This window comes from Neolewinella lacunae (assembly GCF_014349155.1).
In the GTDB taxonomy this organism is placed as follows: domain Bacteria; phylum Bacteroidota; class Bacteroidia; order Chitinophagales; family Saprospiraceae; genus Neolewinella; species Neolewinella lacunae.
Genome location: NZ_JACSIT010000141.1, coordinates 118,590 through 176,260 on the forward strand (window position 1 = coordinate 118,590; position 57,671 = coordinate 176,260).

At 59.5% G+C, this 57,671-nt stretch carries 47 protein-coding genes and 1 tRNA gene (2 of these 48 cut by a window edge); 10 read left to right on the forward strand and 38 right to left on the reverse strand.

Annotation, left to right across the window (positions count from 1 at the left end):
• A protein-coding gene (locus H9S92_RS16220; protein WP_187467739.1) for an ABC transporter ATP-binding protein crosses the window boundary here: on the reverse strand, positions 1-1,038 show its 5' portion. The gene continues 855 nt to the left of window position 1, outside the view; 1,038 of the gene's 1,893 nt are visible here — the first part of the coding sequence; its start codon is at positions 1,036-1,038; the stop codon falls past the left edge of the window.
• Positions 1,039-1,219: 181 nt separating this feature from the next.
• Between H9S92_RS16220 and H9S92_RS16225 the strand changes: the two genes are divergently transcribed.
• Entirely contained in the window at positions 1,220-2,401 is a 1,182-nt protein-coding gene (locus H9S92_RS16225; RefSeq protein ID WP_187467740.1) for an aspartate aminotransferase family protein, read from the forward strand.
• Between the two features lie 76 nt (positions 2,402-2,477).
• Here H9S92_RS16225 and H9S92_RS16230 read toward each other — a convergent pair whose 3' ends face one another.
• From H9S92_RS16230 to H9S92_RS16265, 8 genes are all read right to left on the reverse strand, one after another.
• Positions 2,478-3,125 (reverse strand): hypothetical protein, encoded by a 648-nt coding sequence (locus H9S92_RS16230; RefSeq protein ID WP_187467741.1) that lies wholly within the window; start codon positions 3,123-3,125, stop codon positions 2,478-2,480.
• Between the two features lie 170 nt (positions 3,126-3,295).
• A complete protein-coding gene (gene nqrF, locus H9S92_RS16235; protein WP_187467742.1) occupies positions 3,296-4,600 on the reverse strand; it encodes an NADH:ubiquinone reductase (Na(+)-transporting) subunit F in 1,305 nt (434 codons plus the stop codon).
• Positions 4,601-4,798: 198 nt separating this feature from the next.
• Positions 4,799-5,407, reverse strand: a complete 609-nt coding sequence (gene nqrE / locus H9S92_RS16240; protein WP_187467743.1) for an NADH:ubiquinone reductase (Na(+)-transporting) subunit E — start codon at positions 5,405-5,407, stop codon at positions 4,799-4,801.
• An 81-nt stretch (positions 5,408-5,488) separates the two neighbouring features.
• Positions 5,489-6,214 carry an NADH:ubiquinone reductase (Na(+)-transporting) subunit D gene (locus H9S92_RS16245; protein WP_187467744.1) on the reverse strand — a complete coding sequence of 242 codons (726 nt, stop codon included), beginning with the start codon at positions 6,212-6,214 and terminating at the stop codon, positions 5,489-5,491.
• 39 nt (positions 6,215-6,253) lie between these two features.
• Complete coding sequence (nqrC, locus tag H9S92_RS16250) at positions 6,254-6,982, reverse strand: NADH:ubiquinone reductase (Na(+)-transporting) subunit C (RefSeq protein ID WP_187467745.1); 729 nt, start codon at positions 6,980-6,982, stop codon at positions 6,254-6,256.
• Positions 6,983-7,168: 186 nt separating this feature from the next.
• Positions 7,169-8,560, reverse strand: a complete 1,392-nt coding sequence (nqrB, locus tag H9S92_RS16255; RefSeq protein WP_187467746.1) for an NADH:ubiquinone reductase (Na(+)-transporting) subunit B — start codon at positions 8,558-8,560, stop codon at positions 7,169-7,171.
• Between the two features lie 54 nt (positions 8,561-8,614).
• Positions 8,615-10,231: a Na(+)-translocating NADH-quinone reductase subunit A gene (locus H9S92_RS16260; protein WP_187467747.1), complete on the reverse strand. Its 1,617-nt coding sequence runs from the start codon at positions 10,229-10,231 to the stop codon at positions 8,615-8,617.
• Between the two features lie 216 nt (positions 10,232-10,447).
• A complete protein-coding gene (locus H9S92_RS16265; protein WP_290283660.1) occupies positions 10,448-11,101 on the reverse strand; it encodes a hypothetical protein in 654 nt (217 codons plus the stop codon).
• Between the two features lie 192 nt (positions 11,102-11,293).
• Here H9S92_RS16265 and H9S92_RS16270 point away from each other — a divergent pair, with 192 nt between their 5' ends.
• Complete coding sequence (locus H9S92_RS16270; protein ID WP_187467748.1) at positions 11,294-12,469, forward strand: S1C family serine protease; 1,176 nt, start codon at positions 11,294-11,296, stop codon at positions 12,467-12,469.
• Positions 12,470-12,531: 62 nt separating this feature from the next.
• Positions 12,532-13,272, forward strand: a complete 741-nt coding sequence (lptB, locus tag H9S92_RS16275) for an LPS export ABC transporter ATP-binding protein (protein WP_187467749.1) — start codon at positions 12,532-12,534, stop codon at positions 13,270-13,272.
• Between the two features lie 63 nt (positions 13,273-13,335).
• Here the strand turns inward: lptB and H9S92_RS16280 are convergent, their stop codons facing one another.
• Complete coding sequence (locus tag H9S92_RS16280) at positions 13,336-13,815, reverse strand: hypothetical protein (RefSeq protein ID WP_187467750.1); 480 nt, start codon at positions 13,813-13,815, stop codon at positions 13,336-13,338.
• Positions 13,816-14,040: 225 nt separating this feature from the next.
• A complete protein-coding gene (locus H9S92_RS16285) occupies positions 14,041-16,128 on the reverse strand; it encodes a TonB-dependent receptor (RefSeq protein ID WP_187467751.1) in 2,088 nt (695 codons plus the stop codon).
• Positions 16,129-16,338: 210 nt separating this feature from the next.
• On the opposite strand from H9S92_RS16285, the gene H9S92_RS16290 reads away from it, so the two are divergent.
• The 3 genes from H9S92_RS16290 to hemH all read left to right on the forward strand — a co-directional run bounded on the left by H9S92_RS16290 (position 16,339) and on the right by hemH (position 19,342).
• Positions 16,339-16,416: transfer RNA gene (locus tag H9S92_RS16290), tRNA-Val, on the forward strand.
• A gap of 291 nt (positions 16,417-16,707) precedes the next feature.
• Entirely contained in the window at positions 16,708-18,183 is a 1,476-nt protein-coding gene (locus H9S92_RS16295; protein WP_187467752.1) for an oligosaccharide flippase family protein, read from the forward strand.
• A gap of 61 nt (positions 18,184-18,244) precedes the next feature.
• On the forward strand, positions 18,245-19,342 hold the full coding sequence (gene hemH, locus H9S92_RS16300) for a ferrochelatase (RefSeq protein ID WP_187467753.1): 1,098 nt from the start codon (positions 18,245-18,247) through the stop codon (positions 19,340-19,342).
• 102 nt (positions 19,343-19,444) lie between these two features.
• On the opposite strand, the gene H9S92_RS16305 is transcribed toward hemH, so the two are convergent.
• Entirely contained in the window at positions 19,445-20,422 is a 978-nt protein-coding gene (locus H9S92_RS16305) for a hypothetical protein (protein WP_187467754.1), read from the reverse strand.
• Between the two features lie 263 nt (positions 20,423-20,685).
• Here H9S92_RS16305 and bioD point away from each other — a divergent pair, with 263 nt between their 5' ends.
• Positions 20,686-21,315: a dethiobiotin synthase gene (gene bioD, locus H9S92_RS16310; protein WP_187467755.1), complete on the forward strand. Its 630-nt coding sequence runs from the start codon at positions 20,686-20,688 to the stop codon at positions 21,313-21,315.
• Here the strand turns inward: bioD and H9S92_RS16315 are convergent.
• Positions 21,312-24,740 carry a HEAT repeat domain-containing protein gene (locus tag H9S92_RS16315; RefSeq protein ID WP_187467756.1) on the reverse strand — a complete coding sequence of 1,143 codons (3,429 nt, stop codon included), beginning with the start codon at positions 24,738-24,740 and terminating at the stop codon, positions 21,312-21,314. The two genes, bioD and H9S92_RS16315, sit on opposite strands and share 4 nt — an antisense overlap.
• Before the next feature lie 211 nt (positions 24,741-24,951).
• Here H9S92_RS16315 and H9S92_RS16320 point away from each other — a divergent pair, with 211 nt between their 5' ends.
• The gene (locus tag H9S92_RS16320) at positions 24,952-25,689 is read left to right on the forward strand and encodes a phenylalanine 4-monooxygenase (protein ID WP_187467757.1); all 738 of its coding nucleotides are present in this window, start codon (positions 24,952-24,954) and stop codon (positions 25,687-25,689) included.
• Between the two features lie 28 nt (positions 25,690-25,717).
• Here H9S92_RS16320 and rlmB read toward each other — a convergent pair whose 3' ends face one another.
• From rlmB to H9S92_RS16335, 3 genes are all read right to left on the reverse strand, one after another.
• Positions 25,718-26,458: a 23S rRNA (guanosine(2251)-2'-O)-methyltransferase RlmB gene (gene rlmB / locus H9S92_RS16325; protein ID WP_187467758.1), complete on the reverse strand. Its 741-nt coding sequence runs from the start codon at positions 26,456-26,458 to the stop codon at positions 25,718-25,720.
• Positions 26,455-27,915, reverse strand: a complete 1,461-nt coding sequence (locus tag H9S92_RS16330) for a hypothetical protein (protein ID WP_187467759.1) — start codon at positions 27,913-27,915, stop codon at positions 26,455-26,457. The genes rlmB and H9S92_RS16330 overlap by 4 nt, the downstream gene beginning before the upstream one ends.
• Positions 27,916-28,032: 117 nt before the next feature.
• A complete protein-coding gene (locus H9S92_RS16335) occupies positions 28,033-30,351 on the reverse strand; it encodes a CotH kinase family protein (RefSeq protein ID WP_187467760.1) in 2,319 nt (772 codons plus the stop codon).
• A gap of 167 nt (positions 30,352-30,518) precedes the next feature.
• Here H9S92_RS16335 and H9S92_RS16340 point away from each other — a divergent pair, with 167 nt between their 5' ends.
• The gene (locus H9S92_RS16340; RefSeq protein ID WP_187467761.1) at positions 30,519-31,400 is read left to right on the forward strand and encodes an aldose 1-epimerase family protein; all 882 of its coding nucleotides are present in this window, start codon (positions 30,519-30,521) and stop codon (positions 31,398-31,400) included.
• Between the two features lie 88 nt (positions 31,401-31,488).
• Here H9S92_RS16340 and H9S92_RS16345 read toward each other — a convergent pair whose 3' ends face one another.
• From H9S92_RS16345 to H9S92_RS16435, 19 genes are all read right to left on the reverse strand, one after another.
• Positions 31,489-32,538, reverse strand: coding sequence for a response regulator (locus tag H9S92_RS16345; protein ID WP_187467762.1), 1,050 nt, complete (start codon positions 32,536-32,538; stop codon positions 31,489-31,491).
• An 11-nt stretch (positions 32,539-32,549) separates the two neighbouring features.
• Entirely contained in the window at positions 32,550-33,749 is a 1,200-nt protein-coding gene (locus H9S92_RS16350) for a PAS domain-containing sensor histidine kinase (protein ID WP_187467763.1), read from the reverse strand.
• A gap of 237 nt (positions 33,750-33,986) precedes the next feature.
• Entirely contained in the window at positions 33,987-34,220 is a 234-nt protein-coding gene (locus H9S92_RS16355) for a hypothetical protein (protein WP_187467764.1), read from the reverse strand.
• Positions 34,221-34,325: 105 nt separating this feature from the next.
• On the reverse strand, positions 34,326-34,730 hold the full coding sequence (locus H9S92_RS16360; protein WP_246463934.1) for a CBS domain-containing protein: 405 nt from the start codon (positions 34,728-34,730) through the stop codon (positions 34,326-34,328).
• Positions 34,731-34,782: 52 nt separating this feature from the next.
• Positions 34,783-35,466 (reverse strand): sulfite exporter TauE/SafE family protein, encoded by a 684-nt coding sequence (locus H9S92_RS16365; RefSeq protein WP_187467765.1) that lies wholly within the window; start codon positions 35,464-35,466, stop codon positions 34,783-34,785.
• Between the two features lie 12 nt (positions 35,467-35,478).
• Positions 35,479-35,916 (reverse strand): FixH family protein, encoded by a 438-nt coding sequence (locus H9S92_RS16370; RefSeq protein WP_187467766.1) that lies wholly within the window; start codon positions 35,914-35,916, stop codon positions 35,479-35,481.
• A 1-nt stretch (position 35,917) separates the two neighbouring features.
• On the reverse strand, positions 35,918-37,513 hold the full coding sequence (locus H9S92_RS16375; protein ID WP_187467767.1) for a 4Fe-4S dicluster domain-containing protein: 1,596 nt from the start codon (positions 37,511-37,513) through the stop codon (positions 35,918-35,920).
• 1 nt (position 37,514) lies between these two features.
• Entirely contained in the window at positions 37,515-38,414 is a 900-nt protein-coding gene (locus H9S92_RS22700) for a cbb3-type cytochrome c oxidase N-terminal domain-containing protein (RefSeq protein ID WP_187467768.1), read from the reverse strand.
• Positions 38,411-38,599 carry a hypothetical protein gene (locus H9S92_RS16385; protein WP_187467769.1) on the reverse strand — a complete coding sequence of 63 codons (189 nt, stop codon included), beginning with the start codon at positions 38,597-38,599 and terminating at the stop codon, positions 38,411-38,413. Before H9S92_RS16385 ends, H9S92_RS22700 begins: the two co-directional genes overlap by 4 nt.
• Positions 38,600-38,611: 12 nt before the next feature.
• On the reverse strand, positions 38,612-40,780 hold the full coding sequence (gene ccoN, locus H9S92_RS16390) for a cytochrome-c oxidase, cbb3-type subunit I (protein WP_246463936.1): 2,169 nt from the start codon (positions 40,778-40,780) through the stop codon (positions 38,612-38,614).
• Positions 40,773-40,931: a cbb3-type cytochrome oxidase assembly protein CcoS gene (gene ccoS, locus H9S92_RS16395; protein ID WP_187467770.1), complete on the reverse strand. Its 159-nt coding sequence runs from the start codon at positions 40,929-40,931 to the stop codon at positions 40,773-40,775. The genes ccoN and ccoS overlap by 8 nt, the downstream gene beginning before the upstream one ends.
• Before the next feature lie 82 nt (positions 40,932-41,013).
• A complete protein-coding gene (locus H9S92_RS16400) occupies positions 41,014-43,467 on the reverse strand; it encodes a heavy metal translocating P-type ATPase (protein WP_187467771.1) in 2,454 nt (817 codons plus the stop codon).
• A 2-nt stretch (positions 43,468-43,469) separates the two neighbouring features.
• Positions 43,470-44,906 (reverse strand): oxygen-independent coproporphyrinogen III oxidase, encoded by a 1,437-nt coding sequence (gene hemN, locus H9S92_RS16405; protein ID WP_187467772.1) that lies wholly within the window; start codon positions 44,904-44,906, stop codon positions 43,470-43,472.
• Between the two features lie 92 nt (positions 44,907-44,998).
• Positions 44,999-46,597: an ATP-dependent DNA ligase gene (locus tag H9S92_RS16410; protein ID WP_187467773.1), complete on the reverse strand. Its 1,599-nt coding sequence runs from the start codon at positions 46,595-46,597 to the stop codon at positions 44,999-45,001.
• Positions 46,594-47,631, reverse strand: coding sequence for a ligase-associated DNA damage response exonuclease (locus H9S92_RS16415; protein WP_187467774.1), 1,038 nt, complete (start codon positions 47,629-47,631; stop codon positions 46,594-46,596). The genes H9S92_RS16410 and H9S92_RS16415 overlap by 4 nt, the downstream gene beginning before the upstream one ends.
• Before the next feature lie 123 nt (positions 47,632-47,754).
• Entirely contained in the window at positions 47,755-50,937 is a 3,183-nt protein-coding gene (locus H9S92_RS16420; protein WP_187467775.1) for a WD40/YVTN/BNR-like repeat-containing protein, read from the reverse strand.
• Between the two features lie 134 nt (positions 50,938-51,071).
• Positions 51,072-51,800, reverse strand: coding sequence for a hypothetical protein (locus H9S92_RS16425; protein ID WP_187467776.1), 729 nt, complete (start codon positions 51,798-51,800; stop codon positions 51,072-51,074).
• A gap of 265 nt (positions 51,801-52,065) precedes the next feature.
• Complete coding sequence (locus H9S92_RS16430) at positions 52,066-52,599, reverse strand: dihydrofolate reductase family protein (protein ID WP_187467777.1); 534 nt, start codon at positions 52,597-52,599, stop codon at positions 52,066-52,068.
• A gap of 64 nt (positions 52,600-52,663) precedes the next feature.
• Positions 52,664-53,614: a nucleoside hydrolase gene (locus H9S92_RS16435; RefSeq protein ID WP_187467778.1), complete on the reverse strand. Its 951-nt coding sequence runs from the start codon at positions 53,612-53,614 to the stop codon at positions 52,664-52,666.
• A gap of 140 nt (positions 53,615-53,754) precedes the next feature.
• Here H9S92_RS16435 and H9S92_RS16440 point away from each other — a divergent pair, with 140 nt between their 5' ends.
• Positions 53,755-54,597 (forward strand): carboxypeptidase-like regulatory domain-containing protein, encoded by an 843-nt coding sequence (locus tag H9S92_RS16440; protein WP_187467779.1) that lies wholly within the window; start codon positions 53,755-53,757, stop codon positions 54,595-54,597.
• Positions 54,598-54,670: 73 nt separating this feature from the next.
• On the opposite strand, the gene H9S92_RS16445 is transcribed toward H9S92_RS16440, so the two are convergent.
• The 3 genes from H9S92_RS16445 to H9S92_RS16455 form a co-directional block, all read right to left on the reverse strand.
• The gene (locus H9S92_RS16445) at positions 54,671-55,153 is read right to left on the reverse strand and encodes a CIA30 family protein (RefSeq protein ID WP_187467780.1); all 483 of its coding nucleotides are present in this window, start codon (positions 55,151-55,153) and stop codon (positions 54,671-54,673) included.
• Positions 55,154-55,292: 139 nt separating this feature from the next.
• The gene (locus H9S92_RS16450; protein WP_187467781.1) at positions 55,293-57,560 is read right to left on the reverse strand and encodes a site-specific DNA-methyltransferase; all 2,268 of its coding nucleotides are present in this window, start codon (positions 57,558-57,560) and stop codon (positions 55,293-55,295) included.
• Positions 57,561-57,662: 102 nt separating this feature from the next.
• Positions 57,663-57,671: the 3' portion of a Fic family protein gene (locus H9S92_RS16455; RefSeq protein ID WP_187467782.1), read on the reverse strand. The gene runs 1,068 nt beyond the window's last position; 9 of the gene's 1,077 nt are visible here — the last part of the coding sequence; its start codon lies off the right edge, out of view; the stop codon is at positions 57,663-57,665.

The window sequence follows — 57,671 nt, forward strand, 5'->3', positions numbered from 1 at the left end:
ATCCAGCACGCTTTCCACCCGCTGCATGGCCCCCATGCCCTTCTGCACGTCGTACCAGGCTTTGGAGAATTTTTTGGCGGGGTCAATAACCATGTAAAAGGCAAAGATGAAGGACATGAAAGTGCCCGCCTCCAGCGCCCCGCTGAAGACCTGCCGCGAACCATACCAAAGCAACAGGGCCACGGTGGCGATGCCCAGAAACTCGGTGAGGGGACTGGAAAGGTCGCGGCGCCAGAGCAGCCGTACGAGCTTGCGCCGGTAGTCGTTGTTCAGCTGGGCAAACTGCCCTGCCTGAAAGGCTTCGGCGCGGAAGCTTTTGATGATGCGCAATCCACCCAGGCTTTCTTCCGTCCGGCTGACGATCTCGCCCAGCTTTTCCTGGACTTCGCCGCTGCTGCGCTTCAGCCTTTTGCCAATGCCACCAATGACGACGCCCGTGAAGATCATGAGGCCAAAAACGAACAGCGTAAGTTGCGGACTCACCAAAATCATGAAGGCCAAGGAGCCCACAATGATGAGGGGCTCCCGGAAAATGGCTTCCAGAACGTTGAGGATGCTCGACTCCACTTCCTGCACGTCGCTCGTAATGCGGCTCAGGAGGTTGCCCTTGCGCTCTTCGGTAAAGTAAGCCAGCGGCAAACTCAGCAGGTGGCCGTAAAGGGCATTGCGCAAATCGCGAATGATGCCGCTGCGCACCGGTGCCATGAAGAACAGCGCCAGGTAGCGGAAGAGGTTCTTGAGGAGAAACGACAGCAAAATGAGCCCGCAGACGTAGGCCAGGGCCGTCTCCCGGCCGTAATCGCTGATCCAGTTTGTAATGTGGAAACCCGCAAATTGCTGGAAATCAGCAAAGGATTTGAGCTGCTCAGGGGCCGAAGCTACCGCCTTAGTCTGGTCAAACAAGATCTCCAGAAACGGTGCAAAAAGCGGAATGGAAACCACCGTGAAAAGGGCCGTAAGCACGTTGCTGACGATGGCCAGGGTCACCAGGCCGCGGTAATTGCCCAGATAGCCAATGAGGCGGCGGAAAGAAGACATGCGCTGTAGGAACTGTGTAATGATGAATCCCAAAAAGAAACGCGCGGGAAGGGTAAAGTTTGATGGTTTGGTAGGCGTTAGTTCAGTAGTTCATAGTTCAGTAGTCGTTAGTCAGTAGCCCTGGCAACTATGAACTATGAACTAGTAAACTCCCGACCAAGCCGTCCCTTACCTTTGCCCCATGTCCCAACGCGCTAATTTTCTACGTCACGTTGCCCAAACCAGCCCCTCCCCCATGGGCCTGGAGATTGCCGGTGGGCAAGGCATCTACCTCTACACTACGGATGGCAGAGAATACCTGGATTTGATTGCGGGCATCGGCGTAAGCGCGCTGGGCCACAACCATCCGGAGGTGGTCCGGGCCGTTCAGGATCAGGCCCAGACGTACATGCACACCCTGGTGTACGGTGAGTTCGTGCTGGCCCCGCAGGCGGCCTTTGCGACCCTGCTGGCCGGGCAGTTGCCGGAAGGTTTGGACAATGTCTATTTCGTCAACTCCGGTGCCGAAGCCACCGAGGGAGCCATGAAACTGGCCAAACGGGCAACTGGCCGCCGCGAATTCATCAGCGCCCGGCGCTCCTACCACGGCAGTACCCAGGGTGCCGCCAGCCTGCAGTGGCCCCACGATTTCACGGCGGCCTTCCAGCCCCTGTTGCCCGAGGTGCAGCACCTTGATTTCAACTGCGACTTTTGCCTGGAGCGCATCACCGAGCGCACCGCCGCCGTGATCCTGGAAACCATCCAGGCCGAATGGGGCATCCGCAAGCCCCGCCCGGAATGGCTGCAGGCCGTACGGGCACGCTGCGATGCAACGGGGGCACTATTGATCCTGGACGAAATCCAGGCGGGCACCGGAAGAACGGGAACCCTTTTCGCCTTCGAGCAGTACGGCGTAGTGCCCGATATTCTCCTCCTGGCCAAGGGCTTCGGCGGCGGTATGCCCCTGGGTGCTTTCATCGCCCGCCGGGAACTGATGACCCTGCTGACCGCAGACCCCGTGCTGGGCCACATCACCACCTTCGGCGGACACCCCGTGTGCTGTGCCGCCGGGCTGGCTACCTTCCAGGTATTACGCCAACAGCCGGCGCTGCTCAGCAGCATCCCCCACAAAGAAGCGCTGTTTCGGGAACTGCTCGTTCACCCCAAAATCCGACAGGTGCGTTCTGCCGGGCTCTGGCTGGCCGTGGAACTCGACGATTTCGCGGAGGTCCGCCGCACCATCAGCCGTTGTCTTGACCGGGGCCTGATCACCGACTGGTTTTTGTGGAACGACCGCAGCCTCCGCATCGCTCCGCCATTGATCATCACCGAAGCGGAAATCCGGAAGGCCTGCGCCATTATTTTGGCCGCACTGGAAGACTAGTGGTCTGTCCAACTTAAATTTTCGGGTAATCTGCTAGTAGATTACCCGAATTTTAAATGTTGACTGACCACTAGCCTTACTGGGCCAGTTTCAGGGTATTGGCAAACTGCTCTTTGGTAGGCAGCGTGGTCAGCATGATGAGCTTGGCAGAGATGGGGCGGCGCTGGGGCCCAAAGCCGGAGTTGGAGGGGCGTACCCAAGCCATGCTTTCCTGGTCTCCGCTGATGGCCTGGACTTGCCAGATGGCGTCCATGGCATCAACGTTGGCGTCGAGGGTAAGCTTGGGGAACTTCTCCTGGTAATCGAGGTACCATACCCCGGCGTAGGTCTGCCGGTTCCAGTGCCCGCCCTTGAAGGTACCGTCGTTGGCGAACTGGAACCACTGTCCGGTACCCGCCACTTTTTGAGGAACGCTGGCCTGGTTATCGTTGTAAAACTCGAAACACCAGACGTTGCGCGTAAGGACCTGGGCTTCCGTGCGCGTCATATCCGGCAAAAAGGCCCGGCCGTGGCCTCCCAGGGAAGTACGTACGGCGTTTAAATCCTCCGCCGCCGGAATCTGGTGCAGGTAGAGGGGTTTGTACTGGGCCGTGTCCTGGTCCCGGCTGGCCACGTAAGCTGCGGTACTTTCCAGATTGCCGGCGTTCGTCGAAGCGTTTTTGCCATCGCCGGTACAGGCCGTGAAAAGGATCAGGAAACAAAACAGGAGAAACGGATACTTCATTTTCGTGGGATTCATTGAGGAGCCAAAGTTACGGCTCCGGCGCTATTTACGGGGCCCGTAGGGAGGGATTAACCAGTTGTTGTGAAGCAGCCGCAGCCGGGCGCGTATACGCAAGAAGCCCCACCGGAGGGCTTCCAGTGGGGCTTCTCTTCCGCTGACGCGCGGTAGGCCTAACCTCCGAAGTCGTCAAAGGCGATGTTCTCCTGGGGCACGCCGAGCTCGTCGAGGGCTTTGATGACCGACTGGTTCATCATCGGGGGGCCACAGAAGTAGTATTCGATTTCTTCTGGCTCGGGGTGCTTGGTCAGGTACTGCTCCATAACTACGGGCATGATGAAGCCTTTGAAGCCGTCGCCGGGGGCATCGATATTTTCTTTCACCTGCCAGTTGTCTTCGGGCAGCGGATTATCGAGGGCCACGTAGAACTTGAAGTTCGGGTATTCCTTCTCAATGGCGCGGAATTGCTCAATGTAGAAGAGCTCGCGCTTCGTGCGTCCGCCGTACCAGAAAGACACCTTACGGTCGGTGGTCTTCAGCGTGTGGAAGAGGTGGAAGAGGTGGCTACGGAGGGGGGCCATACCAGCACCACCACCGATGTAGACCATCTCTTTCTTCGTAGGCTTGATGAAGAATTCACCGTAGGGGCCGGAGATCATCACTTTGTCGCCGGGCTTTTGGTCGAATACGTAGCTGGAGCACACGCCGGGGTTAACGTCCATCCAGCCGTTGGTCTTACGATCAAATGGCGGGGTAGCGATGCGGATGTTGAGCATGATGATGTTGCCCTCCGCGGGGTGGTTGGCCATGGAGTAGGCCCGGAATTGCTCTTCGTCGTTGACCATTTTCAGGTCCCACAGCTTGAAGTTGTCCCACTCGCTCTGGAACTTATTGGGGTCATCACCATGGTGCTCGGGGTGGGCCGTGATGTCCATATTCTTGTACTCCACGGTTACGCGGGGCACGTCGATCTGGATGTAACCACCGGACTCAAAGTCCATCGTCTCACCAGCGGGAAGTTCTACCACGAACTCCTTGATGAAGGAGGCTACGTTGTAGTTTGACTTAACCGTACACTCGAATTTCTTGATGCCGAAGATTTCTTCCGGAATCTGGATTTCCATGTCCTGCCGCACTTTCACCTGGCAGGCCAGGCGCTTGTGCTCGGCCACTTCGCGGCGCGTGAGGTGGTTGAGTTCCGTAGGGAGTACGTCGCCACCGCCCGCCGTGATATGGCATTCACACATGGCACAAGTGCCGCCGCCGCCACAGGCGGAGGGCAGGAAGACGCTGTTGTCCGAAAGAACGGAGAGCAGCGAGCTGCCGGGCTGCACGAGGAGGGGTTTTTCGGTATCGCCGTTGACGATGATCTTCACCTGCCCCTGGGGTACCAGGCGCTTGCGGGCCACCAGAAGGATGGAGATAAGAGCCAGTACGACAGCGGTAAAAATCACTACCGCGAGAATAATCGTTTGCATCTTATTAGAAGATTTATAGTTCCCGAACCATCCAATGGAGAAGGTCCGTGTTTTTTGTTTACTGCTAAAAGAGGGTTTGGGGCCGACTGTTTAGCGATCTGTATAAAAATAAAGCGACAATAACCGAAGGAAAGCAGGGACGAAAGCATCAATCCCCTTTAATCCTTTAATCCTTTACCCCCTTATTCCTTTAATCCCTTACTTAGCGGGGCTCCAGCCACCGAACACCGCCGGGTCGATACCGGAGAGGCTCAGGAAAGCCAGGCCCATCAGGCCCGTCAGCAGGAAGGCCATCCCCAGGCCGCGCAGGGCGGGCGGAACATTGCTGTAGCGGATCCGCTCCCGGATGGCAGCAATGGCAATGATGGCCAGGAACCAGCCGAAGCCACCACCGAGGCCAAAGGCAACCGATTCGCCCAGGTTGTACTCCCGGCTTACCATGAAAAGGCTTCCGCCCAGGATGGCACAGTTAACCGTGATGAGCGGCAAGAAGATACCGAGGGCGGCGTAGAGGCCGGGGCTGAACTTCTCCACCACCATTTCCACCAGCTGCACCATTGAAGCGATAACGGCAATGAAAATGATGAAGCGCAGGAACTCCAGCTCAAAATTTACCAGCAGGTACTCATTGATCAACCAGTTGATCGGCATCGTAATGCCCAGTACAAAGATGACCGCCAAGCCCAGACCAAAGGCCGTGGAAAGCGACTTAGACACCGCCAGGAAGGAACACATGCCCAGGAAGTAAGCCAGGATCATGTTCTCAATGAAGGCCGACTTAATGAAGATATTAATGAAATCACCCATGGGGGATAGAATTGTAGTAATGGAGTAAGATGGAGCAAGCAACGGTGCCCGGCCCTGGGCCCGGCACGTCTGGTACTGCACCTAGGAAATGTCCACCAGCTTGGGGTTACGCGCCCGCTGCCACCAGATCATCACGGCAATCACGAACATGGCCGCAACCGACATCACCATCAGGTTATTATTGGCGTACCAGCCGAAGAAAGTATTGCCCCACTGCCCGGTCGTGGCCGTATCAATCAGGTAGTTTTCGCCGGGGCCAATAATCTGGATGGCAATGGGACTGCCCGCAAAAAGGCTGCCTTTACCGAAAAGCTCCCGTACGAAACCAACGGCCACCAGGATCAGTCCGTAGCCCAGTCCGTTGCCAATGCCATCCAGGAAAGAACGCCAGGGCTTGTTGGCCATGGCGAAAGCTTCCAGACGGCCCATCACGATACAGTTGGTGATGATCAGGCCAATGTAGACCGAAAGTTGCTTGTAAATGGGGAAGTTCACCGCCTTGAGCGCCTCGTTCACCAGGGTCACCAGCGTAGCAATGATGACCAGCTGCACGATCAGACGTACGGCTTTGGGGATGGTGTTGCGCAGCAGCGAAGTGACCAGGTTGGAAGCCGCCGTAACGAACACTACGGCAACGGCCATTACCAGCGAAGGGTAGACCAATGACGTTACCGCCAGCGCCGAACAAACGCCCAGGACCTGCACGGTGATCGGGTTGTTGTCCAGCAACGGATCACGCAGCAGTGCCTTCTCTTTTTTCCCGAACAAGGGCTCTTGCTCGGCTACTTTTGCTTTGGTGGTTGACATATGCTATTGTTTGGGGAATGCCGCCGCAGCGGGCCACATTTATTTTTTGGAGGCACCGTCGGCCTCTTCCATGTAGGGTTGGTAAGCCTGCAGGCCTTCGTAGAGCATCTTCGAAACGCCGTCGGCCGTCACCGTAGCGCCGCTCAGGCCATCTACTTCGTGCTCCTTATCGATGGCGCCGCCCTTGCGGACGTTTACGGAGACGTACTTATCGCCGTCGTAGATCTTCTTGCCTACAAACTGGGCTTTCCAGCTGGCGTTGTCCTTGATCTCGGCACCGAGGCCCGGGGTCTCGCCGGCGTGGTCGAAGGAAACACCGGCCACGGTATTCAGGTCTTCCTCCAGGGCGATATTGCCCCAGATCGCGTCCCAGAGACCGCTGCCGCGTACACTGAAGATATAGAAAGCTTTGCCATCCAGGCTCACCTCGTACACCGGGTACACGCGCTCGGCTTCGGGCTTTTTGCGCTCTTTGGCCATGTCGACCTCAATGGCTTTCATGCCTTCCACCTTTTCTCCGGTTGCGGTTACGACGGCTTGCTCCACCTGCTTATCGAAGATATCGAGCACCTCCTGATCGCTCAGGGAGGCAACCGATTTTCCCGCTTGCTCCAGGGGCTTGGCAATGGCTTCCAGGATCTGCCGCTTGTTGAAAATGTCTTCGTTCTTCTTGGCAATCGGTCCGAGCAGTACCGTGGAGCCAGCCAGGGCCAGGGCTACCAGAATGGTCATGATCAAGCCGAAAGTGTAGATATAGCGCGTATTCATACTAAATACTTTGAAATGCTTTGATTTGGGCGCGCCCGCAGGTACGGTGAAGGTCTTTTGAGCCGGGGGAGGAACTCAGCTGGCTGCTCCGCCCTTGCTTTTTAAGCTTTCCCTGCACCTGCGACCGCGCCCCTGGAGAACAAACGAGGGAGACAAAAGTGGTGTCGTCTCCCCGTCGCTTGGGGCCTATTGGTAAGTACCGGCGTTGCCTACGGGCCGGTAATCCGAATCGCCGTTGAAAACTTTAATGTCTCCCCGGCGGGTAATCAGTTCATCCCGTTGCTTGGCCATCGCCGAAGTGCGCTTGGCACGGCGCTTGGCGTTGGCCTGGTAGACGTAATGGTCGATCAGGGGCGCAAAAGTGTTCATCAACAGGATGGAAAGCATCCAGCCCTCGGGGTAAGCCGGGTTCATCACGCGGATGATGAGGCCGATGAACGCAATCAGGAAGCCATAAATCCACTTACCCGTAGGCGTATCCGCACTGGAAACCGGGTCAGTAGCCATGAAGGTGATGGCAAACAGGAAGCTGCCCATCATCAACTGCCGCAGCGGGTGGATGGCCATGAATTTGAATACGCCGGGGGTGTCGGGACCCAGGTCGGCGGGAGCAATGGCGTTCATCATCAACGCCGCTACGAAGAAGCCGATGAGGCCACCAACAATCACCCGGTAGTCCGCAATGCGGGTCACCATCAGAAAGATCATCCCGATGACGATCAGCGGTACGCTCGTCTCGCCGATGGATCCGGGGATGGTGCCCCAGAAGATTTGCCCTTCGGTGTAAACGGCCTCTACGCCAGCCCAGCCTTCCTTGGCGGCAATGCCCAGGGGAGTAGCGCCGGTGAAACCATCCACTACGGCCTGGCCGCCTTCGCCAAAGGTCGCCAGGCCCAGTCCGCTGAAAATCCAGTCAAAGGCGTGGTGTGCCCAGCCGTAGGAGGCCGCGAAGTATTCCGTGCCCACTTTTTCGATGCCGCTGATCCAGACCTCGTCTCCGGAGATCGTAGTCGGGTAAGCAAAGAAGATAAATACCCGGGCCAGCAAGGCGACGTTCCAGATGTTCATGCCCGTACCCCCGAAGGCTTCCTTACCCAGCACTACGGCGAAGGCAATGGCCACCGCCAGCCACACCAACGGAATATCCGGCGGCATGATAAGGGGAATGAGGGCACCGGAAACGAGGAAGCCCTCCTCAACGGAGTGCCCCTTGCGGGCCGCGTAAAAGAACTCAATGCCCAGGCCCACCACGTGGGTTACCACGAAAATGGGGAGCACCTGGATGAGGCCGTAAACTACCTTAAGCAGAAAGCCTTCCAACAGGCCGGTGTGCTCACCGATGGCAACGAAGTGCTGGTGGCCAATGTTCCAGGTGCCGAAAACGTACAGCAACTGGAGGGCCAGGACGACGTGCACCATGAGGCGCTTGAGGTCCATCCCGTCTTTGATGTGCACGCCGCCTTTGGTGACGGTGGGGGGCTGGAAGAGGAAGGTATAGAATGCGTCGTAAGTCGTGTGGGCCAGCTTGTTGTTGTGGTCCGGTTCAAACTTTTTGACGAAGTCGTGAAGTGCTTTCATGTTGCTATGCTAGCTGGTAAGGCAACTGCCGGGGTGGAGCTGCCGGTTTTTTGTTTATCCCTGTTGCATCATCGTGGTGAGGCCATCGCGCAGGATGGTTTGCAGGGGCTGCTTGGATACGCAGACAAATTCGGCCAGGGCCACGTCTTCCTCAACGAGTTCGTAGATGCCCAACCCTTCCATCGCCTCGAAGTCATTGATCATAATGGCCTTCATGAGTTGCTGGGTGTAGATGTCCATCGGCATCACCTGTTCGTAGTCGTTGTTGACCACAAAGGCGCGGCGTTCGCCGTGGGTATTGGTGGTAGCCGCGAACTTGCTGAAGGTGGGGATGGTGGGAGAAATGGAAGCGCGGGCTTTCAGCGGCAAGAGCCAGCCGAACAGCTCGGGTTGATCGCCTTCGGCCAATACAGTGACCTGGCGATCAAAAAAGCCCAGGAAGCCTTCCGTTCCTACGGCGCTGCCCGTCAGTACGTCTCCGCTCAGAACGCGGACGTTGGTGAGGGTTTCGCCTTTGAGCAATTCGCCGAGGTTGGCACCGGCGTGGGTGGCCACGTGGCGGGGGGTGGCAAGTTCGGCACCGGCCAGGGCTACAACCCGCTGGGTGGTGTAGCGGCCGTGGAGGAACAACTCGCCGATGGTCAGTACGGCATTAACGTCGAGGGTCCAGACGGTATCTGCGCCAACGCCGGCGGGGTGGATGTGGTGGATCTGTACGCCAACGTTACCAGCGGGGTGGGGACCACGGAAGTAGCGCTTCTCGGCGTGGACAATGGAGGCGTAGGGGCTGGCAGTGTCGCCGCGGCCGTCGAGGCCGAGGTAGACCAGGCCGTCGGTTAGCCGGTTGAGTACGTCGATGCCCGCCTGAAACGCTGCCTTCCGGCCAGCGATGGCCAGGGCACTGTCTGCGGCCAGCGGTGCGGTATCAAAGGTGGAGACGAAGATGTCGCGGGGGACGAGGTCGGGGTCGGCCACCACGTTGTAGGGGCGCTGGCGGATGCCCGGCCACGCGCCACTTTCGAGGAGGAATTCTACCAGCTCGCTGCGGCTGGCGTTGGCGGCCGGCACCGTGTAGGCGCGGCTTACCTGGTTGTTGTCGGCCAGAATTACGATCGCGTCAATGGCCCGCTTCAGGCCCCGCTTGATCTCGATCACCTCCCCACTGACGGGAGCGGCGAACTTGATGCGGTCGAGTTGCTTATCGTAAAAGACCGTATCGCCGGCTTTCACCGTATCGCCTACCTCCACCGTAACCTTGGGGATGGGCATGAGGCCAACAAAATCGGGGGGCATGATGGCGAAGCGGGTGGCCTTCGTTTGGGTATCCACGTTGGTGGAGGCGGCACCTTCCAGTGGGATATCGTACCCCTTGCGAAGGGTGTAAACGTGCTCCTTATCCAAAAAGCCAGGCTTCTTGCTCGAAAACAGTTCGTTGATCCGGGGGTACAGGCCCATGTTGGCCTTTTCACCGTTGATGCCAGACTGGTTGGACTCGATGACCATGAAGTTATCGGCCACGCTGACGACGATGAAAAAGAAGATCAACAGTGCCAGGCCCGCAAGGCCGTAGAACAGCAGGTTACCTCCGCTGGCAGCTGCCTGGGATTGGAGGGTGAAGTTGGCCAACAGCAGCAGGAAAAGTCCGCCCGTCAGTTGCTTGATGGATCTCATACGCGGAAATGCGTTAAATCTAAGGTAAGTAGCCGCAACCGGCTGGTTTCAAGGTAAAAACAAAGCAGTGGAAAACTACCCCATTTGAACTTTCGCGCAAAGTTACGACAACGATACGTACTAAGCCAGAAACTAAATTCCATGTTTAAGAGCACGTCTTATTTAGATTTAATCTGCTTAGCGATGGAAAATGATTAGCGGAAGGCGGAGTGGCACTCATCGTGGGCCCACGTGCGGCTTGGATGCGCCGAATTCCACCATCTCGATGTCGTCCATGGTATTCTCGAACCAGATCAGGGGGGCGGGATTTTTATCGCCCGTGCAGGTGTCGCACTTAAAGAACAGATAGTACAGTTGCCAATATGCGCCCACCCGGTGGCGGAGTTGGGCCAGGCGTTCTTCGCTTTCGGTGAGGCGCTGGTAGAGGTGGGCGAGTCGCCAGCAGTAGTAAGCTTCGTCGTGTAGTTCCACTACCTCCAGCAGGAGCTGATCGTCGGTGTACCTGGCCAGGAAGTTGCGGGCGTAGATCGAGTGGTGGCGAGACCAATCGCGGGGCGAGCCCTTGTGTTCGATGTGTTTGAAGGTATCGTGCACCCAGCAGATGATGCGGAGTTTGCGGCGGGTGGCGGCGTCAATGGGCAGCCGATCGATGTTGGCATTGACTTCCAGGATGTGGGCCATGATGGTGCCCTCGGGATGGCCAAACCGGGGGACGCCCCAAACGAGGCCCCGGCAAAACTCGGCGTCCTTGAGAAAGCTGGCTTCCAGCGGGGTCTCCGGTTGAAGGGCATCGTATAGTTCGGCGGAAGTCAAAACGCTGGGAGGTCTTTTCTTGGGCTTGAAGGGACGGTAATGGTAGAAGCCTGGCACGGAGGGGAGGTTGGGGCCTCCTCTTGTTGCGCGCCTACTCCAGGCGAAAATAAGCGCCCGGAGGCAAAGGTAAGGGGTGGCGTAAGAATTCGCATCCGGCGGGACGGCCCATCTTCGGCGGGGGGGGTGTGGCCCGTGTTTTGCAACCCTGCTCGCGTTCTGCTGGTTAGCCATTATTACAACGTAAATGATATGGGCAAATTTCCGCAGTTCTTTACAGCGGCCCTGGGGGGTGGTGTGGTGGCCGCAACGGTAGTCTTGGCCGTCTTGTACCTCGTGGGCCTGCCCGCCCCGGCTCCTTCACCGTTCCCTGCACCTGCGGCCGCGCCCGTCTGGAACGCCAGCTCCGTACCCAGCTACCGCGTCAGCTACCCCAGTGCTGAGTCGCAAGTGGCTCCCGTTGACCTCCGCCGCGCCGCTCGCCTGGCCACGCCCACCGTGGTCCACATCACCGCCCAAAACAACAACGGCAGCGGCCGCGAGAACGTCAAAGCCCTGTTTGACCGGGAAAACAACCCGGAGTTTCGCGGCGGCGAAGGCTCGGGGGTGGTGTACAACGCCGAGGGTTACATCATCACCAACCACCACGTGGTGGCCAACACCACCAACATTACGGTGACCCTGGCCGACCGCCGCACCTACCCCGCCAGCCTGGTGGGGTCTGACCCAAAATCGGACCTCGCGGTTTTGCGCATCGCCGAGCGCAACCTGCCTTTTCTGGAACTGGCCGACAGCGACGCGGCCGAGCCCGGGGAATGGGTGCTGGCCGTAGGCAGCCCACTCGGCCTGGTCAGTACCGTCACCGCTGGCATCGTCAGCGCCAAAGGCCGCAGCATCAGCCTGCTCCCTGATCTGGACGCCATCGAAAGTTTCATCCAGACGGACGCTGCCGTCAACCCCGGCAACAGCGGGGGGCCCTTGGTGACTGCCGAAGGCAAACTCCTGGGCATCAACACGGCCATCGCCTCCCGCACCGGCCGTTTCCAAGGCTACAGCTTTGCCATTCCCGTAAACCTAGTGCGGCGGATCGCCGATGACCTCATCACCTACGGCAGCTACCAACGGGCTTTCCTCGGGGTGGAAATCTCGACCCTGACCCAGCAGGACCTCCAGCGTCTGCAAATCCACGACCGCACCGAGGGCGTAGTGGTTGACGCCATTTTCCCGGGCGGTTCGGCGGCCCGGGCGGGAATGCAGGTGGACGACGTGATCATCCGCATCGGCGAACGCGCCATCCGGGATTTGCCCGAGCTGACCGAAATCATCGGCCGGGCCCGGGCCAACGAAACGTTAAAAGTGACCGTAGTGCGCAACGGAAAAGAACTTGCCCTCGTCGTACCCCTACTGGCCGCTCCCAATGGGGAGTGAGCTGTCCCCCATCTTTCCTCCGTCCTGGGGTATACCTTTGCAACTTCCGAAAAACCGGTACCATGCGACTTAGAAGCGATAACCTGATCAAGAAATACGGCAGCCGCACGGTAGTGAAAGGCGTCTCCATCTACGTAGAACGCGGCGAGATCGTCGGGCTGCTGGGTCCTAACGGGGCGGGCAAAACCACGACCTTTTACATGACCGTGGGCTTCATCAAGCCCAACGAAGGCCGGGTGTACCTGAACGACCAGGACATTACGGAACTGCCCATGTACAAGCGCGCACAGCTGGGCATTGGCTACCTGCCGCAGGAGGCTTCCGTATTCCGCAAACTGAGCGTGGAGGACAACATCTCTGCCGTACTGGAAATGACCAAGCTGAGCAAAGCGGAACAAAAGGACCGCCTCGAAGGCCTGATTGAAGAGTTTCGCCTGGAAAAAGTCCGCAAAAGCAACGGCGATACGCTCTCCGGCGGGGAACGGCGGCGCACGGAAATTGCCCGTGCCCTGGCCACTGACCCCATGTTTATTCTTTTGGATGAGCCCTTTGCGGGCATCGACCCCATTGCCGTGGAAGACATTCAGTACATCGTGGCGAAACTGAAGACCAAGAACATTGGTATTCTGATAACGGACCACAACGTACAGGAAACCCTGAGCATTACCGATCGTGCCTACCTCATGTTTGAAGGCAATATCCTGAAGGCGGGCAGCGCCGAAGAGCTGGCTGCCGATGAGATGGTCCGCAAGGTCTACCTCGGCAAAAATTTCGAACTCCGTCGCAAGGTAATCGAACTATAGCCTGCCTGGGCACCGGGGTGGATACCCAAGCAGGCTTGGTTTTAGCGCGACGCTTACGAGGGTTTAGTGCTCGTGCGTAGTGCCGTCTTCGTGGGTATGGGCGGCACCGGTCAGTTCGGCGGCGGCGGCGATGGCGGAGGTCATGGCCATTTCCACCTTGGCAATGTCGGCTGCTTCTTCCTTGATGTAGGTCATGATGGCATCGTTGTCCATCCCGACGCGCAGTTCGTCGAGGGGCTTTACGCCTTGCATCCAGTCCATCATCCCGGTGTTCGCATCCTCGAGTTGCTCGTAGGCAGCAGTGAGGAGGTCTTTGCGGTCTTCGGGGAGGTCTGCGGTGCTCAATGCCTCTTTAAGGGCCCGCTGGCTGGCGGTGATTTGCCCCATCAATGGCATTACGCGGTCGTGGGCTTCCATCATGGATTCGTAGGCTTGTTCCTGGGCAGCGTTGGTGGCGTCAAGAGCGGCTTGTTCAACGGCGGCGCTGTCGTTGCCGCAAGCGACGAACAGGGCAACGAAAAGGAGGAGAGAAAAGTAACGCATGGTTGATGTATTGGTATTTGTTGGTAGTGAAAGCTAAAGCGACCGGCGGGGGCAAATGTTTAGCGCCTTTGCCGGTTTGGCGCAGCGCCGGCCCGGGTTGACCCAGCGGTTTGGGGCTGCAAAGTTAAGCACGACAGACAGACCGTTATTGTACCCGGCCATAGGCGATCAAACCAGTTCGGCCGTGCCCGCCACCGGACTTGCGTATCCATTGCCCAGCTGTCTTCAGCGCCACACGATGCGGTAGCTCAACACGGGAATCAGGCCCAGCTGGTAACGGGTGTTGGCTCGCATCAGGAAGGTATCGTAGTAGACGTTACCCACGTTCTGGATACCCGCCGCGTTTTGGAGGTCGAGGGCCAGCGTGGTGGTGGTTTTGGTCCGGGTCTTGGTTTTGTAGAGCCGCAGGTCGGGGCGGAAGTAGGTGCCGGTAGAATTGACGAAGCCCAAGCGGTAATCCTGGGGCGCGAAGTAGCTGACGATGCCTTCTTGTGCTGGTGCAACGATGCTGCCGTAGCGTTCGCCGCCGTGGGCGATGAGGGCGAAGTTGAGTCCCAGCACCCGCGCGCGGTCCTTGCGGTCTTTGCCTTGCCACTCGCGGCCGGCCGTCAGTTTGGCCAGGAAGTCGGCGCTGAAGCGGTCTTTGCTCCAGTTTCCGTCGGTCTGCTCCGTTTCGGCCCGCAGTAGGGTGACGCTGCCCCGGTAGTACCAACCTTGGGTTTTACGCCCACCGCCTGCCTCCAGCTCCAGGCCGATGCGGCGGGTGTTGGCCCTGGCGGCGAAATCCAGGTTGGGGTCGGCTTCGAGGAGATTATTGGCGCTGTAAAGAAAGCCGTCTAGTTCCGCCGCCAGGTCATCGGTCGTGGCTTGCCCGAACACTGCGAGGCGGAAGTCGATCGTTCCAATTTTGCTGCCGTAAGCCAGGTTAAGCCGGCTCGTCGCGATGGGGTCAAGCGGCTGCGGATTAGCCTCCTCCCTGCTCAGCAACGCCACGAGGGGGGCGGAGTGGATGACCTCGGCCGCCAGGCTGAAGAGACCGCGGGAGGTGCGGAAGTCCAGGCGGTTGCGCACATCAAGGGCGGTACCTTCTACGTCTCCGGAAAAAAGCCCCACTCTGAGGCCACCTTCCAATGTCAGGCGATCGCCGGCCAGTTTATAGCCCAGCAGGGGGCTGAGGGCATTGACGGTGGCCGCTACGGTCCGCAAGGAGGTACTACCGCCCAGCGTGTCGCGGAAAAAGTAAAGCGCCTGGCTGTTTTGGCCCAAAAACTCCGCGCCTGCTTTCACTTCCAGCCAGTCGTTCAGCGGCCGCACGTACTGTAGATTGCCCGAGTACTGGCTCAAAGAGGCAGCCGAGGCGGCCAAAGCATCCGCAGGTCCGAGGGCCCTTTGTGATCGGTCTGGCTCCGTACTGGAATAAGCAAATCCCCCCGTCAGTTTTGCTGAACCCAAGGGAAGGCCCAGACTGAGGCCGTAGACGTTGACGTCGTTGCGGTAGGCGATTTCGTACAAATCCTTTTGGCTTTCCGGGGCCGTCTCGGCCGGGTCGGGGCCCACAAAGTCGTTGCTGCTGTCGCCGTGGATGCCAAATACACTCAGTTCCCCGCCCGCCCAGGCGTGGTGCAGGTGGGCATTGACGTCGGAAAAGCGGATGGACTCCCCGCCGAAGTCGGCCCCCAATTCCGCCAGCAAGCCCGTGAAGCTGGTGCGGCCGTTGATGAGGTAACTCGTCTGCCCCGACTTCCCGATCGGCCCTTCCGCCGTCAGGTCAAAACCGATGAGGCCCGCCTGGGCCTGGTACTTGCGGCGGCTTTTGCTGCCGGGGCGAAGTTGCAGGTCGAAAGTACCTCCCCCCGCGAAGCCATACTCCACGGGCAGGCTGCCGGCCAGGAAGCCGGAGTTATCGAGCACCTGGGCCGAGATGGCGTTCACGCCGCCGCCGTTCAGGGTGGGGAAGTCGTAAAATGTCCCGGCGTTGGCCGTATGGTTGGGGTTGGCAATGGCCAGCCCGTTGAGCCGCCAGAGGTTGGCGTTGGGGCTGTTGCCGCGCACGCTCAGGTGGTTGGCCTGGTCATTGGTTTGCACTACGCCGGGCAGCAGGGCCACGAGGCGGGCGGGATCGTAAAACGTTCCGGGCAGGCGGTACACCTCCTCAATCGTAAAGCGCTGGGCCAGCGGATCGGTGGGCTTATAACTGGCGCGCACTTCCGCCCCGGGCAGCTCGTACACCCCACCGAAGCTGAGGCTATCCTGGCCCGGCAGCTGGCCGCCGAGCAGTGCCACGAAGACAATAAGGGAAAGAATGTTTTTCATGGCTGTAGCATTCAAGCGGGCCAACCAAAACAAACTTTTGCGCGGCCGCAGGTGCAAAGGTAGAATTTACAACAGCATGGAAAGGGCGGAGGCAACTTTCTTCCATTTCCATGACATTCTCCTTGTGCCCTTCAACACCTAAAATCTTTTTCCGCAAAAGGCTTGCACGGTTCACAGGCCGTATTCTATCTTTGCGGTCCCTTAATGGAAGGGCGGTTAGCTCAGTTGGTTTAGAGCACCTCGTTTACACCGAGGGGGTCGGGGGTTCGAGCCCCTCACTGCCCACCATCCACCACGCCAATTTCCGCAGCTGCGGGAGTTGGCGTTTTTGTTTTGGCCCGACCTCAAGGTATTGTCGCGGCTTCAGCCCGACCCCTAAGGTATTGTCGCGGCTTCAGCCCGACTTCTCCCCAGTTTTGGGCGTCAGCCCAACCACCCCACACCAAAACTCGCCCAAGGTATTATCGCAGCTTCAGCCCGACCCTAAACCCCAAGGCCCAAAAATTCAAAACCCAAGCAACGCCCCCCGCCCAAACCCCATCCCTTAAGCCAGCACGATTTCCCAACCAGCCCCTGCCCATGGTCGGCCAATTCTTCCGCAACGCCCTCTTTCAGGTCAGCCTCAACGTGCTGGTCAAAGGGGTTTACCTGTTCGGGGTGGAGCGTGTGGTGCAAAACACCTTGCCGGCGGGCGACTACGGCCTGTACTTCAGTCTCCTCGGCCTGGGCATGCTCTTTCAGGTAATTGCCGATTTTGGTCTCCAGCTCTACAACAGCCGCGAGCTGAGCGGGCACCGACACTTACTGGGCAAGTATTTCCCCTATTTTCTGGGTACCAAGCTCTTGCTGGGCCTGGTATTTTTTGTCCTCCTCCTCGGCGCGGGCTGGTGGCTCGGTTACCGGGGTGCAGAGCTGACCTTGCTGGTGCTGGCCGGACTGGCGCAGTTCGCCAATAGCCTGGTGCTGTACCTCCGTTCCAACCTCGCCGGAATGGGCCGCTTTGCCCTCGATGGCTGGTTCAGTATTCTTGATAAGGTTTTGCTCATCGCCACCGTTGGCGGGCTGTTGTGGTTCGCTCCGGCGGAGCTGACGGTTCTGCGGTTCGCCGCCCTCCAATTCCTGAGTTGGGGGCTTACCGCGCTGCTCTTGTTCCTCGCACTCCGTCAGCGCCTGCCGCGTCGCCTGCCCCGTTTCCGCTGGCCCACCGTTTTGCTCCTGTTGCTGCGCGGTGGCCCCTTTGCCCTTTCCGTTTTTTTGGTGGTGGCCTATACCAAGCTTGACGGCGTAATGATCGAGCGATTGCTGCCCGACGGGGCTACGGCGGCCAGCCACTACGCGGCGGCCTACCGCCTGCTCGATGCGCTCAATATTTTCGGCTGGCTGCTGGCCGGCCTGCTGCTGCCCATGTACGCCCGCCTCTACGCGCGGGGCGAAAGCCTGTTGCCCTTGCTGCGCTTCAGTGTGCAATTGCTGCTGGCGGGCGGCTTGTGTGCCGCCATCCCCCTGGCCACCTACCGCCACGAAATCGTAGGCGCACTTTATCATTTTGCGGAGCCCCGCACGGGTCATATCCTGCTGTTTTTGGCGGGCAGTTTCGTGGCCCAGTGCCTGAATTATGCCTACGGTTCGCTGCTATCCGCCACGGGCTACATCGGGCAGATGAATGGCATTTTCACCCTCGGTATTGTCCTCAACCTGGCGGGCAATTGGTGGGCCATCCACCACTACGGGGCGCCGGGAGCAGCGGCGGTGACTTTCCTTACCCAGGCCTTCGTAGCCGCCCTGCAGGCCGTTTTGGCCCATCGCTGGCTGGGGCTTCCGGGCACTGCGGTGGCCTGGTGGCGTCTCGCGCTGCTGCTGTCCGTGCTCCTGGTTGGGGCCGCAGTGCTGCGCTGGCCCGCAATGGCACCGGTGTGGTGGCTGGGCCTGCCCGTGCTGGCCATGCTGGGGGCGGCGGCCACCCTCTTGCTGGGCTTGGTAGACCTGCGGCGCTTGCGGGAATTGGGCGCGGACGCAGGTGCCCGGGCCGTTGCAAAAAGCAGTGACGGTAAATGATAATCTGCGGGAGAAGCCAGGCCACAAAAAACCAAATCCGCCCCCGTCCGTTCCTTAGCGCATGTACGTCCAGCAACACTTCGGCAAGCAAGGCATTCTGCTCGTCAACCTCGGTACCCCCGATGCACCTACACCCCGTGCGGTCAACCGCTACCTCGGGGAGTTTCTCACCGATCCCCGGGTGATCGATAACCTGCCCGGCCTCGCCCAGCAAGTCCTGGTGCGCGGCATCATCGCCCCCATCCGGTCCGGCATCGTCAATCCCTTCAAGCCCGGCGGTTCCACCAAATTATACCAGGAGCTGTGGACGGAAAACGGCAGCCCGCTGAAATACTACGGCGAAATACTCACTGCTGCGGTCACCGAGCGGCTGGGCGATGAATACGTCGTCCGCCTGGCCATGCGCTACCAGCAACCCAGCATCGAATCGGCCGTGCGCGAACTCATCGCCGAAGGCGTCAGCTCCATCACCGTTTTCCCGCTTTTTCCCCAGTACGCCAGTGCCACCACCGGTAGCGTCCACCAGGAAGTGATGCGGGTGCTGAGCAAAGAACAGACCATTCCCAACGTCCACCTCGTCAACAGCTACTACGAACACCCGCTACTCATCAAGGTTTTTGCCGATAATGCCCGTGATGTGGGCCCCCTGAGCCAGTGGGACCACATCATCTTCAGCTACCACGGCCTCCCCCAGCGCCAGTTGAAAAAAGCGGATAACTCCGGTTGCCACTGCTACAAGGTAGAAGGCTGCTGCAACCGCATCGGCCAGGTCAATCAGTTCTGCTACAGCGCCCAGTGCCACGCCACCACCCGCGCCATCGTTGCCGAACTCGGCTTACCCGAAGGCAGCTACACGACCTCTTTCCAAAGTCGACTGGGCTTCGACGACTGGGCCAAGCCCTACACGATCGATGTGCTCGAAGACCTGGCCAAGAACAAAGGGGCAAAAAAGCTGCTCTGCTTCTCCCCCGCCTTTGTGGCCGATTGCCTGGAGACCACCATCGAGATCGGAGTAGAATACCAAGAAGAGTTCGAAGCATGGGGCGGCGAACACATTCAACTCGTCCCATCTCTCAACGACGATCCCCGCTGGATCGACGCGGTGGTGGGCATGCTCACCGAACGGATGGGAGAAAAGGTGTTAACGGAAGGGCAGTAAAGGGGAGGCGCTACGTATGACTTCCAGGCATTTCACCGACCACTGTTTCAAACTGTCGTCAAGGAGTAGCTGTAAGATGCTGCTCGCTAGCTAAGAGGGTGCTTAAGAGTTGGCAATTTGATTTTCTTCTTCCCAAAGCACCACCATCAAACGGGCAAAGTGTGGCAATCCCCTGGCGACCGTAGCCTTCACAACCGCTCCATTTTTAAAGCCGGCCAGCTGCGCTACTCGCTCGTAATCCATATTTTTTGCTTTCATCATGTGCCGGAATCGCGTTGCCCAGTCTTGCCGGATTTTCACGGCAATGATGGACTCAAAATGCCGCCAATGCCACTCTTGGATTTCACCGGCTTCATAACTCATCCGAACGAATTCACGCGTTACCTCCAACTCTGAAAATGAGGGGTTATTTTTCTTAATCCAATCCCGAGTACCCAGCACACCAAAGTTAAAGAAGCTAGCCGCTAAAGCAATTCGCTTACTGCCGGGGAAAGAAGAGTAAATTTTCACTTGCTGAGCTGCTGCTGCCTCCGTCACGTTTTCCATTTTCTCCCAGTATTCATGCGTGTTTATGTTTAGCCGAGCGATCCAATCATTCAAATAGTTCCAATTGATGTCGGGTGCTTTTACCAAGTAATGAAGATCTCCCAGCTGCTTTTCACTTTTTGAAACGTCGTACCATTTAAGTTTGCCGATAATCAGGTCCTCGATTGCACAGAAGTAAACTTCTTTATCCAAAAACGCCTGCTTTTGTCGTCGTTGAAAAGCGGCCCAATTATAATCCGAATCATTGTAAGCCATTATGTCAAACCGAATCCCAGTAGACCAATCCGTCAGGTTAAACATACCTACGGATGTAAAAAGCGACTCAAACATTTCCACTTGATCAGCCCATTCGGGAAAGTGGCTAACGAAGTTTCTTATTCCAGAAGCGTAGATCTGAACTACTACGTCGATGTCATTTGTAGTCCTCGACCTGTTATGATAACTGGTAGCGAAGCCACCAACAATCATATAGTCAAGACCTTCTTGCTCTAAAGCATCGACGATCTTTCCGAGGGCTTCTTTGATCGGGTCCATGCCCCAAAGATAACATATGTTAACCAACTTGGCGTATAAATTGCTCACCCTAACAAGTCATAGTGGGCAGAACCCGGAGCGTATAGGCTCTCATTGCATCAGGCTAGACTGACAAATCCAAGTGAAGGGAAGTAAGTCCGCCCATCTGTTCCTGCCTTCCCTAAACCCTCGCCAGCGTGTCAAATTCCGGGCGGTCCACAGGCGCGGCAGTGGCCAGCCGGGTGGAGGCCCTTATCTTCGCCGCCCAGTAGCTACCCAAGCCCATGTTTTTCCTCTCCGGTATCCACACCGACGCGGGCAAGACCGTCACCGCCGCCTTCTTGCAAATGGCCCTCAACGCCGATTACTGGAAGCCCATCCAGGCGGGTGATCTGGCTTTTGGGGACACCGACCGGGTACGGGCCTGGACGGGTGCGGCAGCCGAGCGTTTCCATCCCGTTCGCCACGCCCTCCGTACGCCCGCCAGCCCCCACTACGCCGCCCGCTTGGATGGGGTGGAAATTGCCCTGACGGATTTCACCCTGCCCGCCACCAACGGACGCTCCCTCATCGTGGAGGGCGCGGGGGGCCTACTCGTCCCTATCAACGAACGGGAGACGGTGGCCGATCTGATCGTGCACTTCGGCTTGCCGGTGGTTTTGGCTTCGCGGCATTACCTCGGCAGCATCAACCACACTTTGCTCAGCATCGCCTACCTGCGGCAGCGGGGCATTCCCCTGGCGGGTCTGATCTACTCGGGCGGAGACAGCCCGGAGACCGTCCGGATCATCGGCGAGCAAACGGGGGTATGGCCCCTGGCGGAGCTGCCCGAGTGGCCAGAAATCAACCGGGCCAACCTTGCCGAGGCCGTAAAAACCTGGGGGGCCAGGGTGAGCAAAGCTTTGGTACCCTAACTCTCTTCCCCTTTAACCGTAACGAGGAAGGCTACCAGGTCGCGGATTTCCCGTTTACTCAGCTTGCCTTCTACCGAGGGCATACTGGATGGCAGTGTTTCCTCCTCCGCGATGTCTTCGCGGGGGATGGTGCGGATGTCGGTCTTGCCGGTCTTCACCTTCAAATGGGCAGGGGTACGTTCCAGGACGATGCCGGAAAGGGCAGTTTGGTCTTTGAGGGTTACCAACACCGTCTCGTGGCCGGGAGAGAGGGCGGCACTGGGCCGAATGATGGAGGTCAGGATTTCCCGGGGGCTCAGGCGGCTTCCTACGCCCTCCAGTCCGGGCCCTACGTTGCCGCCGTATTCGAAGATGGCGTGGCAGCGGGTACACTGGGCCGTTGCGTTGCGCATAAAAATTCGCTGCCCCGTCCGGGCATCACCGCCCACCAGCGCCGATGCGAATAGGCCCAGGTCATCTTCGGCCGTCTTCTTGGCCGCGTAGGCATCGAGTTGGGCCCGCAGTGCCGGACTGCCTTCCCTGGCTTCAATGGTCTCGATCAGGTCGAGGTGGAGGGCGGGAGCGAGCTTGCCGCTTTCCATTTTTTCTACGAGGGTGCCGAGGTAGGTTGCCGCACCTTCGACGGATAGTTTACCCAGTCCCGTCAGGGCCGCCTGTGCTTCCTGCGTACTTCCCTTCTCGATGATTTCAGCGTATAGCCCTACCGCTTTATCAGGATCAATGCTGGACTGTGGCAGCAGGGAAAGTGCCTGGGCCCTTACGCCACTATCCCGATCGTTCATGGCGGCGCGGAGGAGGTTTTCCAGATCAGGGGCCTTCAATTTATCGAGTGCGACCAGGGCGACAGAGCGGATGTTGGCGGAGCGGTCTTTGGTCACCAGGGCGGTAAGTTGCTCCGTCGTGCTGGCGATCTGGAGGATGGCGGCGGCCTGGATGGCGGCGGCACGGGTAGCTTCGTCTCCGCTGGCGATGAGGCTGGCGATGCCACCACCCAATTTTTCCTGTACGTAGGTCGCGTCGCGTTTGCGCGGGCCCCGGTAGCGTCCGTCAACGCGGTCAAAGAGCGATGGTTCGGCCCAGTGAGCCAGGGTGGCAAGGGCTTCGGCGCGCAGGATGGCGGGTGCAGCGGGGTTATTGGCGTAGGCTACCAGAAGATCGACGTTGGCTTTTTCGCCGACGTTGAGGTTGGCGTTGATGGCCCGGCGTACGAGGGCCTCACTTTGCCATTCCACCTTACCCAGCACCTGCGCCAGCGCCCCCATCGCTTCGGGAATCTGGAAATCGTCGTTGATGCCACGGGCTGCTTCCGCTACTACGTATTCGTCCGCATCGTTCAGGAATTTGGCAATTTCCGGGGAGTTCATCCGCCGCAGGGCCACCACGGCGATGGTGCGCAGGGCGCGGGAGGTATCGGTGGTCAGGGCCGTTAGCGCAGCGGCGTCGCCAATGCGGCCCAGGGCAACCATGCCGCCGTGACGCAACCAGCTGTCCTGGCCACCGTCCGCCCGCAACATGGCCAGAATGGGGGCAACCCCTTCGCCGGAAGCAGTGCGGCCCAGGGCCTCCATGGCAAAAAAGCGCACGCGCGGGCTGGTGTGGCCCAGCAGCCCGATAAGGGGCTCGTTGGCGCTGCCATCCCGCAAATCACCAATCATCTTGGCGGCCTGGGCCACAATTTCCGGATCCTTATCCGCCAGGAAAGGGTGCAAGGCCGTGCCCCCGGCGTAGCCCAGGCGCTGCATCTGGGCCATGCCCCAGATCGCGTGGATGCGGGCCAACTGGGAGGTACTGCCCGTCGCCATTTTCTGTAGTGCGGCGAAGCCTTCTTCCCCCCGCTTCGCCAGGGCAAACTGGGCATTGCGGCGAATCCGCTGGTCCTGGTGGCCCAGCAGATCGGCTAAGGCCTGGTCTTCTTTGGTGGCAAAATCTTCGTTGAGTAAGGCTTTGACCTCCTCGCGTTTGGCCATTTCTGCGCCGGCGGCGGCACCCATATCCAGCTTCCAGATCCGCCCGGCGTCTTTGGTGCCCCAGCCGTTGATCCAGTCGCCGAAGTAAAGTGCGCCATCGGGCCCAAAATCCAGGCCCGTAGGCAGCAGGCCCTGCACCACTTCCTGGGTTTTGGCCAGGGCGAAGCCGGCCCCATCTGGCTTCATCTGGAAAGCGTGGATGGGGGAGTTGCTGGGGGAGCCGCGGAACTCGGCCACGAAGAAGTGGTCGTACCAGGCCGGACTCAGCGCCGTGCCGGGGTTGTAGACCAGGCCCGTGGGGCCGTTAACGAAATTCTGGATGGGCGGCAGGAAGTAGGCCGCTTGTTCCGCGTGGCGGGGGAGGTACATCCCCTCGTTCATCCACACTTTGTAGTCGTTGTTGGTGGGGTCGGTGTACTTTCCGAACTGCCAGTTGATGCGCCAGCCCGAGTCCGATCCGTCAATGAGGTAAACCAGGCGCTCCCGTTCGCCGGGGTGGTCGCCGTCGTTGTCTACCGTGATGAGGTTGCCAAACTGATCAAAAGCAAACTCGTGGGTATTGCGCACCCCCATGGCAAAGACTTCGAAATTGGAACCGTCGGGGTCGCAGCGGACGACCACCCCGCGGTTGGGGTATTTCCATTCTTTACCGGATTTATCGACGACGTTGGCACCAATGTCGCCGATGCCCCACCAGATGCGGCCCTGGGGACCAACGGTGACCCCCGACATGCCGTGGCCGCTGAAACCTACGTGAACGGCGTAGCCGTGGCTGATGGACTCGGTCTGGTCGGCAATGCCGTTCTTGTTGCGGTCCTGGGTACGCCACAGGTCGGGGCCAACGGCCACGTACACTTCTCCGTCGTGGAATTCCACGCCGTTGGCCACGTCGGTAATCTCCTCACCGAAGTCGGAAAGGTAGCGTTGGGCACGGTCGGCTACGCCGTCGCCGGTCTGGTCAGTCAGGAACCATACTTGTTCTTTTTCGACGGTCAGGTCGCGCCAGTCTTTGACGCCGTCTCCGTTGAGGTCTTTGAGGTGCAGCTCGGATTCGTCGCTGTCGGCCGAAAAGGTTTCGCGGAGGAAGGCCCGGCGGTCTTCGACGGACTGAAATGAGATAGAAGCCGTCATCCAATTGCTGTGGCCGCGGATGTCAAATTCAGAATTTTCCTGGCGGGTGGCGCTGGTGTAGAAGATGCGGCCGTCGGGCGCTACACTGATGGCAATGGGGTCGGTCACCAGCGAATCGGCGGCCCAGACGGAGAGGTCAAAGCCATCAGCCAGGACAACGGACGCCTCACTGCGCAGCTTCCCGGCTTCGCTGGCCGCCGTGGCGGGGTCAATCTCAATGGCCAGTGCCGGATATTTATCGGTAATCTCGGGGGTGGGGGAACAGGCGTAAGCGAGGCCCGTAATAATGATAGCAAGGCCCAGGAGGCGCGCCAAGACGGTTTTCATGATCTACTTTTTTGGTATTGATACTCCCTACAGTACGGGCCTAAGGTACAAAGGGAATCCAGAGTGGGCCACATAATTTAAACACCCCCTGAAAGTGTTAAAAGTCAGCGTTTTTGAAAAAAATACTTGCCAAGACAACATTTGCCGCACTATCTTTATTTTCTTAATAACCGCCGGATCTGCGCCCGGTGAGGTCTCTAAATACTGACTTATGTCCGCCACGCTTCCAGTCCAACAAGATTATTCCGCCTACACGCCGCAGGATTATGCGGTATGGCAACAACTGACCGAACGGCAAACGAAGGCCCTGCGCCAGCACGCGTGCCAGGAATACCTGGAGTGTTTAGAAGCCCTCCACCCCGTGCTGGGTCCGGAGCATCCGCCGCGCTTTACGGATTTGAATGTGCAGCTCCGTGCGGCCCACGGTTGGTCGATCAAGGTCGTCCCGGGCTTCTTGCCCGTCGGCGAGTTTTTTGCCTTGCTGGCCAGCCGGCGCTTTTGCTCCAGCACCTGGCTGCGCAAGCCCGAGCAACTGGACTACCTGGAGGAGCCCGACATGTTCCACGACATCTACGGCCACATCCCGCTGTACCTGAATGCGGACTATGCCACTTTTGCCGAGCGACTGGGCAAATTGGGCGTCCGTTGGGCCGAAGACGAAGAAAAAATCACCCAACTGCAACGCCTCTACTGGTTCACCATCGAGTTTGGCGTGATGCGGCAGGAAGACGGAGCAGTAAAAGTTTACGGTGCTGGCATCTGCAGCAGCTACGGTGAGACAATGCACGTTTTCAACGATCCTGCCGTAGAAGTGGTACCCTTTACCCTGGATGCCGTGCTGGCTCAGGATTTCATCATCACCGAGGTGCAGAACAAGTACTTTGCCATCCGCGACTTCAGTGAGCTTTGGGCGGTGGTGGATGAACTGGAGCGCCGCTGGAGCAAGTAGATGCAGGCCTGATGGTGGAGAGTACGGTCTATCCCAAACGCGCCTTCATCGCCTCCCAGAGAAGTATGCCCGCTGCGACGCTGACGTTGAAGCTGTTGATGTCTCCGGCCTGCGGAATGCGGAAGCGCACGTCGGCGGCGCGGCCCACCCCCTCGCTGATGCCTTCGCCCTCCGCACCCATTACGATGCAGAGGGGCTCGGTAAGCTTCAGTTCGTGGAGGTAAGTCTCCGCCTGGAGGTCGCTGGCAATTACCTGCACCCCGCTCATCCGCAGCAATTCTACGGTATTGACCAGGCTTTTTTCCCGGCAAACGGGCAAACGCAGCAGGGCGCCGGCGCTGCTTTTCACCGCATCTGCCGTCAGGCCGGCACTGTTTTTCTGCGGGATGATCAGGGCGTGGCCGCCACAGACTTCCGCCGAGCGGGCGATGGCCCCCAGGTTACGAACGTCCGTTACTCCATCCAATAAGAGCAGCAAAGGCGTCTCCCCACGCTCGTAGATCATCGGCAGCAGGTCTTCGATTTTCTGGTAGGGCGCGGCCGCCAGCTGGGCCACTACGCCCTGGTGATTGCCCCGTACCATGCGCTGTAATTTGTTGGTGGGGATGATGGTGAAGGGGACTTCCATCATCTTACACAGTCCACGGAGTTCTTTCTCAAAATCGCCGCGGGTGCCCTGTTGCAGGAAAACTTTGTCTACCGGACGGCTGGACTGGAGGGCTTCTAAAACGGGGTGGCGACCGTAAATCAGGTCTTCTCTTTCTTTCATGCTGGAGACGTTTCCGCCGGGCTGCTCTCCTGTACCAGCCATTGCCGGGCAACCAGAGGGTCCGTTTCCAGAATGCTCTGGTGCAGCGCGGTCATTTTCTTGTGGTAGGTATTCCGGTCAACAAAGCCAAGCTGTCGTTTTAAATTGACCAGTTGTTTGGAATAACGGGTGTAATTGAGGTAGCTGCGCTTATCCCGCACGCTGATGCTTTTGTTGCGCCGGACGTAAAGCCGGAAGGTCTCCAGCAGGTTGAGGGCATAGTCGTGGTCTTCCTGGTCGTAGGCAATCCGGACTTCCAGCAAGACCCGCGCCAGGTGATAGGTGACGTCAGAGTCGGTTACCCGGATGAGCAGTTTGGCCGCTTCGTCAAGCCGCTTGAGGGAATAAAGGAACTGGGCCTTGTTGAGGGCGTAGGCGTTTTCGCGCTTGCTTTCGGGCAGGCGTTCGCGGTTCTTTTCGATGAAGTGCTCCGTCCATTCCACTTCCCCGTTGGCGGAGCCAAGGGTAACGATATTCTTGTAGTCCCACTCACTGATCTCTTCCTTGTTGTACATGATGCCCGTAGTGATGCCGCGTTGGTAGAGGCTGAACAATTCCATGCGATAGTCGGAGTGGCCGCTCATGATGCGCTGGATACAGTAGTTGCTGGCAAAACCAAACAGGTCTTTTCGCTGGAGCGGGGGCAGGCGGTCCAGGCCCTCGTCGAGATAATAGCGCATTCTTTCGTAGTGCACCACCTCGTCGGGCTCCCGGAGGCTGAGCAAGATGTGGTAGTAGCAGTCGATGCTGGATTCCCCTTCTTCCCGGCGCAGCTGCAGGCCTTTTTCGGAGCCGAGAAAAGCCAGCATGGGATCCAGAAACAGCAGGTCGTACTGGGTGTTGCGGAACATCATATTGGCCGTCAACTGGCAGGCGTGGCGGAGTTTTTCAACCAGGTAGTAGCGGTCCAGATGGTCGATCATCGCCTGCGGGTTGCGGGTGTCGGAGCGGTTGGCGTTATCTCGGTGGTAGGTATAGATGGCCTTTAGTTCATAGGCTGCCAGGTGGGCGTCGCCATCGCGGTAGGGGTGCTTGTCCACCATCCGGTCCAGCCTTTTGCCCCGGTTTTCGAGCAGTTCGAAGCGTTGCAGGTCGCGGGTGCGTTTCAGGGTGAGGACCTCTTCGCGGAAGGTTTCCTGCTGCAGTTGCTCCACGGCCAGGAAGCGGTTGACCAGTTTCATGAGCGACGACTGCAAATCGGCCAGGCCTTGCTCCGTCCCGCTGCCTTTCACGGCATCCTCGGCCCGCGCTTCGGTGAGCCGGGGGCTGGGTTTGGCAAGTTCTTTCAGGATAAAATCCAGCAGGCGGGAGGTGCCCTCGTGGCGGTTAAAGTAGGGGCTGCGCACAAACTGCCGCAGGCGTTCGCGTTCGCGCCCGTCCATCGCTTCAATCTGTTGTACTACTTTGGCGTCTTGCATGGAGGCCTAAAGATAAGGGGAGGAAGGGAGTGCGGAACTACTGAACTCAAAACCGGGCGCTGCCGCAGGTGCAAAGTCTGCTTGAATGAGCGAAGTGAGGGCCGGGTCTGGGCGGGCTCAAGGCCGGGAGGTAACTACCCGCAGGGCAACTACGGCCAGCAAAACGAGCAGCCCAAAGCCAATCCGCCAGTAAAAATCGCTGCTCGTCAGCACCGCGCTTTCCAGCTCCCGGGGATTGGGCTGGCCGGGAGTGCCGGGGCCCGCAGCGGTGGCCCAGTAGCGGGGGTCGGTGTTGTCCAAGCCAGGATCCGTCAGGGCGTACACAAAATCCCCCGGAGTAGGCTCGGGGGCGAAGTCGATGCTGTTGACGAAAGCGCCGAGCGGACCGTAAATGCCCAGGGTTTCGCCGCTTTTGCGCAGGCCAAAGGGGAGGGCCAGGGGAGTTGGTAAGCCCGGGTAGGCTGCGGCGAAGCGGACGGGGTCTTCGCTCAATACCAGGTAGCCGCCGGCGCGCAGGTCCAGCGCCGGCAGGCGCAACTCGTGGGTACCGTCGGTGATCTGCCAATCACGGAGGTTGACCGTTTGGGCGCTGCGGTTGTGGATTTCCAGCCAATCGCCCGCTGCTGCGCTGGCCGGACAAATCTCGGTGAAAACGATGCGCTCCGCCAGGGCGTGGCGCAGGGGCTCGAAATTGGCCCGGATGCGGCGGGGCCGGGCGTCCGCCAGGTCCAACTCTACCGTGGGGTCGGTTGCTTCCAGCCCTTCCCAGCCCTGAAAGACGTACCCTTTTTCGGCCACGGCCCGGAGGTGGATGGGAAAGTGGGCGAAGTAACGGCCACGAATGCCTTCCTCCCCGGCCGCGACGTTGTGGTTGAGCACTACCCGCCCGCCTGGCCCGGCAGCGACGTACACCTCCCGGTCTTCGCCCGCCGCGAAGTGGGTACGCAGGTGCTCACGCAGGTAGGTGGGGCGTTCGCGGGCGAAGGTGCGCAGTCGGTCCAGGTGAATCCGCCAGTGCTGCTCGCTCCCCTTCCAGCGGGCGAGCTGCCGGGGCATGTCTTGCTCCAGCTCGGCCACCCGCTTTTCGATGGCGGCCAGAACGGTGGCGGGAGCAAAGTCGGTATGCAGGTAATCGAGGCTGCGGTTGACGAAACCGCAGCGGTAGTGGGGGTTGGTCAGCAGCTTGCGTTGGAGGAGGGTAGACCAGGGCGGGTTGGGCCAGGCGGGGCCATTGGCTTCGGTAAAAAAGGCGAGGGTATTGCGCCGGTAGGCTTCGCCGTCGTGGAGGCCAAAGCCCTGGTCAACGTCATAAAGTATCCAGCGCCAGCGGCTTGCGGGGTCGCTGCGGTTGCGCCAGTAGCGGATATTGCCGCCGGCGTCGCGGTTATCGAAGTAGGTCTGGGCAATCTGGAGGCGTTGGTAGTTGTCTACGTCCATCAGCTCCTGCACGCGGCGGTAGGGGCCGGGCTGGCTCAGGTCGTTGGCCGCAACGAAGTCGATCAGGCGTTGGTAGCTGCCCAGCTGGCCGTGTTTGACGGTTTCTTCGTGTTCCAGCAGGTCGATGTCGTCTTTGTCGGCAATGTCGTGGCGGTCGGCAATGAACTGCGGGTTGATTTTTTCGCGCAAGTGGTAAATGCCCCAGTATTTGCCGTTGAGGTACACCTGGACGGGCCGGGCGGCCTGGTGGTCGAGGTCCCAGCTGGGGTCACGCAGCAGTCCGGTCAGGAGGGCATCCCGCAGGTAAGCCCGCTGCCAGTCGGACCCCCCGTTGCGGACGACAAGGAACTGGCAATCCTCGGGGCCCTCCGGCCCGAAAAGGGGATGGCGGAAGCGCTTGGCACCGTAGGCCTTGCGGGCGGAGAGGGAAAAGGATTTCTGGGCGTGCAGGCGGCTCATCCCGCCGAACATCCGCCAGTCGGTAGTGGCGCTGAAAACGTTGCGGCCATCGGTTTCGATCAGGTCAACGTGGGCGGGGTGTTGCTTGCGCGTCCACCAGTTGGCACCGGGCTGTTTCCAGTCGCCCGGGTCGGCCCCTGGCCCGGCCACGAACCAGCCGTGGACGGGGTCGAACAGTCGCCAGGGATCAATGATGACGGCTACGGTGAGCAGGCGGGTGGGGGGTTCACCGATGAGGTAGGTGCCCCCGTGGGGTGGTCCCTGGGGCCGGCCAGCGCTGTCAAAAGCCTGGAAGCGCAGCACGGTGGTGCGTTCCAGCCGCAGGGCTTCCGTATAGCTGAGGGAGTTGGCCGTGGGGGTGCTGCCGTCGAGGGTGTAGCGTACGCCGGCGGGCAAGGTCAGGGTTTGCGGACCGGGGTAGAAGCCGGCCGCCAGACTCGCTCCGCTCCCTTGCCCCAACACTGCACCTGCGACAGCGCCCCAAAAAAGCAGCGCGCCGTAACGAAAGTTGCGCCGCAAAAAGGAAAGGACTGGCAGCAAGGAAGGCAATTTTCGGGGGCAGGTGGCGAAAGATAGCCCGGGCCACCGACTTTTTCCGATATTCGGCCTTGACAGCCGCCACAGCGGCCCGTTTTACCCTCACCCGCAGCCCTATTCGGCGGGTATTCACGCAAAAACCGCCCAAAACACAAGCATTCCCGCCCGCCATGCGCCACTCCATCGAAAACCACTGCCTGCGCCTGACCGTCAAAGAAGTCGGCGCCGAACTTTCCAGCCTCGTCCACCTCCCCAGCGGCCGCGAGTACATCTGGCAAGCCGACCCCGCCATCTGGGGCAGCCACGCCCCCGTGCTTTTCCCGATCATCGGCGTGCTGAAAGACGGTAAAACCACCATCGACGGCCAGGAATACCGCATCCCCAAACACGGCATGGTGCGCCACAACCAAAATCTCGAGCCTTACTCCCACACCGAAGACCGCCTGACTTTTCGCCTGAACTGGGACGAAAAAACCCTGGAACAGTACCCTTACGAATTCGACTTCCGCGTCACCTACCGCCTGCGTGAAGAGCACGTGATCGTCTACCACGAAATCCGTAACGAGGACGACAAAACGATGTATTTCTGCCTCGGCGGTCATCCTGCCTTTCGCGTGCCTTGCTTCGAAGGAGACCGGTACGAAGATTATTTCCTCCGCTTCGAAAGCCCCGAAGACGCCCGCAGCTACCTGGTTTTGCCCGATGGGACGATTGGCCAGGACACCCGCGAAGTGCCGTGGCGCGACGGCAACATCCTGCCCCTCACCCACAATCTTTTTGCCCACGATGCGCTGGTGTTCAAAGACCTCCACTCGCACAGCGTCATCCTCGAAAGTGCCCGTAGCGGCCCCGTCCTGAAGCTCGATTATGCGGGCTGGACGCACTTCGGGATCTGGGCCAAACCCGAGGGCGATTTTGTTTGCCTCGAACCCTGGATGGGGCTTTCGGACCCCGCCGATAGCGACGGACAATTCAAACACAAGGAGGGCATCATCTCCCTGGAGCCCGGCGAAACTTACGAGATGAGTTTCGACATTAAGATACTGCTGTAGAGGGCGCGGCCGCAGGTGCTCCCCCCCCACCCCCCCGATGGGGGGAGAATGGACGAAGAGCGAGGGATGACCCCCGCCAAAAACTGCTTTACACCAACAATCCGCGTAAGCCTTCCACCTCCTGAATAACGAGTTTTTTGCCCTGGTTGGCTACCAAACCCTCGCGCTTAAAGTCGGAGAGGGCGCGGATGACGCTTTCCTTTGTGCTGCCCACCATTTGGGCGAGTTCTTCGCGCGATAGCTCGATGGGCTGGCCGGCGTACTTCTGGTGCAGGTCGCAAAGAACCAGCGCCGTGCGCCGCCGTACACTGTCGTAAGCCTGGTGAACGAGGCGTTCGCTGTGGGCCACCACCCGGCTGGCCATGAGGCGCATCAGGGCCTCGGTGATGTTGCGGTCGGTATTGAGCAGCTTGAGGAGGCTATCCGTGGCCAGCGCCTGCAGGGTCGCTCCGCTGGACGCCCCACGGGCAGTATAGTGAAAAGGCGCGCGTTCCAAGACGGAAGGGATGCCAAAAACCTCCCCTTCGCCCAGCTCCGCGATGATGTAATCCCGGCCATACTCGTGGGAGCGGCTGAGGTGAACGCGACCGCCACTAACCCGGTAGATGAAGTGTGGGTATTCGCCCTCGCGGACAATCGTCTGGCCCGCATCGATGAGCAGTGGCCGCCCCGTTTCCGCAAAGGCCTTTTCCAGGCGGGCAAAGCCTCCTTCGGGGTTGCTCAGGTGGGCAGTGGCCGCGCCGGAGGGGTCGGTACCGCGCAATTTGGCTTTTTTGAGCCGGGTGCGGATGACGCTGAGCAGCTCGTCTTTGTAGAAAGGCTTGGTGATGTAGTCGTCCGCCCCCAGGTTCATCCCCCGGCGGATGTCGTCCTTTTCCGTGCGGGCGGTCAGGAAAATGAAGGGGATGCCGCTGGTGCGTTCGTTTTCGCTGAGCAGGTTGAGTACGCCGTAGCCATCCAGTTCGGGCATCATCACGTCGCAGAGAATCAGGTCGGGCGAGGCCTGGATGGCGGTTTTTACGCCCGCCAGCCCGTTGGGTTCGGCCAGGACGGTGTAGCCATAGAGTTCGAGGATTTCGGCCAGGTTTTCCCGGACTTCCTCGTTGTCTTCAATGATCAGAATGGTGGTGGTTTCCATAGCGGTGGGGTTCAGATCTGCTCGGGGCCCAAGGGGATTAAGACGGTGAAGGCCGACCCTTTGCCCAAGGTACTGGTAAATTCGACGGTGCCTTCCAGTAATTTCACGTAGTGATCGACGATGTTGAGGCCCAGGCCAGTACCCTGCACATTTTCTACGTTGCGGGCCCGGAAAAAACGGTCGAAAAGGTGGACCTGGTCTTCGGCGGGAATGCCAATGCCCTGGTCTTGGACGGTAATAAAGCATTGTTCCTGCCGCCGACCGGTGGAAATGCGGATCTCCTGCCCGGGGGAAGAATACTTGGCAGCGTTGGAAATGAGGTTGACGAGGACGTGGCGCAGCAATTTCGGGTCGCTGACGATCAGCTTGGGTTCCTCGGCCAGCTCCAGGATGATCCGCTGGGCGTCTTTCATTTGCCCTTCGCTGGACTCTACGCAGGTGGCCACCAGTGCGCGCAAATCGATCAGGCGGGGCAGCGCGGTGATTTCTCCCTGCTCCAGTTTGGAGAGGGAAAGAAAGTCGTTCAACACCTCGGTGAGTTGTAAGACGGCGTCCTTGATGCGGGTGACGTGTTTTTCGCGCTTGGGTTGTTCCGTTGTTTCCTTGTAGAGCTCGATCAGCTCGATGGAGCTTAGCACGGTGCTCAGGGGCGTTTTGAACTCGTGGCTGGCCATGCTCAGGAAGCGGCTCTTGAGTTCATTGAGTTCGCGCTCTTTGCTGAGGGCCTTTTGCAGTTCCCGCTCCCGTTCCCGGAGGGCGGCGGTGCGTTCTTCGACTTTGTTTTCCAGTTCCGTGTTGAGTTCCTCCACCCGGCGTTGGGCGCGTTTGAACTCCGAAAGGTCGTGAAGAATACCGGTGTAGATCGTCTGTCCGTCCAGATGGACTTCACTCACGGCCAGGCGCAGGGGGAAAATCTCGCCGTCCTTGCGCCGGCCGATGACCTCCCGCCCGATGCCGATGATGTGTTTCTGGCCGGTGGCGTGGTAGCGGTGCAGGTAATCATCGTGGTGGGCGCGGTCGTGCTCACCCATTAGCATATTTACTTTTTGCCCCCGCAGTTCCTTGGCCGCGTATCCAAAAAGTTCGCAGGCCGCCTGGTTGACGTTCTCGATAACGCCTTGGGTGCTCATGGTGATGATGCCGTCGGTGGCCATTTCAAACAAGGCCCGGAGGCGGCGGCTGTCTTCCTCACCCAGTTTATGCTCGGTCATCGGCGTCGGTTTAGCTTTCTACGGATGTGGTAAAGGTAAGGGGCCTTACCGACAAAAAGTGCCCCTGGCAGTAACCAGAGGCACGAGAACTGTACTTACAATAAATATCCCCAGACCGATAAACTCTAAATTCTTAACGGGGGTGGACCTTGCACCTGTCCTTACCCGGCACCTGCGTCCGCGCCCGGTAAGAAAACCAGGACGCTGGGCAATTAATGGGTGCGGAGTGTTCCGTTATCAGGCCACCTGCTGGGTGCGGGTAGGTTTATTTTTCATTTTTACGGCTTTTGCCTCAGCGGCGCCTACTGTGGGTTCGGGCAGGAAGCTCACGCCCAGCACGGCACTGAGAAAGAGCGGGAGGGCGAGGATGGCGACCAGGGGTTGACCGATAAAGAGGCCACCAATTACGCAGGCCATCATCAGGAAAAAGCGGATCAGGACGCTATCAAAGGAGCAGGCGAAAAAGCGCATGTGTTTGTGTTTTGTTGTGTCACAAATTTCGGGCGCTCAGCCAGCGTGGGCACTGATGCAGGTCACGGGGTAAAATGATCTGTGTCACCCTCCGTGCTGTTCAGCTCACACGTAGTCTTCCAGCCGGATGGGCTCCTGATCGATCAGGCGGATCAGGTCCAGGGTCGTCACGATTCCCACCAGTTTGTCCTCCTCTAACACGGGCAAGGCGTGAAATTTATTGAGGGTAAACAGGTTGGCGGCGGTGCGCACGGTATCGGAGGGTTCCAGCTTGGCGACGTGGGCCGTCATGATATCGCTCACGGTGTTGAGGCCGCTGCCGGGGAAACTCAGCTTCAGGAAATCCGATTGGCTGAGAATGCCGGCCAAACGCCCCTCGGGGGTAAGCACCGGGAGGTGGTGTACTCCGTGCCGGACCAGTAGGTCGATGGCTACGGTGACGGGGGTATGAATAGTCACCGTGGCGAGGTCCGTCGTCATGATGGTAGCGATTTTTGTAAGGAGATTCATAATTTATTGCTTTTAAGCTTAAGTATAATGGAAGTTAAGGTTGGAGCACCCATCAATGGCACATTGGCGGGAAGGCCAGTTGCTGAAAGTTGTAGAAATCGTTGGGCAGGTAGGCCGTCCAGCCCCGCCAAAGCAGGAGCAGCCCGGCCAGGCCAATGACGTAAGGCGTGAAGGCCGCCAGGCGGTCGGGGCCCAGGCGGACGATGCGGCGGCCCAGGAAGAGACTGCCCAGCAACAGGGGCAGCGTCCCGAGGCCAAAGGCCAGCATGAAGGCGGCACCCTTCGCCGGGCTGCCCGCGTTGGCCGCCGCAATGACGGCCAGGTAAACCAGGCCGCAGGGCAGCAAACCGTTGCACGCCCCCAGCACCAGCTTGGCCCGCAAACCTCCCTGCGCGGCAAAGGTGGCGGCCACCCCGCGCAGCCGCAGTTGGAAGCGGGCAAACCACGGCTGCCGCGCCAGCAGCTTACCGGGGTCCAGGCGCAGTACGGCAAAGGCCACCAACAGCCCCCCCGAAACCAGGGCCACCGTGCTCTGGGCGTTCCAGAGTTGCATCCCCAGCCCGAGGCTGCCGAGCAATGCCCCCAGCAAGAGGTAAACCCCAATGCGCCCCGTCTGGTAGGCCAGGGCAGATCGCAGCCCGTTGCCCGCCCCCATGGCCAGCATCAGCGGGCCACACATGCCTACGCAGTGCAGGCTGCCGGTCAGGCCCAGGGCGAAGGCGATGCTCAGTTCCACGGTACCCGGAATTTAAAGGGTGAGGTCCAGCTCGTCGTAGTACCCTACGCCAGCTTTTTTCCATTCCACAATGACGCGGTAGCGGCCCAGGGGCAGTCCGGCAACGTTGAGGGGCATCCTGCCATCGGCCGCCACGGCCAGGGCCGCCCGCCGGTCGTTGGTCTTGCTGCTCGGCCGGTACAAGAGCACACTCCCTTCAATTGCTCCCGCCGGAGCGGCGGGGAATTGGAGGGCGGGGCCGTCGGCCGTATGGTCCAGGCGCAGGCCCTCCGTGAGTCCTCTGCTGTTCTGGCGGCGGTCAAATTCTTGTTGGTAGTTGATGTCGCGCGCGTAGTAATCTTCGTACACCAGGCTGTTGTCAAAGTTGCGGCTTTTCACCACCACGATTACGAGGGTGCTGACAAAAAAGGCGTAGAAAAGGAAGATGCCGTGGCCCCAGTGGAGTTTCATGTCATTTGTTTTTGTGGGGATGTACGAATGTGGTGTAGAGGTGCTCCACCTCCTTGCCCTCTACCGTCACGCTGATCTCTACCTGCCCGTTAAAGGCGGGCCCGGGGTCGGCGGGGAGGTCCACGAAAAGTGCCCCTTCGGTGATTTTTCCGGGCTGGGCGGCGGGGGCCGTGCCTACGAAGCGGACTTTTGCGCCCGGCATTTTCACCACGCTGAAGTCCAGCGGCAGTTCGTCGCCGGTTTTGTTGACAATCTGGTAGCTGTACAGGTTGTTGTAGCTGCCGTCGGCGTTCTCCTGGTACAGCAGGCCAGGGGTGCGGAGCAGCAGCACGTCGAGGCCATCGCGGCCACCGAGCAAGACGATGTTCAGGGCGATGAGGGCCAGCAGTACGCCCGAATAGGCCATCACCCGGGGGGTCCAGATCCGGCGTTGCTGCCGCGCCACGCCGCTTTCGCTGTCGTAGCGGATCAGGCCGCGGGGTCGCTCAATTTTGTCCATCACCTCGTCGCAGGCGTCGATGCAGGCCGTGCAGTTGATGCACTCCAGCTGGATGCCGTTGCGGATGTCAATGCCCGTCGGGCACACCTGCACGCAGAGGCCGCAGTCGATGCAGTCGCCCTTGCGTACGGGTTCGGTGTCCAGCTGCAAAACATCGGCAGCCGTATAGTTTTGGGTGGGCGCGGCCGCAGGTGCCGGGGTGGTGGATGCGGAGCGATGACCGTCCCGCTCCAGGGCGGCTTCCATGCGGTGCAGGATCTGATCGCTGCAGCTTTCGCGGCCCTCCCGGCAGTCGGCACAGTCCGTACAACTGCTCTTTTTAGGTTGCCCCTTGCGGATTTTCCCCCGGGGCTCCCCGCGCTCGTAGTCGTAGATTACATTGATGCTGTCGTCATCGAGCAATACCCCCTGCAAGCGGCCGTAAGGGCAAATGGCAATGCACACCTGCTCCCGCATATTCGCAAACACGAAGTAGAACACGCCGATGAACACCACGATGGCCAGGAAGCCCAGCGGCGCATCCAGGGGAGATTGCCGGACCGTCGCCAAAACCGCATCCGTACCGATGATGTAGGCCAGGAAAGTGTGGGCAATCACGGCGGAAATGAGGAGGAAGAGCCCTTGCTTGAGCACCCTCTTGCGGATTTTCTCCGCACTCCAGGGGGCCTGGGCCAAGCGCCGCTGGGCGTTGGCATCGCCTTCCACCCAGTACTCAATTTTCCGGAAGACCATTTCCATGAAGATGGTTTGCGGACAAACCCACCCGCAAAAGATCCGCCCGAAAACGACGGTAAACAGCGCGATAAAGACCACTCCGGTGATCATCAGAATGGCAAAGAGGTGAAAATCCTGGGGCGAAAAGCTGAGCCCGAAAAGGATGAAGCGGCGCTCAAGTACATTGAGCAGTACCAGCGGTGCACCGCCTACGCGCAGCCAGGGCAAGCCAAACAAGATGGCCAGCAGCACAAAGCTGAGGTAGGTACGCCAACGGTAATACCGCCCCCTGGGCTGCTTGGGGAATACCCAGCGGCGCTTTCCTTCGGCATCAACCGTGCCGATGCTGTCCCTGAAACTCTCCTTTTGGCCACCGGTGCCCATGTTACTTGCTTAAAGGTTCTGTAATTTCCTCCGCGTATTCCACGCCCTCCGGAGCCTTGGCATTGGGGGGAGAAGTTCCGCCGATGCTTTTGATGAAGCTGGCCAGTTCCTGCATGTCACGCGGACGCAATTCGCTCTTCCAGGCAATCATACCTTTTTCGGGGACTCCGTACTTGATGGTCTTGAAGACCTCCCCGACGCTGCCGCCGTGGAGCCAGAACTTATCCGTCAGGTTGGGGCCAATACCCCCCTCTCCCAACTGCCCGTGGCAAACGGCACACTTCGCAGAAAACAAGGTGCGTCCTTTCTCGATGGCCTCGTTTTCCACCAACAGCGGCACGTTGGTCTCATCAATGGCATCCTCCTGGGTCGCCAGGTAGGCTTTTACTTCGGCGGCGGCATTTTCCATCTCGTAGACGTAGCTTTCGTGTTGCAGGTTGCCGTAGTCCGAAAAGTGGACAAACCAGATGTACACGGGGGCAAAGGCCATGGTCAGGTACAACACCCCTTTCCACCAGGGTGGCAGGTTGTTGTCCAGTTCCTTGATGCCGTCGTAGTTGTGGGAGAGCATAATTTCTTCTTCCGCTTCCAGCGGCACCCCGCCCTTCATGCGGTCGTAGAGGCGCTTCCACCAGGGTTCCGTCATGGCAGCGGGCAGGGGGATGCCGACCTTTTGCAATACTTCCGGGTGGTATTGCTCCAGCATCCGCAGGCGTTGCATGCCCATCAGGGTAAAGCTCAGGTTAATGACGGCTCCCATCCCGGCCAGAAAAACCACCAGCATCAAGACGAGCAGCAGTTGCTCGAGTACGCTCATTCCGGAGAACAAGCCTCCGGGGGCCACCTCCGCAACCGGCGCGGTGGCTTGCAACAACAGAGAATGATAAATTGAGGAATTCACGCTGCATCGTTTTTATCAGTGGTAGAATAGCTGTCTTGCAGGGGTTGCTGCTCCACTTCCGCGTAGCTTTCGCGCCCCCGGCCCAGGACCATGAGCAGTACGAGGGAGAAGACGGCGAAAAAAGTGAGCAGGGCCATGATGGCGAGCCAGTTGATGTCGGCGCCGGCCAATAAGTACTTTGCCATTTTCGGGTGGTTTTATTTTTTGCTGGGGGTTACGGCCTCCGCCTTGATGTCGGTTCCGAGTCGTTGGAGGTAAGCAATGAGCGCCACCACCTGCCGTTCTTCCAGTTCGGGGTCTTCAACGCCCTGTTCGCGCAGGCTCGTAGCAATTGCGGCGGCCTGGGCGTTGAGGTCATCGATGGCCACTTCGGCGTAGCCTTCGGGGTAGGGCGTACCCAAACTTTGAAGGACCCGGATTTTCGCCGCCAGGTAACGGGTATCCGTTTTGCGCTTCAACATCCAGGCGTAGGCGGGCATGATGCTGCCGGGGCTCGTGGAGTTGGGGTCTTCCATGTGCCGGTAGTGCCAGATGTCGAGGTACTTGCCGCCCAGGCGGTGAACGTCCGGCCCCGTCCGCTTACTTCCCCAGAGGTGCGGACGGTCGTAGATGAATTCACCCGATAGCGAGTACTGCCCGTAGCGCTCCGTTTCCGAGCGGAAGGGGCGGATCATCTGGCTGTGGCAGTTGTTGCAGCCGTTGGCAATGTAAATGTCGCGGCCTTCCAATTCAAGCGGGCGGTACGGGTTGACGGAGGCAATGGTTGGCACGTTCTCATCCACTACGACCATCGGGAAAATCTCTGCCAGGCCGCCGATGAGGATGACGACGGTAGAACCAACCAGCAGCTGCACGGGCCGCCGCTCAATCCAGCGGTGCCAGTATTCACCCTTGTGTCCTGCGGGGCTCGCCGCCAGGGGGGGAGCACTCGCGGGCTCGTCGGCCAGCAATTCGCCCTGCTTAACCGTCTTAATGAGGTTGTACACCATAATGAAAACGCCCACTACGTAGATCGTCCCCCCCAGGGCCCGGAGCATGTACATCGGCATAATGGCGTTAACCGTTTCCAGGAAGTTGCCGTACTGCAGCAGGCCATCGGGCGTAAACTGCTTCCACATGGAACTCTGCGTCCAGCCCGCCCAGTAAAGCGGAACGGCGTAGAAAAGCGTACCCAGCGTAGCAATCCAGAAGTGGACGTTGGCCAGTTTGGTGCTGAACAAGGTGGTGCGGAAAATCCGGGGAATGATGTAGTACAGGACCCCGAAAGTGAGCATGCCGTTCCAGCCCAGAGTGCCAATGTGGACGTGCCCTACTGTCCAGTCCGTGTAGTGGCTGATGGCGTTGACGCTCTTGATGGAGAGCAGCGGGCCTTCCAGCGTAGCCATACCGTAGGCCGTGATGGCCACTACCATCATTTTCAGTACGGGGTCTTCGCGGACCTTATCCCAGGCCCCGCGCAGGGTCAGCAGGCCGTTCAGCATCCCCCCCCAGCTCGGGGCAATGAGCATCAAACTGAAGACCATCCCCAGGCTCTGCGCCCAGTCCGGCAAACTCGTGTACAACAAGTGGTGGGGGCCCGCCCAGATGTAGATGAAGATCAGGGCCCAGAAGTGGATGATCGACAGGCGGTAGCTGAATACCGGCCGGTTGGCCGCTTTGGGCAGGAAGTAGTACATCAGGCCCAGGTAAGGCGTAGTAAGGAAAAACGCCACGGCATTGTGCCCATACCACCACTGCACCAGCGCATCCTGCACCCCGGCAAAAACGGGATAACTCTTGAGCAAACCAACGGGAAGCTCCAGGCTATTGCCCACGTGCAGTACCGTCACCGTCACCCAGGTGGCAATGTAAAACCAGATCGCTACGTAGAGGTGGCGCTCCCGCCGCTGCAGGATGGTCATGAAGAGGTTGATGCCGAATACAATCCACACCAGGGCAATGGCAATGTCAATCGGCCACTCCAGCTCCGCGTATTCCTTACTGGTGGTAATCCCCAACGGCAGCGTAATGGCCGCCGCCAGAATGATGGCCTGCCAGCCGTAGTAGTGGATGTTGCTCAGCGCGCGCGAATACATCCGCGTTTTCAGCAAGCGCTGGAGCGAGTAGTACACCCCCATGTAAATTCCGTTGCCTACAAAAGCAAAAATGACGGCATTGGTATGCAGCGGCCGAATCCGGCCAAAGGTGGTCTCGGCGGTAAAATTGAGCACGGGCCACACCATTTGCAGGGCGGCCAACAAACCTACAATCATACCAATCAAACCCCAAAAAGCAGTGGCGTACGCAAATTTCTTGACGATCTCGTTGTCGTACGCAAAGTTTTCCAGTGCCATATCGGTACTGGTGGCAGAAGCTGTTTTAGTCATTGTCAGAAGATTTGGGTTCCTCGAAGAGGATTCTAATGGATGGCGTTACCTCATCATCGTACTGGCCGGTGCCTACCGCCCAGAAGAAGGCGAGCAGGAAGCCAACGGCAATCAGCAGACTAAGCAGGATGAGCAGGAGGATTACTTTCATAGCGGAGTTCCTTAACGGCTGCAAGGTCCGGCGACCGGCCAGCCTGGGCACTGAAGCGCATCATCGGCGGGAATGATTTGTATCATTTTCTGGCCGGGTCTACCCTCGCACCGGGCCGGTGAATGCCGAGGTCCACCAGCCAGGCTCCGACAGTGGCCACCACCACTATCGTTACGGAACTGAGTGGCATCAAAATGGCCGCCACCACCGGGCTGAGCGTGCCCGTTACCGCGTAATACAGGCCCACCGCGTTGTAGCAAAAGGCCAGGGCGAAGGTGAGGGCCAACACCCAGCGCAGGCGGACCGCCGCTGCCAGCACCTCGGGCAGGAACGGCAATTGTTCGCCCTGCACAATCCCGTCACAGGCGGGGTTAAAGCGGGACGCATCGTCATTCACGGCCAGCCCGACGCTGGCCGCAGCGAGCGCGCCGGCATCATTCAGGCCATCGCCCACCATCAATACCCGGTGGGGGCCGGCCTGCAGCTCATTGATCCGGGAGCGCTTATCGAAAGGACTTTGCTGAAATAAGGTCTGCCCGGGTTCGAGGTAAGCGCTCCAGGTATTGCGCACCGGTGCCTGATCCCCCGAAAGCAGCCAGGTTGCCCCCCGCTTCCCCAGTTGCCGCAGCATTTCGCCCACTCCCGGGCGCAAATTCACCGCCGCAGGCACCATTTGAAAGTACGGGTTGCCGTCCACCGTTGCATTCGTCCCCCCTTCCAGGGCCCCTGTGCCGCAGAAAGCCGGTGTACCGATGCGGAACTCCCGACCCTCGTGCTGCAAGTACAGGCCTTGCCCTACGCTTTCGGTAACCCCGGCGGTAAACACCTCCGGAAGTTTACCCTGGGAAGTTTCCAGCGCCGCCCGGATGGCCCGGCTTTTGGGGTGGTCCGACTGTCTCGCCATCGCCAGAAAGACGCCGTCAAAAAAAGCGACGCGCTCCTGGAGGAAGTGCAGTTGCTCCGTCAACCCCTCTCCCGTCAGGGTACCCGTTTTGTCGAATACAAAGGTGTCCGTATTGGCCAGTTCCCGGATCACGGCGGGGCCCCGGAAATAGTAACCCCGCGCCGCCAGCAGGCGCTGCAAGGTACCGTAGGCGAAGGGAGCCGCCAGCGCCAGGGCACAGGGGCAGGCAATGATCAGCACCGCCGTCGCCGCCCGGTAGGCCGTGGCCACGTCGCGGGAGTACCAGTACACCAGCGTGGCCGCCGAGAGCAATAACAAGAAAACGGTGAAGACCCGGATGAGGCCCTCGGGCGGCGCAACCTCGCCCAACTCCTGCCGCTTGCCCTCCCGCAGCCACAGTTGCAAAAGGTAGCTTTGCTCGGCGGGCTTACTCACCACCATGCGCAGGGCCGTATCCGTAGCGCGCCCGCCGGCGAATACCTCTGCATGCGGGGCTACCGACTGCGGAACAGCCTCGCCGGTGACGAAACTGTAGTCGATCGCGGCGGGCACCTGGCCGGATAAGTAGCCGTCGGCGGGAATCAACTGCCCGGGCCGCACGAGTAATACATCCCCCGCCACCACGTCTTCACTGGCCACCGCCTCTAGCTCACCCGCCGCATTTTCCCGGTAAGCCGCAATCGGGAAGTAGTCGTGGTAGTTGCGGTCAAAGTTGAGCCGGGCGAAGGTATAAGACTGGAACCAGCGTCCGATCAGCAGGAAAAAGACCAGTCCGGCCAGGCTATCCAGGTAGCCTGGGCCACTGCCCGACACCAGTTCGTAAACGGAGCGGCCAAACAAGGCCACCATCCCGATGGCAATCGGCACGTCAATCGTCATCCGCCGGGCAGTCACGGCATACCAGGCCGCCGAGAAAAAGCCCCGCCCGGCGTACAACAACACTGGCAAACTCAGGCCCAGCATCAGGTAACCCATGGCCGCCGCCATCCACTCCGCACCCGCATCGCTGCCCAGTGCCGAGGGCAATACCTCCGATAAGCCAAAGTATTCCGGGAAGCTCAGCAGCATGATGTTGCCAAAACAGAAGCCCGCCACGCCAATGCGGTAAATCAGGGCCCGGTTTTCGGGCTGCTGCGTGGCCTCCGCCTGGGTTCGGAGGTGGGGCGGGTACCCGATGCGGTCGAGTTGCTCCGCCACCTGCCGCAGCGTCACCTGCCGCGGATCAAACACGATGGCCGCGTTGCGCCGCGAAAAATCTACGCTGCACGCCCGCACGCCCGGCAACAACTGCGGTAGCCGCTCCAGTAACCAGACGCAGGAGGCACAGTGAATGGCTGGCAACTCCAGGTCAATGTGGCAGCGCTCCGCATCCCGGTAGCGCAGCACCCTCTCCGCCAGCTTGGGCACGTCGAGCCAGGCGTAGTCCCGCCCGTCGTCCACCTTCCTGCGGCCCGCAGCCTCCTCCATTCCGTAGAAGTCGAGGAGATTGTTATCTTTTAAAATGGTGTAGACCGTAGCACAGCCCGCACAGCAAAATACCCGCCCGTTTTCTTCGGTTTGGTCTTCCCGGCAAACCTCTCCGCAGTGGGTACAGTGGGTGGTGGCCAAGGTTTGGTCAATGAGGGTTCCCATGGTCAGATGGCTTGGCTGAAGGTTTTTGCGCTGGGCTGCTGCCGCCAGTAATGGTCGTCCAGCGGCAGACAGATGTTACGCAGGAAGGGCTTGCCCGCCGCAGTTACCTCCACCCGGTAGGGCGAGCGCGTGATGATGCCGTCGGCGGCCATGTCGTTCCACTGGTCCACCGCCCGGCCCAGGGCATCGCAGCGCAGGGCTTCGGGCCGCCAGTCCGTTTTTCCCTGGCACATGAGGTTGAGGATGTGGCGGCGCACCACCTGGTCTTCCTGGCTCAGGCGGTGCCCCTTCACGATGGGCAGGCGTTTTTCCTCCAGCACGATGCGGGAGTAGACGTCGAATTTTTTCTCGTTCTGCACGTAGGTGTCCCAGCTGTCCCCGATGGAGGAGCAGCCGAGCGCAATCGTCACCGGCGAGTCGGCCGTGGTATAGCCCATGAAGTTGCGGTGCATCCGTCCCGTAGCCGCCGCGCGGTAGAGGTCGTCGGTGGGCAGGGCAAAATGGTCGAGGCCGATGTCCCGGTAGCCCGAGGCTTCGAGCAGGTCGCGGCCCGTAGCGTAGAGTTGCCATTTTTCGGTTCCGCCGGGCACGTCCGCCTCGTCGTAGGCCCGCTGTCCTTTGCTCACCCAGGGCACGTGGGCGTAGCCGTAAAACGCGATGCGGTCGGGCCGGAGTTCCTGGATTTTCACGGCCGTTCGGATGATGTCATTCTCCGTCTGCCGGGGCAAGCCGTAGATGATGTCGAAATTGATGGAAGCGTAGCCGGCGGCCCGGGCGGCGTCGACGGTCCGCTCCACGTCCGCCTCCGTTTGCCGGCGGTTGATCAGGCGCATGATGGCCGGGTTGAAGTCTTGCACGCCGATGCTGATGCGGTTAAAACCACGGGAGGCCAACACTTTCAGGTGCTCGGGGGTGGTGCTGTTGGGGTGGGCCTCAAAGGCGAAGCAGTGGTCGTCAGCCACCTCGGCGTGGGCCAAAATGCCGTCCACCAGGCGGGCCAATGACGCCGGAGAAAAAAACGTGGGCGTCCCTCCCCCCAGGTGCAGCTCTTTTAGGCGCGGACGCAGGTGCAGGGATTGGACGTAGAGCGACCATTCCGCCAGAACGGCATCAATGTAGGGATCCTCAACCGAGTGCCGTTTGGTGATGTGTTTGTTGCAACCGCAATAGGTACAGAGTTCTTCGCAAAAGGGCAGGTGGATGTACAGGCTCAGCTCCCGGTGTTCGGCCAATTGCCCGTTGAGGCGCTCCAGCCAATGCTCGGGCGTAGGGGCTTCCTTTTCCCAGTAGGGGACCGTAGGATAGCTGGTATAGCGGGGGACGGGAAGATTGTACTTATCGATGAGCGTCACGGGTCCGTTTTCGTTTGGCCCCAAAGGTCCCGCCCCGGCCAAAATCAAACGCTGATCCACGTCTACCCCCGCAATGATATATGTCATTCCGGGCCAAAGCCCTTGCCAGGCGCCTGCCAACATCCCTTGCTGTTCCCCTGGGGCGACGGGCCTGGCACCTGCGGCCGCGCCCTACTCCCTCATCCCCCGTAGGCGGCGAGGATGGCCAGCAGGTCTTCCTTGGTGTTGGCCTCGCTGGCTGGCTTGTCTTCCCGCCAGCGCAGCATGCGCGGGAAGCGGAGGGCGACGCCCGATTTGTGCCGCCCGGAGGCCTGGATGCCCTCGAAGCCGATCTCAAAAACCAGCTCGGGTTTGACGCTACGCACGGGCCCGAAGCGCTCGACGGTATTGCGGCGCACCCAGTTGGTGATGCGGTTGAACTCCTGGTCGGTGAGCCCGGAGTAGGCCTTGGTGAAGGGGACCAACTGCTCGCCCTCCCACACCCCGAAGGTGAAATCGGTGTAGAGGTTGGCCCGCCGCCCGTGGCCCCGCTGGGCGTAGATCATCACCGCGTCGATGGTGAGGGGGTCGACTTTCCACTTCCACCAGTCGCCCTTTTTGCGGCCCTGCCGGTAGGGGCTGTCGCGGTGTTTGAGCATCAAGCCTTCGCTGCACTGGGCGCGGGCGGTGGCGCGCTCGGCCGCCAGGTCTTCCCATTTTTCCCAGGCCACGGTGGGCGAAAGCCGCAGAATGTGCTCGGCCCCGGCGTCCTGCACCAGCCCTTCGAGGGCTTCCCGCCGCCGGGCGAGGGGCCACTGCCGGATGTCTTGCCCGGCCAACTCCAGCAGGTCGTAGGCCATCAGCACTACGGGAACATCCTGAAGAATTTTCTTACTCAGCGTCTTGCGTCCGATGCGGGTTTGCAGCAGGTTGAAGCCCAGGGGAGCGCCCGCCGCGTAGGGCAAAATTTCGCCGTCCACCACCGTTCCGTCGGGCAGTAAGTCGGCCAGCGGCGCGTATTCGGGGTACTTGTCCGTTACGAGTTCTTCGCCGCGCGACCACACGAAGAGGCTTCCGTCGCGCACGATCAGCTGCCCGCGGATGCCGTCCCACTTGTGCTCCGCCTGCCAGTCGGCGGGGTTCCCCAGGCCGTCGGGCGGTCCCTCCAGCTGGTAGGCCAGGTAGAAGGGGTAGGGACGGCTGATGTCGTCGGTGGCGGATGCGCCGTGGATCAGGTCCTGGAACGTGGTGTCGTTGGGCGTCCAGTTGCCCATCAGGCGGTGGGCAAGGCTGGTTTCTTCGATGCCGGTGGCCTGGCTCAGGGCGCGGGTCATGAGCTTTTGGCTGACGCCGACCCGAAAATTGCCGGTGATGAGTTTGTTGAACAGGTAGCGTTCGGTGGTCTCCAGCACTTGCCAGGCGGCCAGCACGGCTTCCCGCTTGCCGGCTTCGTCGTACTCGGCCAGGCTTTCGACGACCCGGATCCAGGCGGAGAGGCTGCGGTCGTCGGCCTCCGTGGGCGGCGGCAAGACGAGGGCGATGGTCTCGGCCAGGTCTCCCACCACGTGGTAGCTTTCTTCCAGGATCCAGGGGTCGATGCCCGCGTAGTCGGCCGCCCACTCCCTGAGGAGGCGGGAGTTGACGGTGCGCCGCGGCCGGCGGTGACTCAGCAGGGCGATGGTCCAGAGTTTGTCCTGTTCCTCCGTTACCGCAACGAAGTAATCGGCCAGGGCGGCGACCTTTTCGTTGGTCTTCGTCGTGCGGTCGAGGCGGCGAAACATGGCGGCAAAGTGTTTCATTCGGCGGCGGCGTTTTCCTGGTCCAGGTCCTCTTTTTTCGTCGCCATCTCGGCCAGTTCTCCCTCGTAGTCGGTCTCCAGGGCTACGGCGTTCAGGCCGGTCCCGCGCAGGTATTTGCTGAAGATGCTCGTGTAGCCGTGGGTGACGTAAACGTGTTCCGCTCCGGTCAGGACAATGGCTTCCAACAGTGCGGGCCAATCGCAGTGGTCGCTCAGGACGAAGCCGCGGTCGGCTCCCCGGCGGCGGCGCGCACCCCGCAATGACATCCACCCCGAGGCCGTGCCTACGCTGGCGGCACCAAATTTTTTCATCCAGGGCTGTCCGATGGCTCCGGGGGTGGCAATGACGAGGTGGCCGGGGTAGTCCTTGCGCGGCACGGCGGAAGTAACCCGAATGGTGGGCGGCAAGGCGACGCCCTGCTGGCGGAGGACCTCGTTGGTGTTTTCAATCGCCCCGTGGGTATAGACCCGCCCGATGCCGTGGTCGAGGCCGCAGAGCAGGCGTTGGGCCTTGCCGAGGGCGTAGCCGGTCAAGACGCTGACTTTCCCTTCCGCCTGGTTGGCCCGCCACCACGCGTTGATGTCGGCAAAGACTTCTTCCTGCGGTGCCCAGCGGTAGACGGGCAAGCCGAAGGTCGACTCCGTGATGAAGTGGTGGCAGCGCACGGGTTCCCAGGGCTCACTCAGGCCGTCGTTTTCCAGTTTGTAATCGCCGCTGGCTACCCAAATTTCTCCGCCGTATTCCACGCGGATCTGGGCGGAGCCGATGATGTGGCCAGCGGGATGGAAGCTGAATTTCACCCCGTTGATGGTGGTCACCTGTCCGTATTCGACGGTGGTGAGGCTTACCTCGCCGAGGCGATGGCGGATGACGGGCGCTGCGCTGCGCGTAGCCAGGTAATGCTTGTTTCCCCAGCGGGAATGGTCGGCGTGGCCGTGGGTGATGAGCGCACGGTCGACTGGCTTCCAGGGGTCGATGTAGACCTGGGCGCGGGGGCAGTAGATGCCGCGGTCGTTGAATTCTAGTAGGGGCATTGATGGCCTAACGGCTGGCCAGCCCTTTGGGTTTGGTTTGTCAGCGCCACCCAACTCCCCCCGGCGAGGACCTGGCCCGTAAGCCAACTCCTCGCCGGGGGAAATTGCGGCGGCAAGCCCGAGTTAGTGCAGCAAGGTCTGGAGCCAACCCGCTCCCAATGGCTGGTGGATCGCCCGCTTCCAAAGCGTAGTCGACGTCCAGCGCTGTTGCTGGGAGCCCGCGTCCGTGCCATCCGTCTCAGCCGCCAGGAAATCGGCCTTAGCCGTCCAGGTGATCTGGGCTTCCGGCGCGAGCTTTTGGTTGATGGCCGCAACGTCTTCCTGGAGGATTTGCTCGAAGCGGACCATCTCTGCGGCCAGCTGCTTGCGGATGCGGGCGGCTTCGTTGACCTGGCTTTCGGACGGACGACCGGGGAAGGTGCTGATGTCGAAGTAGAGGCTGCCCATTTCTTCGCGGAGGAGCGACCCTTCGTTGACGTAGCCATCGCCGCCCAAGAACACGAGGCTGGATTTGAGTTTGGCTACTTTTTCCTTCAGCGATGTATTCATTTGCTGGACCTTCTTGTTGGTCGGGTTCAGCGCCTTGGCCTGCTTTTCCACTTCGCTGAGCACCTCGTATACCCAGGCCAGGGTTTCGGTATCCTCGTAAACTTTCATCAGGAGCTGGCGTTGGGCCTCGCGGGCTTCGACGGGGTAAATATCGTCTTCAGCTACGCCCAGTTCCAGGGTCGTCTCGTAGGTATCCTTGTTTTTGATGAGTTTTACCTGGTATTCACCGGCGGCCATGCTGGGCCCGGAGAGGGTACCAAACAGGGCCATGCGGTTATCGCTCGGCGCGGCTTTGGGCTTCTTGATGGTGGTGGGCAGGCTGACGACGTTGAGCCCCGCCCCTTTGCCGGCGGAGATGGTGCGGAGCAATTCCCCGTCTTTCCAGATTTCCACGTACATCGTCCCGAACGTATGCCGCTTCTGGTTATAGTACATGATCTGAGCAGCGTTGGATTTGCTGGCACCGACGAAGGTGCCGCTGCCGCTGAAGTCTCCCGCGCCCAGTCCACCGCCGCCGCCAAGGTTAGCGGGGGCCACTTTCAGGAAAGCCAATTTTTCCTGGGTGATCGCGGGCGTTATTTGCCGCAGGGCTTCGACGTCGTCTAACACGATGACGCCCCGGCCGTGGGTGGCCAGCACCAGGTCGGCTTCGCGGGGGTGAATGACCATGTCGCGGATGCCCACCATCGGGACATTGTTCCGGAAAGGAGCCCAGCTGCTGCCGCCATCCAGGCTGATGTACAGGCCGAATTCCGTCCCCAGGAAAAGGAGATTGGGATTGACCAGGTCCTGGCGAACGCTCAGGGCGTAGCCTTCCACGTTGTCGTCCGTGAGCTCCGTCCAGCTCTGCCCGCCGTCGGTGGTCCTGTAAAGGTACGGCGTACGATCGCCCGTGCGGTGGCCATCGAAAGTGACGAAGGCGGTGTTGACGTCGTGGGGACTGGGCTCTACGAAGGTTACCCAAGTATTGGCGGGCAAGCCCGGGATTTTATCGTTCAGCTTTTCCCAGCTTTTTCCGCCGTCGGTGGTGCGCTGGAGGTTGCCGTCGTCGGTACCCACCCAAACCACGTCTTTATTCACCGGGCTTTCCGCTACGGCGTAGATGGTGGTGTGGTTTTCGGCGGTGGAATTGTCGATGCTCAGGCCGCCGGAAAGGTGCTGTTGCTGCTTGGTCTTGTCGTTGGTGGTCAGGTCAGGGCTGATACGTTCCCAGCTGTCGCCGTTGTTGACCGAGCGGTAGAGGTACTGGGCGGCGAAGTAGAGCCGGGCACCGTCTTTGCTCAGGTGAACGGGCGCGTTCCAGTTGAAGCGCAGGGGCTGTTCGGCGCTGGTGGCGTAGGGGGGGATGGACTTCGCCTGCCCGCTCCGCTCGTCGTAGCGCACCAGTTTACCACCCTGGTATTCGCTGAATACGATGTGGCTTTCAGTGGGGTGACGGAAGCTGTAGAAACCGTCGCCGCCGAAGGTCTGTTTCCAGGCGGAATTGCTTACGCCGTTGGGGCTGGTATTAGGGGCAAACCAGGAGCCATTGTCCTGCAAGCCGCCGTAGACGCGGTAGGGCCTGGCGTTGTCGACGCTGACGTGGTAGAACTGGCTGATGGGCAGGTTCATCCACATCTTGAAGGTGTAGCCCCGGTCGAGGCTTTCGTAGACGCCGCCGTCGGTGGCCACCAGGATGTGCTTGCCGTTGCTGGGGTCAATCCAGATGTCGTGAAAATCGGAGTGAACAGCGGGGTCGAAGTTGCGCCAGCGGGCACCGCCGTCTTCGCTGATGATGCCGTTGAGGCCGCACTTGGCGACAATGTCGGGGTTGCTGGGGTCAACGGTCAGGGCGCTGAAGTAGAAGGGGCGGATGCTGTTGTTGCGGTTGTTGCCGGTTTTGGTCCAGCTCTGCCCACCGTCTGCACTGCGGTACATGCCCTTGGTGGCTTCGGTGCCCGTTTCCACGCTGGCGTAGACGATTTGGGAGTTGCTGGCGGCGATGGCAATGCCGATGCGACCGAGTTTTTCGTCGGGCAGCCCGTTGCTGAGTTTTACCCAGTTTTTGCCGCCGTCGGTGGTTTTGTAGAGGCCCGAATTACCCTTGTAGCCAGAATCGAAAGTCCAGGGCAAGCGGCGGTGGCTCCACATGGCGGCGTACAAGACATCGGGGTTGTTGGGGTCCATTTTCAGGCTGGCCGCGCCGGCGTCGGCGTCGAGGTAGAGGACTTTCTCCCAGCTTTGGCCGCCGTTGACGGACTTAAAGACGCCGCGTTCTTCGTTGCTGTCCCAGAGGTGGCCCATGGCGGCAACGTACAGTACATTGGCGTCTTCGGGGTGTACGGCAATGTCAGCAATTCTTTCGCTGTCTTCCAGCCCGATGGAGGTCCACTGCTGCCCATTGTCGGTAGATTTATAGACGCCTTTGCCGATGCTGACGCTGTTGCGCGTCCAGGGTTCTCCCGTACCGACGTAGATGGTCTGGGGCTGGGAAGGTGCGATGGCGATGGCCCCGATGCTTTGGGGGTGCTCATCAAAAACGGGCTGGAGGGCGCCGCCGGCGGTAGTCGTCCGCCACACGCCGCCGCCCGCCGCGCCAATGAAGATGGTAGTGTGGTCTTGGGGATTAACGGCGATGCAGCTGACGCGGCCCGACATGACGGCCGGGCCAATCTGCCGCGCGCGCAAATCCCCAAAAAGGGCAGTAGTAGTGGTAAAATCCTGGGCACTAAGGCCAGCCCCAATGGCCAGCAACAGTAGGGTGAATATCGTTCTCATGATTAATTGGCTTACTTATGGGCTATAAAAAGAGCGCGGACGCGGGTGCTGCGGAGTCGTTGGACTTCCCTTGCTCTCCCCGTAGGGTTCGAGCATTGCACCTGCGTCCGCGCCCAAAAAAGTCTACTTACTTACTACTTTTTGGGCAGCATAAACATCTCGTCTTTCACTTCGGGGTTGAGAACGACCTCGTTGACGTTGATTTTCTGGATCGTGGTACCGTTGTACTTAACGTCCATGAACATGGGGATCATGACGCTTTCCACCTCCTGGTAGTCGCTCAGGTAGGTTTCCACGACGACGCCTTTCTGGGGGCCGGACTTGACGGTCATCATGGTCATGATGGGCACCATGTACTCCTGATCGAAGTAGTAGGTGATGTCGTGGCCATCGTCGTTGGTCACGTGCACGCCGTAGGTGGCCGTTCCTTCGACTTCCTTGCCTTCGACCAACTCGAGTTTGAAGCCGCGCTCTTCGGAGTTGATGAATTCGGAGAGGAATTTGGTGCTCCGCATTTGCTCGGATTCGTCGTCGCTCATTGGCGTGGGCTCGGTGATGCCCATGAAGGGCATGACCTGCCAGGCGGTTTTTCCGTCGTAGGCCTGGATGATGGTTTGGCCCTGGACGTCCACTTTAAGGTGCTGCTTATCGCCCTCGGCGGAGACGATTTCCATGGGGAATTCCATGCCCTGCATCGAAGCTTTCCCTTTGATTTTCATGGCTTTGATGGCCAGCCAGGCGTCTTTTCCGCCGGTGTTTTCGATGTAGGTGTCCCCGATTTCGCGGGCGGTGGGGGCGTCCTGGGCGGTCAGGCCCGCCGTCCCGATCAGTAAAAAGGCAAATAGTGCAATAAGCTGTTTCATCTCAATGGCATTTTTGGTGGGCGCAGGTCTCCCCGCATGGCCCGAGGTTAAGTGAATAGTTTTTAATGCGAACAAAACTTACCCCAAAGATACCGCTTGGCGAGCACGAGGTGGTTTCTCTTCGATCAATGCAGGTAGTTTTTCGATGGGCGCGGCCGCAGGTGCGGGGGAAGGGATGGGGAGCGGGGGCTGCTCGGAAGCACCAAGGAATCTAGTTGCTGAAGAACACACGCTCTAAGCGTAAACCTCTTTTCAACCGGCCCCGCTACCCTTTCCGCCGGTAGTGCCGCTGCACCAGTGCTCCCAGGTACACTTCCGACTTTACCAGTTCCAACTCCAGCGGCTCGGGCAGCCCCCCGAACAATGGAATACCGCCGCCGAGCAAAACCGGAATGGTGGTGATGACCAGTTCATCAATCAGCCCAGCGCGCAGAAAAGACTGAATCGTTCGTCCACCGTCAATCCACAGGTTGTGGTGGCCCTGGCTGTGAATTTTCGCCAGTATCGCTTCCGGTGGGCCACTTAGCAGTTGTACTTTATCCGCGAAACCTTCCGGCACGGAGGTCATCGTTTCGCTTAACACGAAAACGGGCATGGCGTAGGGCCAATCCACCCCAAAGCCGAGGACGGTTTCAAAAGAATGCCGTCCCATCACCAACGCGTCGATTCCCGCCGTAAACGCCAGGTAACCAACGTCATCACCTTCCGGGTTCGGCACGGTTTCCAGCCAGTGGACACCGCCGTCTGGATCGGCAATAAAGCCATCAAGGCTGGTGGCAATAAACACGGCGTTCTTCATACTGGCTGGCGCTTAATCGTTAAGCCAAGGTAGGCTAAAACTAACAAATCAGCGCAAACGCGCCCTACTCCCCCACCAACCTAACCCAATAATCCCGCTCCATCTCCGCCGCATCAATGTCCTCGTACATCCACACCATGCGCCGGGTGTTTTCCGGTGGCGTTTGGACGGCCATTTCGCTGGCCTGGCTGGGTTTCAGGAAGGCTTGCAGCAGCGCGACGTCCCACATCGTCCATTGCCTGGCACCGGGTGCGTGTTGCTCCCAGCGCTGGCGCAGGTAAGTCCCCATTGCACCGGCCTTGGCCAGCTGGGCGAAGGTGTTTTCTTGCTCCCAGGTGTATTTAATGGCGACGGAAATCGGCATCACGTGCAGCTCCAGCTCTGCGGCGTTGAGCAGGTAGTTGGCCGCGTTAAGGTCGCGGCGGATGTTGAACTCGTCTTTGTTCCAAAATCCCCCGGCGAAGTCGTAGCGAAAGCCCAGCACGTAGGCCACAATTTTCTCTTTGATGGTCGTATCGAGCGCGATGGCCGACGCCAGGTTGGTGGCCGCCCCGATACACAGCACAGCGAGTTTTTCGCCGGCGGGCGTGGCGTGGGCTTCGCGGATGATGAGCTGCGCGGCGGGGCTATCGCGGGGGTCGTAATCGCCCCAGGGTTTGCCCATTATGAGGTCGGCGCCCAGGGGGTGGGGCAGGTCCAGCCGCCCCGCCAGCCGCAGCAGGTCTTCGTTCAGGCGTTGGCTCTGGTACACGGTGCTGTCGCCGCTCCACACGTGAAACCACTGCGCAGAACTGAGCCCAAGAAAATCCACCGTGGTATCCGGCAGCGCGTAGGCGATGGCAAACAGGTCGTCAATCTCGTTGGCCGTGTCGGAATCGAGGATCATCCGCACGGGCTGGCCTGCGGGCCATGCGTGGCGTTGGGGGGCTACCTCGGGCGCTGTTTCTGTTTCCGGGGCGCGGTCGCAGGTGCAGAGAAGAGACAAGAGGAGCAGGGGAAGGCAAACACGCAGCATCGGGCAACAACAGGTAGGTAGTGGCGAAAGATACTCCAACGGCATCCGTCAGCAAAGTAGGCGCAATAAGGTGGTTAAACCATTCGGTACGTTTACCCGTTGCCGACGTATCGTAGGACTCACACTAAAATCTCTGCTTAATGCACCCTAAACTACTGTCATCCTTAAGCTTATTGGTAATCATCTTACTGCTGCCCGGCTACGCTGCGGCGCAATCCCTCCGTTTATCCGTGGTCAGTAATACCGGCGAGGCCGTCCCTTACGCCACCGTCTTCGCCGTCGCCCTGGAGAAGGGCTTGATTACCGACGATAAAGGGCAGTTCACCCTGGATTGGGAAAACGCCGCCGATACTACCACCGTGACGATCTCCTCGGTCGGCTTCCAGACCACTACTTTCAGCCACCAGCACCTGAGCAAGTTAGCGAACGCCAACGAGGCCATCGTCCTGCCCAAGGCAACGTACACCCTGGCCGACGTAGAAGTCAGGGATAAGCGACTGCAGCTGAGAAAAAAACGCCTTGGCCTGCCGGGCTTCCTCAATGCTACCTACATTCAGCGCGTTGGGTCTAAGTCCTATTTCCTGGAGGCAGGCCCCATCATCCGCCCACAAAAACGTTGCCGCCTCGATGCCGTAGAACTGCGGGTCCAAGACATGGATGCCGATACCGTTCTAATGGACGTCAATGTCTACGCCCTTGAAGGAAGCAAAGTTCAAGAGCAGTTGCTGCGGGAGCGATTATTCGTTTCGGTGACCAGGCAGGAGGTTGGCAAGGACCTCACCGTAAATTTGCTGCCACAAGATTTGTGGATTGACGGGGATTTTCTGGTCACCTTCCGCCTCCTTAAAGTCGTTGGCAACGAAGGCAAATTTGGCTTCAAAGGCAAAACCGGCTATCGCCATGGCCTTAGCCGGGCAGAAAATGGCAAGTGGGAAAAAACCTACGTAACCCCCGCTTTATTTGCCGTAGTCAGCTACGAATAAGGAATAAGCGCCAGAGCAACTGCCCCAGAAGCAGCGCAGCGGAGGAACGCTTAGCGCCAAAGTTACACCTTAATTATTCCAGGCGAATCCAATCCAGTTCCAGCCGAAAATCCTGTTCTTCCTTGTTCCCGATCAGGATGGCGACTTCAGAGAGCAGCTCCGCCGGATAATCGGGCAGGTCCAGCGAGCGACCGCGAAACTGGGGTTTCATCGTGGACAGGTCGAGGATGATTTCCTCCCATTCGCCCGTCGTTTCGAAGTAGGTGACGTAGCTGTGCCGGTCGTTATCGCTCGTTTTGGCCCGAAACTGGTACCTTTTGCCATCGCCCTTTACCCGCAGCACGGCTTTGGTGTGCCCTTCGATGCGGATGGTCGGCATCCGGTAGCGGAGGGAGCTGAAGCCGCCGTTGTTTTCCAGCGAGACGTGGCCGGTATATTCACCGTGGCCCGCCGCGTTGAGCCGGAAGTAGCCGGCGGAGCGCCCGCCCATTACGGTGTCGTCTACGGTTACCCAGTCGGATACGTCCGCTTCGGGGGTGAAGTTGAATAGGGTCATGGGAGGGGTTTGGGGGATCAGGAAAAGGAGGAAGAGGAGGGGCATGGTAGGGTAACGGGGAGGGGCAGCTTGGTTCGGGCGGGAATGCCGGGATGGATACCAAGGTCATAAAACCAACATTTAGCGGTTTTAGCAACATCTACTTCACTTCCACCTCTAACAACTGGCTAGTATCCACCCCCAGAATATCCACCACCTTCACCATCACCCGGTAGGTGCCGGGCTTTAGGTACGCCCTGGGGCTGGTAGTGAACTCCAGGCTGCGGTCTTGCTTGGTGCGGAAGCTCTGCCATTCGTTTTCGAAGATGTAGTTACCCGTCCATTGCTCCTCGATCTCACCGGCTTCGTTCTGGATGCGGATGATCTCTTTTTTGCTGTCGTAGTCGAAATCAACACTCCAGTAGTCGATCCAGTCGTGCCAGTTCTTGGTCAGGATTTCGCGGTCTTGTACGCCTTTCTGATTTTTACTCACTTTGATGATCTGGCCACCGTCGATGATGACTTCACTCTTGCCCTTGGCCAAGGCACTTTCCACGGCGGGCAGGTCGTCTTGGGTGTAGTTGGTCACGAAGTCTTCCAGGGTTATGGTGACTTCAGCACGTGCTTTTTCGGGCGCGGACGCAGGTGCAGGGGATGGGTTTAAAGCAAAGGAAGCCCGCAGGTAGCTCACATCGTAAAATTTCACCTGGCCCTTCTTCACCGCCCGCTCGTCGAACACGTCTTTGGGGATGTAGCGCGGGCGGATGCGCACGTTGTGGCTCTCGGCCACCTCCTGGGTGACGCGAGGAAACAAGCCCTGCTCAAACTCGAAGCCCAGCACGTCCAGCTGGGTGTAGCCCAGCTTGCGGCATTCTTCCACCACTTCCCGGACGCGGCTTTCCGTTACCGGCACGTCCAGCGGCCCTACGTGCACCATCCGACCACCCCGCCGGCCGTGCAGCTGGGTGTGCCCTTCCAGCCGCTCGGCTTTGTAGGCTTCCAGGATCAGGTTCAGGTAGGTGTCTTCCCGGCTCACCCGCTGCTCATCGCTCATTTCGGCCAGGAAAAACTGCCGCTCGTATTTGCCCAGATTCAGCAGCTCGAAGGCGCGGAAGTCTTGTCCTTTTTCCTTCAGCTCCCGCTGTACCCCGATCAGCCGCTTGCGCGTGGTGTGCACCGCGAAGCGCCCCAGGTCGGTCGCGATCCACTTGCGGTTGAGCTTGGCGGCTACCGCCGCCGTCGTGCCGGAACCGCAAAAGAAGTCAGCTAATAGATCACCTTCATTGGAAGAGGTTTTAATGATTCTTTCCAAGAGGGCTTCTGGTTTCTGAGTAGGATATCCGATTCGTTCCGTAGACGTTGGACTAATTCTATTAACATCATCCCATAAATCTGTGACGGGAGTGCCTTTCGCGTCTTTCAGATACTTTTTCCTACTTAATGATTTGCCCGTTGAAGAAACAACAATTAACCCTTCATCATAGAGCTCTTGCATTTTCTCCTTTGAGTATCTCCAATATCCTTTCACCCCTAAAAAATCATAAAACGGATTCCCTTTTGCGGCTCCTCCTGGCCCATCAACTGGTGTGTGCCGATAGATACCCATAGAGTCTTTGTATTTGTAATCTCGCTTTAATATTTTTTCAGAGTATGCTTCGTACTGTGGGTTCCAAATAAATTTATCACTTTTAGAAAAGATATAAATATAATCAGTAATCCTACCATAATGGGTAGCACCTTGACCAGCATCCCCATGGGCATGTGACCTCTTCCACGAAATCGTGTTGTGGTAGTTGTCATAACCAAATATATCTTGCAACAATAGCTGTACGGAACTAGCGACTTGCCACCCAACATGCACATAAATACTCCCGTCCTCCGCCAGGAGCGAGTGAATGAGTTTCAGCCGTTCGTACATCATGGATAGATAAGAGGAAATCCCCCGCTGCCAGGTATCGCGGTAGGCGATTTCTTCCAGTACAGATTGGGTTTTGGTGGCGGTTTCGCCCCCGATCTCGATGGTGTGGCTAAAGTCGGCCCCGACGGCGAAGGGCGGGTCGATGTAAACGAGTTTGAGGCCGCCTTCGGCTTCGATCTGTTCACGCAGGGGCCCGTGGGCGAGGCTGGAGAGGATGAGTTTGTTGTCGCCCCAGATCAGTTTGTCGTGCCAACCCTGGCGCTGTCTTCCCTTCAGGTCGAACATACTGAAGTTGGCTCCTTCCGAAGTGGCTTCGCGGCGGGGCTCGTCGATGTGTTCGATGTGGTGGAAGGGCAGCACGGCGCGGGTAACGGCCTCGTCGCGTCCGTTCCAGAACAGGAATACGTCTTCCTCATCGGCGGCGAGCTTGTAGAGGTCTTCCTTGGGCAGGGTCTGGCCGTTTTTGATGAGGTCGATGATGCGGTCGCGGTCGGCGGGAGATAGGTTCATGGATGATCAGTTCTTCGGTGAGGGTAAAGGTAAGTTTAGTGCCATTGCTTTTTCGGGATGAAATAGCTACTGCTTCGGATGGGTCTTTTGGTCTTGTCTGCTTTATCCCGC

Bases quoted from the DNA above. Each gene is read 5' to 3' on its own strand.
- H9S92_RS16225 (WP_187467740.1), top strand. From the start codon at position 1,220: ATGTCCCAACGCGCTAATTTTCTACGTCACGTTGCCCAAACCAGCCCC.
- H9S92_RS16230 (WP_187467741.1), bottom strand. From the start codon at position 3,125: ATGAAGTATCCGTTTCTCCTGTTTTGTTTCCTGATCCTTTTCACGGCC.
- nqrF (WP_187467742.1), bottom strand. From the start codon at position 4,600: ATGCAAACGATTATTCTCGCGGTAGTGATTTTTACCGCTGTCGTACTG.
- nqrE (WP_187467743.1), bottom strand. From the start codon at position 5,407: ATGGGTGATTTCATTAATATCTTCATTAAGTCGGCCTTCATTGAGAAC.
- H9S92_RS16245 (WP_187467744.1), bottom strand. From the start codon at position 6,214: ATGTCAACCACCAAAGCAAAAGTAGCCGAGCAAGAGCCCTTGTTCGGG.
- nqrC (WP_187467745.1), bottom strand. From the start codon at position 6,982: ATGAATACGCGCTATATCTACACTTTCGGCTTGATCATGACCATTCTG.
- nqrB (WP_187467746.1), bottom strand. From the start codon at position 8,560: ATGAAAGCACTTCACGACTTCGTCAAAAAGTTTGAACCGGACCACAAC.
- H9S92_RS16260 (WP_187467747.1), bottom strand. From the start codon at position 10,231: ATGAGATCCATCAAGCAACTGACGGGCGGACTTTTCCTGCTGCTGTTG.
- H9S92_RS16270 (WP_187467748.1), top strand. From the start codon at position 11,294: ATGGGCAAATTTCCGCAGTTCTTTACAGCGGCCCTGGGGGGTGGTGTG.
- lptB (WP_187467749.1), top strand. From the start codon at position 12,532: ATGCGACTTAGAAGCGATAACCTGATCAAGAAATACGGCAGCCGCACG.
- H9S92_RS16280 (WP_187467750.1), bottom strand. From the start codon at position 13,815: ATGCGTTACTTTTCTCTCCTCCTTTTCGTTGCCCTGTTCGTCGCTTGC.
- H9S92_RS16285 (WP_187467751.1), bottom strand. From the start codon at position 16,128: ATGAAAAACATTCTTTCCCTTATTGTCTTCGTGGCACTGCTCGGCGGC.
- H9S92_RS16295 (WP_187467752.1), top strand. From the start codon at position 16,708: ATGGTCGGCCAATTCTTCCGCAACGCCCTCTTTCAGGTCAGCCTCAAC.
- hemH (WP_187467753.1), top strand. From the start codon at position 18,245: ATGTACGTCCAGCAACACTTCGGCAAGCAAGGCATTCTGCTCGTCAAC.
- H9S92_RS16305 (WP_187467754.1), bottom strand. From the start codon at position 20,422: ATGGACCCGATCAAAGAAGCCCTCGGAAAGATCGTCGATGCTTTAGAG.
- bioD (WP_187467755.1), top strand. From the start codon at position 20,686: ATGTTTTTCCTCTCCGGTATCCACACCGACGCGGGCAAGACCGTCACC.
- H9S92_RS16315 (WP_187467756.1), bottom strand. From the start codon at position 24,740: ATGAAAACCGTCTTGGCGCGCCTCCTGGGCCTTGCTATCATTATTACG.
- H9S92_RS16320 (WP_187467757.1), top strand. From the start codon at position 24,952: ATGTCCGCCACGCTTCCAGTCCAACAAGATTATTCCGCCTACACGCCG.
- rlmB (WP_187467758.1), bottom strand. From the start codon at position 26,458: ATGAAAGAAAGAGAAGACCTGATTTACGGTCGCCACCCCGTTTTAGAA.
- H9S92_RS16330 (WP_187467759.1), bottom strand. From the start codon at position 27,915: ATGCAAGACGCCAAAGTAGTACAACAGATTGAAGCGATGGACGGGCGC.
- H9S92_RS16340 (WP_187467761.1), top strand. From the start codon at position 30,519: ATGCGCCACTCCATCGAAAACCACTGCCTGCGCCTGACCGTCAAAGAA.
- H9S92_RS16345 (WP_187467762.1), bottom strand. From the start codon at position 32,538: ATGGAAACCACCACCATTCTGATCATTGAAGACAACGAGGAAGTCCGG.
- H9S92_RS16350 (WP_187467763.1), bottom strand. From the start codon at position 33,749: ATGACCGAGCATAAACTGGGTGAGGAAGACAGCCGCCGCCTCCGGGCC.
- H9S92_RS16355 (WP_187467764.1), bottom strand. From the start codon at position 34,220: ATGCGCTTTTTCGCCTGCTCCTTTGATAGCGTCCTGATCCGCTTTTTC.
- H9S92_RS16360 (WP_246463934.1), bottom strand. From the start codon at position 34,730: ATGAATCTCCTTACAAAAATCGCTACCATCATGACGACGGACCTCGCC.
- H9S92_RS16370 (WP_187467766.1), bottom strand. From the start codon at position 35,916: ATGAAACTCCACTGGGGCCACGGCATCTTCCTTTTCTACGCCTTTTTT.
- H9S92_RS16375 (WP_187467767.1), bottom strand. From the start codon at position 37,513: ATGGGCACCGGTGGCCAAAAGGAGAGTTTCAGGGACAGCATCGGCACG.
- H9S92_RS16385 (WP_187467769.1), bottom strand. From the start codon at position 38,599: ATGGCAAAGTACTTATTGGCCGGCGCCGACATCAACTGGCTCGCCATC.
- ccoN (WP_246463936.1), bottom strand. From the start codon at position 40,780: ATGACTAAAACAGCTTCTGCCACCAGTACCGATATGGCACTGGAAAAC.
- ccoS (WP_187467770.1), bottom strand. From the start codon at position 40,931: ATGAAAGTAATCCTCCTGCTCATCCTGCTTAGTCTGCTGATTGCCGTT.
- H9S92_RS16400 (WP_187467771.1), bottom strand. From the start codon at position 43,467: ATGGGAACCCTCATTGACCAAACCTTGGCCACCACCCACTGTACCCAC.
- hemN (WP_187467772.1), bottom strand. From the start codon at position 44,906: ATGACATATATCATTGCGGGGGTAGACGTGGATCAGCGTTTGATTTTG.
- H9S92_RS16410 (WP_187467773.1), bottom strand. From the start codon at position 46,597: ATGAAACACTTTGCCGCCATGTTTCGCCGCCTCGACCGCACGACGAAG.
- H9S92_RS16415 (WP_187467774.1), bottom strand. From the start codon at position 47,631: ATGCCCCTACTAGAATTCAACGACCGCGGCATCTACTGCCCCCGCGCC.
- H9S92_RS16420 (WP_187467775.1), bottom strand. From the start codon at position 50,937: ATGAGAACGATATTCACCCTACTGTTGCTGGCCATTGGGGCTGGCCTT.
- H9S92_RS16425 (WP_187467776.1), bottom strand. From the start codon at position 51,800: ATGAAACAGCTTATTGCACTATTTGCCTTTTTACTGATCGGGACGGCG.
- H9S92_RS16430 (WP_187467777.1), bottom strand. From the start codon at position 52,599: ATGAAGAACGCCGTGTTTATTGCCACCAGCCTTGATGGCTTTATTGCC.
- H9S92_RS16435 (WP_187467778.1), bottom strand. From the start codon at position 53,614: ATGCTGCGTGTTTGCCTTCCCCTGCTCCTCTTGTCTCTTCTCTGCACC.
- H9S92_RS16440 (WP_187467779.1), top strand. From the start codon at position 53,755: ATGCACCCTAAACTACTGTCATCCTTAAGCTTATTGGTAATCATCTTA.
- H9S92_RS16445 (WP_187467780.1), bottom strand. From the start codon at position 55,153: ATGACCCTATTCAACTTCACCCCCGAAGCGGACGTATCCGACTGGGTA.
- H9S92_RS16450 (WP_187467781.1), bottom strand. From the start codon at position 57,560: ATGAACCTATCTCCCGCCGACCGCGACCGCATCATCGACCTCATCAAA.